This is a genomic window from Micromonospora sp. CA-263727, assembly GCF_050942455.1.
In the GTDB taxonomy this organism is placed as follows: Bacteria; Actinomycetota; Actinomycetes; order Mycobacteriales; family Micromonosporaceae; genus Micromonospora.
Map to the genome: position 1 here is coordinate 4,356,138 of NZ_CP192031.1, position 57,671 is coordinate 4,413,808.

Annotated in this window: 34 protein-coding genes and 2 pseudogenes (2 of these 36 cut by a window edge); 13 read left to right on the forward strand and 23 right to left on the reverse strand. The window is 71.4% G+C overall.

Going from position 1 to position 57,671, the window contains the following annotated elements; all coding sequences use genetic code 11:
- From ACQPYA_RS19075 to ACQPYA_RS19090, 4 genes are all read right to left on the reverse strand, one after another.
- On the reverse strand, window positions 1–45 hold the beginning of the coding sequence (locus ACQPYA_RS19075; RefSeq protein WP_433528451.1) for a CoA-acylating methylmalonate-semialdehyde dehydrogenase. Its footprint begins 1,455 nt before the window's first position; only the first 45 of its 1,500 coding nucleotides appear in the window; its start codon is at window positions 43–45; its stop codon lies off the left edge, out of view.
- A gap of 94 nt (window positions 46–139) precedes the next feature.
- A complete protein-coding gene (locus ACQPYA_RS19080) occupies window positions 140–1,261 on the reverse strand; it encodes a bifunctional 2-methylcitrate synthase/citrate synthase (protein ID WP_433528452.1) in 1,122 nt (373 codons plus the stop codon).
- Window positions 1,262–1,308: 47 nt separating this feature from the next.
- Window positions 1,309–2,220, reverse strand: coding sequence for a methylisocitrate lyase (prpB, locus tag ACQPYA_RS19085; RefSeq protein WP_433528453.1), 912 nt, complete (start codon window positions 2,218–2,220; stop codon window positions 1,309–1,311).
- Window positions 2,217–3,749: an MmgE/PrpD family protein gene (locus ACQPYA_RS19090; protein WP_433528454.1), complete on the reverse strand. Its 1,533-nt coding sequence runs from the start codon at window positions 3,747–3,749 to the stop codon at window positions 2,217–2,219. The genes prpB and ACQPYA_RS19090 overlap by 4 nt, the downstream gene beginning before the upstream one ends.
- A 170-nt stretch (window positions 3,750–3,919) precedes the next feature.
- Here ACQPYA_RS19090 and ACQPYA_RS19095 point away from each other — a divergent pair, with 170 nt between their 5' ends.
- From ACQPYA_RS19095 to ACQPYA_RS19105, 3 genes are all read left to right on the forward strand, one after another.
- Window positions 3,920–5,329: a short-chain fatty acyl-CoA regulator family protein gene (locus tag ACQPYA_RS19095; RefSeq protein ID WP_433528455.1), complete on the forward strand. Its 1,410-nt coding sequence runs from the start codon at window positions 3,920–3,922 to the stop codon at window positions 5,327–5,329.
- Window positions 5,330–5,549: 220 nt separating this feature from the next.
- Complete coding sequence (locus ACQPYA_RS19100) at window positions 5,550–6,821, forward strand: hypothetical protein (protein ID WP_433528456.1); 1,272 nt, start codon at window positions 5,550–5,552, stop codon at window positions 6,819–6,821.
- Complete coding sequence (locus tag ACQPYA_RS19105; protein WP_433528457.1) at window positions 6,818–11,359, forward strand: FtsK/SpoIIIE domain-containing protein; 4,542 nt, start codon at window positions 6,818–6,820, stop codon at window positions 11,357–11,359. Before ACQPYA_RS19100 ends, ACQPYA_RS19105 begins: the two co-directional genes overlap by 4 nt.
- Window positions 11,360–11,432: 73 nt before the next feature.
- Here the strand turns inward: ACQPYA_RS19105 and ACQPYA_RS19110 are convergent, their stop codons facing one another.
- From ACQPYA_RS19110 to ACQPYA_RS19120, 3 genes are read right to left on the reverse strand one after another with little or no spacing between them, the layout of a single operon-like run.
- Window positions 11,433–11,738, reverse strand: a complete 306-nt coding sequence (locus ACQPYA_RS19110) for a WXG100 family type VII secretion target (protein ID WP_433528458.1) — start codon at window positions 11,736–11,738, stop codon at window positions 11,433–11,435.
- A 16-nt stretch (window positions 11,739–11,754) separates the two neighbouring features.
- Window positions 11,755–12,060 (reverse strand): hypothetical protein, encoded by a 306-nt coding sequence (locus ACQPYA_RS19115; RefSeq protein WP_433528459.1) that lies wholly within the window; start codon window positions 12,058–12,060, stop codon window positions 11,755–11,757.
- Between the two features lie 23 nt (window positions 12,061–12,083).
- Complete coding sequence (locus ACQPYA_RS19120) at window positions 12,084–13,097, reverse strand: hypothetical protein (RefSeq protein WP_433528460.1); 1,014 nt, start codon at window positions 13,095–13,097, stop codon at window positions 12,084–12,086.
- A 90-nt stretch (window positions 13,098–13,187) separates the two neighbouring features.
- Here ACQPYA_RS19120 and ACQPYA_RS19125 point away from each other — a divergent pair, with 90 nt between their 5' ends.
- Both ACQPYA_RS19125 and ACQPYA_RS19130 read left to right on the forward strand, forming a co-directional pair.
- Complete coding sequence (locus ACQPYA_RS19125; RefSeq protein ID WP_433528461.1) at window positions 13,188–17,789, forward strand: hypothetical protein; 4,602 nt, start codon at window positions 13,188–13,190, stop codon at window positions 17,787–17,789.
- Window positions 17,720–28,552, forward strand: coding sequence for a hypothetical protein (locus ACQPYA_RS19130; protein WP_433528462.1), 10,833 nt, complete (start codon window positions 17,720–17,722; stop codon window positions 28,550–28,552). Before ACQPYA_RS19125 ends, ACQPYA_RS19130 begins: the two co-directional genes overlap by 70 nt.
- Window positions 28,553–28,597: 45 nt before the next feature.
- Here the strand turns inward: ACQPYA_RS19130 and ACQPYA_RS19135 are convergent, their stop codons facing one another.
- The 9 genes from ACQPYA_RS19135 to ACQPYA_RS19175 form a co-directional block, all read right to left on the reverse strand.
- The gene (locus ACQPYA_RS19135; RefSeq protein ID WP_433528463.1) at window positions 28,598–29,170 is read right to left on the reverse strand and encodes a sigma-70 family RNA polymerase sigma factor; all 573 of its coding nucleotides are present in this window, start codon (window positions 29,168–29,170) and stop codon (window positions 28,598–28,600) included.
- Between the two features lie 32 nt (window positions 29,171–29,202).
- Window positions 29,203–31,815 (reverse strand): right-handed parallel beta-helix repeat-containing protein, encoded by a 2,613-nt coding sequence (locus tag ACQPYA_RS19140; protein WP_433528464.1) that lies wholly within the window; start codon window positions 31,813–31,815, stop codon window positions 29,203–29,205.
- A gap of 35 nt (window positions 31,816–31,850) precedes the next feature.
- Complete coding sequence (locus ACQPYA_RS19145) at window positions 31,851–33,479, reverse strand: S8 family serine peptidase (RefSeq protein ID WP_433528465.1); 1,629 nt, start codon at window positions 33,477–33,479, stop codon at window positions 31,851–31,853.
- Window positions 33,476–35,254, reverse strand: a complete 1,779-nt coding sequence (locus ACQPYA_RS19150; protein ID WP_433528466.1) for an RICIN domain-containing protein — start codon at window positions 35,252–35,254, stop codon at window positions 33,476–33,478. The genes ACQPYA_RS19145 and ACQPYA_RS19150 overlap by 4 nt, the downstream gene beginning before the upstream one ends.
- Before the next feature lie 249 nt (window positions 35,255–35,503).
- Window positions 35,504–36,364, reverse strand: coding sequence for a fumarylacetoacetate hydrolase family protein (locus tag ACQPYA_RS19155; protein WP_433528467.1), 861 nt, complete (start codon window positions 36,362–36,364; stop codon window positions 35,504–35,506).
- 14 nt (window positions 36,365–36,378) lie between these two features.
- Entirely contained in the window at window positions 36,379–37,824 is a 1,446-nt protein-coding gene (locus ACQPYA_RS19160; protein ID WP_433528468.1) for an amidohydrolase family protein, read from the reverse strand.
- 18 nt (window positions 37,825–37,842) lie between these two features.
- The gene (locus ACQPYA_RS19165) at window positions 37,843–38,685 is read right to left on the reverse strand and encodes an alpha/beta fold hydrolase (protein WP_433528469.1); all 843 of its coding nucleotides are present in this window, start codon (window positions 38,683–38,685) and stop codon (window positions 37,843–37,845) included.
- On the reverse strand, window positions 38,682–39,065 hold the full coding sequence (locus ACQPYA_RS19170) for a RidA family protein (RefSeq protein WP_433528470.1): 384 nt from the start codon (window positions 39,063–39,065) through the stop codon (window positions 38,682–38,684). Before ACQPYA_RS19170 ends, ACQPYA_RS19165 begins: the two co-directional genes overlap by 4 nt.
- A gap of 15 nt (window positions 39,066–39,080) precedes the next feature.
- Window positions 39,081–40,304, reverse strand: coding sequence for an FAD-dependent oxidoreductase (locus ACQPYA_RS19175; RefSeq protein WP_433528471.1), 1,224 nt, complete (start codon window positions 40,302–40,304; stop codon window positions 39,081–39,083).
- A gap of 288 nt (window positions 40,305–40,592) precedes the next feature.
- Between ACQPYA_RS19175 and ACQPYA_RS19180 the strand changes: the two genes are divergently transcribed.
- Window positions 40,593–41,195, forward strand: a complete 603-nt coding sequence (locus tag ACQPYA_RS19180; RefSeq protein WP_433528472.1) for a helix-turn-helix domain-containing protein — start codon at window positions 40,593–40,595, stop codon at window positions 41,193–41,195.
- Here the strand turns inward: ACQPYA_RS19180 and ACQPYA_RS19185 are convergent.
- From ACQPYA_RS19185 to ACQPYA_RS19215, 7 genes and pseudogenes are all read right to left on the reverse strand, one after another.
- Window positions 41,158–42,351: an ROK family transcriptional regulator gene (locus ACQPYA_RS19185; protein WP_433528473.1), complete on the reverse strand. Its 1,194-nt coding sequence runs from the start codon at window positions 42,349–42,351 to the stop codon at window positions 41,158–41,160. The two genes, ACQPYA_RS19180 and ACQPYA_RS19185, sit on opposite strands and share 38 nt — an antisense overlap.
- The gene (locus tag ACQPYA_RS19190; RefSeq protein WP_433528474.1) at window positions 42,348–44,837 is read right to left on the reverse strand and encodes a beta-glucosidase family protein; all 2,490 of its coding nucleotides are present in this window, start codon (window positions 44,835–44,837) and stop codon (window positions 42,348–42,350) included. Before ACQPYA_RS19190 ends, ACQPYA_RS19185 begins: the two co-directional genes overlap by 4 nt.
- A gap of 43 nt (window positions 44,838–44,880) precedes the next feature.
- Entirely contained in the window at window positions 44,881–45,669 is a 789-nt protein-coding gene (locus tag ACQPYA_RS19195) for a carbohydrate ABC transporter permease (RefSeq protein WP_433528475.1), read from the reverse strand.
- Between the two features lie 109 nt (window positions 45,670–45,778).
- On the reverse strand, window positions 45,779–46,567 hold the full coding sequence (locus ACQPYA_RS19200; RefSeq protein ID WP_433528476.1) for a carbohydrate ABC transporter permease: 789 nt from the start codon (window positions 46,565–46,567) through the stop codon (window positions 45,779–45,781).
- Window positions 46,568–46,680: 113 nt separating this feature from the next.
- Window positions 46,681–47,973, reverse strand: a complete 1,293-nt coding sequence (locus tag ACQPYA_RS19205; protein ID WP_433528477.1) for an extracellular solute-binding protein — start codon at window positions 47,971–47,973, stop codon at window positions 46,681–46,683.
- A gap of 497 nt (window positions 47,974–48,470) precedes the next feature.
- Window positions 48,471–49,160: a pyridoxal phosphate-dependent aminotransferase gene (locus ACQPYA_RS19210; RefSeq protein ID WP_433528478.1), complete on the reverse strand. Its 690-nt coding sequence runs from the start codon at window positions 49,158–49,160 to the stop codon at window positions 48,471–48,473.
- Between the two features lie 116 nt (window positions 49,161–49,276).
- Window positions 49,277–49,576 (reverse strand): annotated as a pseudogene (locus tag ACQPYA_RS19215) (aminotransferase class I/II-fold pyridoxal phosphate-dependent enzyme); the annotation flags it as partial.
- A gap of 336 nt (window positions 49,577–49,912) precedes the next feature.
- On the opposite strand from ACQPYA_RS19215, the gene ACQPYA_RS19220 reads away from it, so the two are divergent.
- From ACQPYA_RS19220 to ACQPYA_RS19250, 7 genes and pseudogenes are all read left to right on the forward strand, one after another.
- Window positions 49,913–50,758, forward strand: a complete 846-nt coding sequence (locus tag ACQPYA_RS19220; RefSeq protein WP_433528479.1) for an ABC transporter substrate-binding protein — start codon at window positions 49,913–49,915, stop codon at window positions 50,756–50,758.
- A 230-nt stretch (window positions 50,759–50,988) separates the two neighbouring features.
- A pseudogene (locus ACQPYA_RS19225) lies at window positions 50,989–51,537 on the forward strand (amino acid ABC transporter permease); the annotation flags it as partial.
- Window positions 51,538–51,659: 122 nt separating this feature from the next.
- Window positions 51,660–52,451, forward strand: coding sequence for an amino acid ABC transporter ATP-binding protein (locus tag ACQPYA_RS19230; RefSeq protein WP_433528480.1), 792 nt, complete (start codon window positions 51,660–51,662; stop codon window positions 52,449–52,451).
- A 4-nt stretch (window positions 52,452–52,455) separates the two neighbouring features.
- Window positions 52,456–53,808 carry a winged helix-turn-helix domain-containing protein gene (locus ACQPYA_RS19235; RefSeq protein WP_433528481.1) on the forward strand — a complete coding sequence of 451 codons (1,353 nt, stop codon included), beginning with the start codon at window positions 52,456–52,458 and terminating at the stop codon, window positions 53,806–53,808.
- Window positions 53,801–54,745 (forward strand): hypothetical protein, encoded by a 945-nt coding sequence (locus ACQPYA_RS19240; RefSeq protein ID WP_433528482.1) that lies wholly within the window; start codon window positions 53,801–53,803, stop codon window positions 54,743–54,745. Before ACQPYA_RS19235 ends, ACQPYA_RS19240 begins: the two co-directional genes overlap by 8 nt.
- Complete coding sequence (locus ACQPYA_RS19245) at window positions 54,742–55,857, forward strand: hypothetical protein (protein ID WP_433528483.1); 1,116 nt, start codon at window positions 54,742–54,744, stop codon at window positions 55,855–55,857. The genes ACQPYA_RS19240 and ACQPYA_RS19245 overlap by 4 nt, the downstream gene beginning before the upstream one ends.
- 55 nt (window positions 55,858–55,912) lie before the next feature.
- Window positions 55,913–57,671, forward strand: the 5' portion of a protein-coding gene (locus tag ACQPYA_RS19250; RefSeq protein WP_433528484.1) for a hydantoinase/oxoprolinase family protein. It continues 332 nt past the right edge of the window; 1,759 of the gene's 2,091 nt are visible here — the first part of the coding sequence; its start codon is at window positions 55,913–55,915; its stop codon lies beyond the right edge, outside the window.

Genomic DNA, 57,671 nt, shown 5'->3' on the forward strand with positions numbered 1-57,671 from the left:
CCCGGCGACGCGTCTGCCGGCGATGAAGTGGGTGAGCTGTGCCATGGCGTCTCCTGATGGGAAACGGACATCGGGGTCCTGGTGGGACGGCGGACGTCGGGGGTCTCTTGTGGTCGGCGGCGGGCCGGCCGCGGTCGGGTCAGGCCGGCACGGGACGCTGCTGCGGGCCGGTGTAGGCGCTCAGCGGGCGGATGAGCACGTTGGCGTCGAGCTGCTCGACGATGTGGGCGGTCCAGCCGGTGATCCGGCTCATCACAAAGATCGGGGTGAAGGCCGGGGTGTCGAAACCCATCAGGTGGTATGCCAGCGCGGAGGGGTAGTCGAGGTTGGGGTGGATCCCCTTGCGGTCGAGCATCGCGCGCTGGAGCCTGGTGTACACCTCGGCGATCCGGCGGATTCGGTCGTCGGCACGGGTGGCGACGAGCGTGTCCAGGGCCGCCTGCATGATCGGCACACGGGAGTCGCCGTTCTTGTAGACCCGATGCCCGAATCCCATGATCTTCTGCTTGGTGGCGAGGGCCTCGTCCAGCCAGGACTCCACCCGGTCCGGGTCGTCGATGGCGACGAGCATGTGCATGACGGCCTCGTTCGCGCCCCCGTGCAGCGGTCCCTTGAGCGCGCCGATCGCGCCGGTGACCGCGCTGTAGAGGTCGGACAGCGTCGAGGTGATCACCCGGGCGGCGAAGGTGGAGGCGTTGAAGCTGTGCTCGGCGTACAGGATCATCGTGGTCTCGAAGGCGCGGACCATGTCGGCCGGCGGCACCTCGCCGAAGCACATCCGGAAGAAGTTCTCCGCGTAGCCGAGGGCCGGGTCGGGCGGGATCGGGTCCTGGCCACGGCGGCGGCGCAGGTCGAGGGCGACCACGGTGGGGAGCTTGGCGAACAGCGACAGCGCCTTGGCCTGGTTGGCCGCGCGGTCGGTGTGCTCCTCGGTCGGGTCCTGGGCGCCGAGGTAGGAGACCGCGGTGCGGAGCACGTCCATCGGGTGGCAGGTCTCGGGGAGCTTGCGCAGCAGTTCCTGCCCGGTACGGTCCAGGGAACGCTGGGCGGCCTCGGTGGCGCGGAAGTCGGCCAGCTGGGTGGCGTCGGGCAGCTCGCCGTGCCACAGCAGGTAGGCGACCTCCTCCCAGGTGCGGGCGGCGGCGAGGTCCTGGACGGGGTAGCCGCCGTAGGTCAGCGAGTTGGTCTCGCTGATCACGGTGGAGATGGCGGTGGTGTCGACCACGACGCCGGCCAGGCCGCGATGGATGTCGGTGCTCACGGTGTCGTCCTCCGTGCTTCAAGGTGGATCGTGGGCGGGTTCGCCGGTCAGGCGTCGGGTGGCAGGGTGAACCCGGCGATGTCGGCGTCGAGGCGGCCGTACCCGTCGTAGTCGATGACCTCGTAGAGCCGGGAGCGGGTCATCATCGTGTCGAGCAGTCCGGTGGCAGTGCCGTCGGCGGCGAGCCGACGCAGGCCGGCCTCGACCGCGCCCATCGCCAGACGCAGCGTGGTCACCGGGTAGATGACCAGGTTGTAGCCGAGGTCCCGCAGCTGGTCGGCGTCGAGGCTCGGGCCCTTGCCGAACTCGGTCATGTTCGCCAGCAGCGGCACGTCGAGGGCGGCCCGGAAGGCGGCGAACTCCGCCTCGTCGGCCAGCGCCTCCGGGAAGATCGCGTCCGCTCCGGCGTCGACGTACGCCTTCGCCCGCGCGATCGCGCCGGCCAGGCCCTCGACACCGCGGGCGTCCGTCCGGGCCATGATCAGGAAGTCGGGGTCGCGGCGCGCGGTCACGGCGGCCCGCAGCCGGCGCACCATGTCCTGCGGGGGAATGAGCGCCTTACCGTCCAGGTGTCCGCAACGTTTCGGGTTGACCTGGTCCTCCAGGTGGCAGCCGGCCAGCCCGGCGTCCTCCAGCCGCTGGACGGTGCGGGCCGCGTTCAGCGGTTCGCCGAAGCCGGTGTCGGCGTCGACCAGCGCCGGCAGGTCGGTGCTGGCGGCGATGTCGGCGGCCCAGCCGGCAACCTCACTCAACGTGGTCAGCCCGATGTCCGGCAGTCCGGCGGCGGCCGACAGCGCCCCGCCGGAGACGTACACCCCCTCGAATCCGGTCTGCTGCACCAGGCGGGCGGTCAGCGGATTGAACGCGCCCGGCAGCCGCAGCAGTTTCCCGCTGGCCAGGCCGGCGCGGAGGGCCGCCCGTTTGGCGGCGGCGCTGGTGCGGGCGTACAGGTAGGTCATCGGAAGATCCCTCCGGGCAGGGCGGCGTCGGCGCGCGCGATCGCCGCATGGTCGACCGTGGGGAACAACGCCGGGAGTTCCCCGGGGGTGAGGTCGGCGAGCCGGGCGGCGGCGTCCAGGAACGTGCGCTGGGCCCCGGCGGAGACGATGCCGTCGGCGAGGGTGGTGAACTTGCGGACGTAGGCCGGACGGTCGAAGGGCCGCGCACCGGCCGGGTGGGCGTCGGCCAGGGCGAGGGAGTCCTCCAGCACGGTGCCGTCGACGAGGGTGATCACCAGCCGCCCGCCGAACGCCTTCTGGGCCGGGTCCGGGCTGTGGTAGCGGCGGGTCCACTCCGGGTCCTCGACCGTGGTGATCTTTCGCCAGAGGGCCACGGTGTCGGGGCGGCCGGCCCGCTGCGGATCGTACGAGCCGATGTGGTGCCACGCGCCGTCCTGCAACGCCACCGCCAGGATGTAGGGGATGGAGTGGTCCAGCGTCTCCCGGCTCGCCGTCGGGTCGTACTTCTGCGGGTCGTTCGCCCCCGAGCCGATCACGTGGTGGGTGTGGTGGCTGGTGTGCAGGACGATCGACCCGATCCGGTCCACCCCCGCGGCGGTGTCGATGCCGGGCAGTCTCCCCCGCATCGCCCGGGCGAGATCGATCAGCGCCTGGGCCTGGTACTCGGCAGAGTGCTCCTTGGTGTAGGTGCGCAGGATGCCGCGTAGCGGCTCGCCAGGTACCGGCAGCGGCACCGTGTACGCCGCGTCCGGGCCGTCCAGCAGCCAGGCGACGAAGCCGTCCGCACCCTCGTAGATGGGCGCTGGCGCGCCCTCCCCCCGCATCGCGCGGTCGATCGCCTCGATCGCCGCCTTGCCGGCGAACGCGGGCGCGAACGCCTTCCACGACGAGATCTCACCCTTGCGGGACTGCCGAGTGGCCGTGGTGGTGTGCACCGCCTGGCCGATGGCCTGGTAAACCACCTCGGTGGGCAGGCGCAGCAGCGCGCCCAGTCCGCAGGCGGTCGCCGCGCCCAGATGCGCCACATGATCGATTTTGTGCTTGTGCAGGCAGATCCCGGTGACCAGAGCCACATGCACCTCGTAGGCGACCAACAGGCCGCGCAGCAGGTCCGCGCCGCTGGCGCCGGTGTGCTGGGCGACCGCGAGCAGCGGCGGGATGTTATCTCCCGGGTGGGAGTAGTCCGCCGCCAGGTATGTGTCGTGGAAGTCCAGCTCACGCACGGCTGTGCCGTTGGCCCAGGCCGCCCACTCCGGCGACACCCGCGCCACGGGATCGGCACCGAAGATCGAGGCGCCGGGCGCCGCGGTGTGTGGGCGGGCCTGCGCTCGGGCCACCGACACCGGACGCCGCGACAGCGACGCCATCGCCACCGCCGCGTTGTCGATCACCCGGTTGGCGGCCATCGCCGCCGCGTCCGCGTCCACCGGGGCGCTCGCGGTGGCCAGCTCGGCCAGCGCCCAGGCGAGTTGCCGGTCGCGGGGCAGCCGTTCCGCACTGGGCGATACGCGTACGAGGTGATCGATCAACGGGGGCTCCTCGGGCTCGGCGGTCACCCCGTCAGGTTCACGCGCCCCGGTGGTCCGCGTCGAGGCCCGGAAGATGCGTACTTTCCACCCCGGCCCCAGTGGAATTGCAAAAGTTGCAAACTTTGCAAGTGTTATATTCACACCTGGTTGACGGAACGAGGAGGTGCAGCGTGGCGGCCGGAAAGAAGCTCTACGCGCACACCAAGCTGCGTCGGCTGCGCCGCGAGCACGGCCTCACCCAGGCCGAACTCGCGCGCCGCCTCGACATCTCCACCAGCTACCTCAACCAGATCGAGAACAACCAACGCACCCTCACCGCCGCGATCCTGTTACGCCTGGCCCGAGTGCTCGGCGTGGACCCGGAGCACTTCGCCGACACGGACGCGGAGCGGCTCGGCGCCGACGTGCGGACGGCCCTGGCCGACGAAGCCAGCGGCACGGCGGTCGACCCTGGGGAGATCATCGAACTCGTCCGCGACTACCCGGCCGCCGCCCGCGCCCTGGTCGCCCTCCACCAGCGTTACCAGGACGCCGCCGCCCGGGTCGCCGCCCTCGCCGGACCGACCGACCTCCCGCCGGTACTCGGTGAACCACACGACGCGGTACGCGACTTCTTCTACGAGCACTACAACTACTTCGACCCGCTGGACACCGCCGCCGAACTGCTCGCCAGCCAGCTCCGGCTCACACCCGCCCGAGCCGTCGACACGCTCAGCCAACACCTGCTCGACCAGCACGGCGTCCGGGTGGCCGTCACACCTCCCGCCGCCAACACCGAGGTACGCAGATTCGACCCGGAAAGCCGCGTGCTCTACCTGGCCGCCAACTACACCGACGGCCAGCGCGCCTTCCAACTCGCCACCCAGCTCGCGTTCCTCGAACACGGCGACCTGATCAGCAAACTGGCGACCGGTCTTGGGCGATCCTCGGCCACGGCGCTGGCCCACATCGGCCTCGGCAACTACTACGCCGGAGCGCTACTCATGCCGTACGGCGACTTCCACGGCCGGGCAACCGAGCTACGCTACGACGTCGAACTGCTCGCCGGGCACTACGGCGTCAGCTTCGAGACCGCCTGCCACCGGCTCAGTACCCTGCAACGCCCGACACTGCGCGGCGTACCCTTCTCGTTCCTCCGTGTCGACCGCGCCGGCAACATCTCCAAACGGCAGTCCGCGACCGACTTCCACTTCTCCCGCCTCGGCGGCACCTGTCCCCTCTGGATCATCTACGAGGCGTTCGCCGCCCCTGGACGAATTCTCACCCAGGTCGCCGAGATGCCCGACGGCAAGCGCTACTTCTGGCTCGCCCGCACCATCACCCACGGCGGACGCGGCCACCACAGCCCGCGCAGCACCTTCGCCGTCGCGCTCGGCTGCGAGCTTCGCCACGCCCAGCGCCTCGTCTACAGCGACGGCCTCGCGCTCGACGACCCGCGTACCGCCACTCCGATCGGCCTGGGCTGCCGCATCTGCGAACGCCGCGACTGCGCCCAACGCGCCCGGCCCCCCGCCGCCGGCCGCCTGGTCGTCGACGAGAACCGGCGCACCGTGATCCCGTACGCGGTGGACCGCCGATAGCGGATGCTGCGGGTCCCGCCTGCCCGAAAAATGAGGCCGCCTGATCGTCATCAAGAGTTCATCCGCCGATCGGCAATCGGGGGGACCGCCGCGCCGGGCAGGCTGAACTGCGATTTTGCCGGGTTCTGACCAATCACCGGGGCCGGGGCCGACGGTTTCCCGCGATTAGCATCGGGGGTGGCCGCGTCGTGAGCTGGTTACCGCCCGAGGAGGACCACGGTTGAACGCGCCGTCCTTCAGCGGCCTTGGCCGCTTTCTGGACACCCAGCGGCAGACGCTCCTGACCGTACTGACCGTACTGGAGCTGTTGATCCTGCTGGCGGTGCTGTTGCGCTGGTTCGACCGCAGGTACGGCCTGAGAAGCACCGGTCGGCGCATTCTGCGCGGCGTCGCCGAGGTCGCCTGGACCCTTGTGGCGCCGCTCGTCGGCTTCCTCCGGCTGCGGCGCGGGATGCGGGTGGTCGCGGAACGCTTCGCCGATCCCGGTCCGGTGCCGGCTGCCCGGGCGGGGATCGTGTCGGCCCGGTTGGCGTCGGGCGGGCGGGACGACGTCTGGCCGTACCTGGTGCTGCTGGATTCAGCGGAAACGGGAGTCCGGCTCGCGGGTCCCGGGGCACACGCCTTGCGGCCGGCAGCGGAATCACCGTGGCGGGTCACGGTGCCGGGTAGCTGGCGTGCCCGGCGGGCGCTGGCGCCGGTGTCCGGCCTCTCCCTCGACACCCCGCTGCCGGTCGCCGTGGGCGTGCGGGTCCGGGAACTGGTCCTGCTGGACCTCCGGCGCTGCCCGGGAATCGTGTCGGTACACGGCGCCCCGACACCGGCCGACCGGCTGGTGTCCGCGATGGTCGTCCAACTGGCGGCGCTGGTCGGCGGGCACGGCGTCGATCGGCTGATCGTCGCGGTGGAGCCGGGTGAGGACGAGCTGGGGACGACCGGCACCGACCGGATGCCGCTGTCCGCGGCACTGACCACCATCGCCGCCCGTCCGGCGGCTTCGGTCGGGTGTGCCGTCCTGGTCTGCCGACGGCCCGACGGGCGGACGGCGGCGCAGCTCGCCGCGCTGGTCTCCGGCTGTCCCGGGGTGCTCGTGCTGGTCGCCGGCTATCTGCCCGGGTCGCGCTGGCGGCTGCGGGTCGACACGGCCGGTCGGGTCGTCGCGCCGGATCTGGCGCTCGACGCGGAGTCCACGCCGCTCGTCCGGGCTCTCCGGCGGGTCCGCCGACCGGCGTCGCCCGCCGCTGCGGCACCGGCCTGGGCTGCGGAAGGGCCCCCTCGGTCCGAGCCCGTCGAGGCCGCCAGCTCCGCGCCGGCCGAAGACCCGGCGCCGGACAGCACCGAGCCGGCGTCGCCGGCCGCGTCCCCACACGCTCCGCCGCGCCCGGCGCTGGTGACTCCCCTCGTCGACAACGACGATCTCTTCGAGGGGGCGGCCGAACAACGGCCGGTGGCTCACTCCGGCGTCGAGTCCGCCGACCGGCCCGGAGGTCGATGATGCGTCTCCTGCTGACGGTCGTCTCCGCCGGCACCGGCCGGGATATCGCCTGGGACGTCGAGGTGAACACGCCGGTCGGTGCCCTCGGTGAGCTGGACGGTCCTCCGGGCGGGTGGCATCTCGATGGTGCGCGCCTGGATCCGGGGTGGACGGTCGGCCGGGCCGGGCTGCTCTCCGGTGTCCGGGTCGGTGACGGTACGGCGGTGCCGGCCGGTGGGATTCGGGACCTGCCGGGCGACCCGCGGATCCACTGGTTGGAGGTGCACGGGGTCGGCGGCCCGGGCGCCGGACAGGTCTGGCCGGTCGCACTGGGCTGTCACGACATCGGTTCGGCGCACGGATCCGCGATCGATCCGGGCGGTGCCGCCGTGCCCGCACACGCCGCCCGGCTCAGCGTCGACGATCAGGGCCGGGCCTGGGTGACGACCGGCCACGACGGGGTACGCCTGGCGCTGCCGCAACCTCCGGAGGCCACCGATCCGGTCGATCCGCCCGGACACCCGACGCCGTCGGCGCAGTCAGACGCCGACGATCCGACGCCCGGGCAACGGCGGGACCGTGCGGACGAACCCGGCACGCCGGACGGGTCGGCGCGACGCCACGACGGGGCCCGCCGTTGGCCGCCCGGGGTGGACCTGGCGGTGGGCGGCAGCCTGCTGCGGCTGGTGCCGCGCCCGACGCCGGACGCGGCGGTGGCCCCGGCCGTGGATGTGCCGATGCTGGACTTCAACCGCCCGCCGCGAATCGTGCCTCCGCTGCTGTTCGCCCGGCGGCGGCTGCCCACCCCACCGACCAAGCCGACCCGCCGGCCGATCCCGCTGCTGATGATCCTCGCCCCGATGGTGCTGGGCCTGGCCTTCGTCTTCCTGTTCCGCTCCTACTTCTTCCTGCTGATCATGGTGCTGAGCCCGGTGTTGGCGTTGGCGAACTGGTACACCGACCGGCGCAGCGGCCGCAAACGGTACCGCAGCGACCTCGCCGAGTACGTTCGCAAGCGCACCCGGATGATGCGGGAGTTGACCGAGTCGGTCGCCGAGGAACGGATGGCCCGGTGCGAGGCATCACCCGACCCGGCGACGGTTCTGTACACCGCCGTCGGTCCGGGTCGACGCCTGTGGGAGCGGCGCCGCCGCGACCCCGACCACCTCGTGTTGCGGATCGGCACGATGGACCAGCCGTCGCTCATCGAGGTGGAGGATCCGGCCCGCACGGACCTGGATCGGCAACTGCGCTGGACCGTGCCGGACGTACCGGTCACCGTGGACCTGGTCGACCGCCAGGTGCTCGGCCTGGCCGGCGCGGCGGAGACCACGTACGCGACGGCCCGCTGGCTCGTCCTCCAGGCCGCCGCCCTGCACAGCCCGCGTGACCTGCGGATCCACGTGCTGACCGAGCCGGACGGGGAGCAGCGGTGGAGCTGGGTGCGCTGGCTGCCGCACACCCGGCCGGCCGAGGACGGCGGCGCGACCGGCCGGCCCTACACCCTGGTCGGCAACGACCCGGAGACCGTGGCGAACCGGGTCGGCGAGCTGGTCGCGCTGGTCACCGCGCGGACCAAGGCCCGCGGCTCGCAGCTCGGCCAGGTCATGTTCAGCGAGCCCGACGTGGTGCTGGTCGTCGACGGTGCGCGGCGGCTGCGCGACGTGCCGGGCATGGTGCAGGTGCTCACCGAGGGGCCGGCGGTGCGGGTCTTCGCGATCTGCATCGACGCCGAGGAACGGCTGCTGCCGGAGGAGTGCACCGCGGTGCTACGCGCCGACGCGGAGGGGCTGACCGTACGACAGACCGGCGTGCCCGAGGCGAGCGGAGTACGTCCGGACATCGTCACCCCGCCGTGGTGTGAGCGGGTGGCCCGCGCGATGGCTCCGCTGCGGGACGTCACCCCGGACGAGACCGCCGGGCTGCCCGACCGGAGCCGCCTGCTGGACCTGTTGGACGCCGACCCGCCGTCGGGCACCGAAATCGCCGAACGGTGGTCCCGGCAGCCCGCGTCCACGAGTTTCGTGATCGGCAGCGGCTTCGACGGTCCGGTCGTGCTGGACCTGGTCCGCGACGGGCCGCACGCGTTGGTCGCGGGCACCACCGGCGCCGGCAAGTCGGAGTTGCTGCAGTCCATCGTGGTGTCGCTGGCCGCGGTGAACCGCCCGGACGAGTTGACCTTTGTGTTGGTCGACTACAAGGGCGGCAGCGCCTTCCACAGCTGCGTCCGGCTGCCGCACACCCTCGGCATGGTCACCGACCTGGACAGCGCGCTGGTGGTCCGGGCGTTGGAGTCGCTCGGCGCGGAACTGCGCCGACGGGAGGAGATCCTGGCCGGGGTCACCGCCAAGGACCTCGCCCAGTACCGGACGATGCGCGGTCGCGACCCCGCACTGCCGGCGGTGCCCCGGCTGGTGCTGGTCATCGACGAGTTCGCCACGCTCGCCCGGGAGGTTCCGGACTTCATCCCCGGGCTGGTCAGCATCGCCCAGCGGGGACGGTCGCTGGGTATCCACCTGATCCTGGCCACCCAGCGGCCGGGCGGCGTGGTGACCACCGACATCCGGGCCAACACCAACCTGCGGATCGCCCTGCGGGTCACCGACCCGATGGAAAGCTCCGACGTGATCGACGTACCGGATGCCGCGATGATCCCGGTGGCCACCCCCGGGCGGGCGCTCGCCCGGCTCGCCCACCGGTCCACCCTGCCGTTCCAGACCGGGTACGTCGGTGCCGTGTACCCGGGCGCGGACTCCGTCGTGCCGGAGTCCCGGCCGATCGCGCCGGTGCAGGGCACGGAGGTGCCCTGGTCCCGGCTGGGTCGGGCGCTGCCGCCGCCGGTGGACCCGACGCACGAGGGCGTCGCGCCGGACGAGCTGGCCGCCACCGACCTGGACATGCTGGTGGAGGCGATCGACGTCGCCGCCCGGGAGGCGGGTTGCGAGCGACAGCCGAGCCCCTGGCTGCCGCCGCTGCCGCCGGTCGTGCTGCTGGACGATCTCCCCCCGCCGGCGTCCCGGGCCGGTCCCGGTCTGCCGCCGGTGCCGTATGCGCTGGCCGACCTGCCGGAGCAACAGATCCAGTCGGTGCTGACCTGCGACCTGGCCACGCTCGGGCATCTCTACGTGCTGGGTGCCTCCCGTACCGGCCGGTCCCAGCTGCTGCGTACCCTGGCCGCGTCGATGGCGCGGTCCCTGTCCTGCGCCGACGTGCACCTCTACGCCGTCGATGCGGCCGGCGGGTCGATGGTGGTGCTGTCGGAGCTTCCGCATTGCGGCGCGGTGGTGCCCCGGGCCGACCTGGAACGTCTGGAACGCCTACTCGGCCGGTTGCAGAGCGACTTGGCCCGCCGACACGAGTTGCTGGCCAGGCACGCCTGTGCCGGGCTCGACGAGTTGCGGGCGCTGCTGCCGCCGGCACAGCGTCCGGCGCATCTGGTGTTGCTGGTGGACGGCTGGGATTCGCTGGCCGCTCTCCTCAACGACCACGACGGCGGCCGGCTGCTGGATCAGTTTCTCGGTCTGCTGCGGGAGGGACCGGCCGCCGGGCTGCACCTGGTGATGTCCTCCGAGCGGTCGCTGCTGACCGGGCGGGTGGCCAACCTGAACGATCACCGGATCATGCTGCGGATGACCGACCGGACCGACTACTCGGCGATCGGCGTCAACCATCGTCGGGTGCCGGAGGTGGTGCCGCCCGGTCGCGGCTGGCGATCGGCGGACCAGGCGGAGCTCCAGATCGCCCTGCTGGACCCGGACCCGTCCGGGCCGGCGCAGGTCGAGGCCCTCCGCCGGATCGCGGCCCGGGCCGCCGCTCGGGACAGCGGGGTGCCGGCGCAGCGCCGGCCGTTCCCGGTGGCCGGGCTGCCCACGGCGGTCACCTTCGCCGATGCCTTCGCGCAGGTACCGGCCGAGCAGCGGCGGCCACTACGCGCGCTGCTGGGGATCGGCGGTGACGACGCCGCGCCGGTCTACGTGGACTTCGCCGGTCAGCAGGCGACGTTCCTGGTCGCCGGTCCGCCCAGTTCGGGGCGGAGCAACACCTTGGCCACCCTGGCGGTGTCGCTGCTGGCCGGGGGCACCGCGCTGGTGATCCTGACGCCTCGGGAGTCGGTGTTGCGCCGGTTGGCGGCACACGCCCGGGTGCGCACGGTCGAGGGGCCGGCCCCGGACCCGGCGCAGGTGACCGCCGCGGTCGAGGAGTTGGGCGGTCCGCTGGTGGTACTGGTCGACGACGTCGATCTGCTCGGCTTCGCCAATCCGGTGGAGGCGGTGCTGCGCCAGGTGGTGGCCACCGGCCGGGACCGCGGCCTCGGCCTGGCGTATGCCGGCACGGCCGAGACCCTCACCCAGTCGCTGGGCGGCTGGATCGCCGAGGCCCGACGCTCCCGCAAGGGCGTCCTGCTCGCCCCGCAGTCGGCGATCGAGGGTGACCTGGTGGGTACCCGGGTGCCGCCCGGGTTGCTGCGCGCCGGCAGCCGGCCGGGGCGCGGTCATGTGCCGGACCCGGCGACCGGCGCGCTGAGCACGGTCACGATCCCGCACACCGTGCTGCGCTGACCCGGGCCGAACCGGTCACCGACCCGGACGGGACGCGGCCCGGGTGCCGGTGACGACAGCCGGGCCGCGCGGTTCACTGCGCGGGTGGCGGTTTGGACAGCGCCTGATCCATGTCGTTCAGGTTCTTCACGATCGCCGCGAAGCTCGCCGCGAAGGTTTCCAGGTTGCTGACCGCCTTGGTCAGCGAGGCGGTGAACTCGGTGTACTGCGTGCTCATCACCGGGCTGGCCTGCTGCATCCAGAGGCCGCCCTGGCTGGTCAGCAGCCCGCTGACGCTGGTCTGTAGGCCCTTCAGCACGTTGGCGATCTCCTCGCCTTCGGTGGTCAGCCGCCCACTTACCGTGTGGATCCTGTCGTAGTCGACGTTCACTTCTGCCATCGGATGCCTCCGCGGTTCAGCCGGCGCTGCTGGACGAGGTGATCTGCTCGTCCATGGTGCGCAGCTGGACGGTGATGTTGTGGAACTGCTGGGCGAAGGACCGGATGTTCTCGATCGCCGCGGTCAGCTCGGTGTTGAAGGTCTGGTACTGACCGCTCAGGGTGGGGCTGGACTTCTGCAACCACAGGCCACCATCGCTGGTGAGCAACTGGGACACCGCGGCGAGCAGATCCTCCAGCCGGGGCACGGTCTGCGTGACGGCCAAATTGAGCTGGTCGTTGACCGTCTGCACTCGGCCGAAGTCGACGGTGATGTTGGGCATGCGTCGCTCCAAAGGGGGGTGGGTCAGATGGTGACGGTGGTGTACGGCAGGTAGTCCTCCTCGGGCGGCTCCTCGGAGACAAGGGTCCACTCGCCGGTCTTCGGGTTGCCGTTGTAGACCTTCGTGCCCTCCGGACCCACCACCGTCTTGGTGCCGCTGTCCGGTCCGGTCACCACGATGTCGGTCGTGGTGGTCTCGCCCTCGTGGTCGACGGTGACCTGATGTGATCCACCGTCGGCCTTCGGCGTCACGGTGCTGGTGGTGGTGCCCTCGCTGGTGGTGGAGGTCACCACGAAGGAGCCGTCGTCGTTGGTCTTCTTCTCGACTGTCTCCTCGGTGCCGTCGGAGTGCGTGATGGTGGAGGTGTAGTCGATGACGTCGGTCCTCCCGTCGCCGTCGGTGTCGCGGTAGGTGAACCTGGTCGTCTCGGTGTAGCTCAGCCCGTCACCGGAGTTGACCGTGGTGGTCTCGGAGATGACGTTGCCCTCGTCGTCCAGGACCGCGGTGGTGGTGTTGCTGCCCACCGGCGAGGTGCCGTCGATGGAGGTGGGCGGATCTCCCGGCTCCGGCACCGGATCTCCGCTCCACACCGGCACCGCGCCGTCGACCAGGTTCCCGTCCTTGTCGTAGTACTGGAAGGTGATCTGCCGGTCCTTCAGGTCGAGGTAGCGCTCGTACGCGGCGGTGTCGGCCTGCCAGCCGCTGATGTTCGCCCGCAGCCGGTCCAGGTTGACCTTGCCGGCGACATCCGCGTCCAGGTCGAAGTAGGCCTTGGCGATGCCGTCGAAGGTCTTCGCCAGCTCTTCGAGCAGTTCCATGGAGTCCTTGAACGGGGTGTGACAGGCGGAGAAGAAGGCGCTCAGGGTCGCGTACAGCGTCGAGCTGCCGACCTGGCTGGAGTCGACGACGGCCCCCTCGGAGGTGACCACCGACCGGCGCGATCCGGTTTCCACATCGAACTGGATCTTGCTTTTCAGTTCACGCAGGCTCCCCGCGAGCTGATGCAGCAGCGCGTAGTCGAGCACGAGGTCGGCCACCCTGCGCCCCTCCCTCCGCTCGTCGACGTGCCGTCTGTGGGGTTCGACGCGGCCGGGGCGGTCAGCGGTTCACCGTGAACCCTCGCGCGGGTGCGTCGCGTCGAAGAGGACGACGGTGTCCGCCGACGGCAGGAGGGTGCGGTGGCACGGCCCGGTGACTGGTCGGCGCTCACGCTGTCCGGTGACCCCACACCTGGCGATCCGGACGTGCTGCTGCGCGTCGCCAGCTACATGGACGTCATGGCCGATCACGCCCGGACCGCCGACGACGGGCTCGCCGCAGTGCTGCGCCAGAGCGGCGAGGGAGCGTTCGTCGGCAAGACCGCGGACTGGCTGCGCGAGCAGGTCAGCAAGGAGATGAGCGGCTTCATCGCCGGGGTCCGCACCGCCTTCACCGCCGCGGGGCCGGCCATCCGCACGTACGCCGAGGCGCTGCGCGAGGCCCAGGCCAAGGCGGACCAGGCGCTGAGCAACGCGGCCGGGGCCGGCGACGACGAGGAACGGGTCAACGCCCTCAAGGCGGAGGCGCAGAACGCCGCGGCGGACGTCAAGACCGCGGCGAGCACGGCCAGGCAGGCCATTCTCGACGCCGCCGGCCATATCAGATCCCCGGTGACACCCAAGTCGGCCTGCGAGATCTTCTGGGAGATCTTCAGCTGGCTGACCCTCGTCCTGACCGTGGTCGCCATCTTCGTCGGCGGGCCACTCGGCCTGCTCGCCTTCGCGATGAACGCCGCCCTGGCGGTGAAGGCGACGTTGGACTTCGCCATGGGCAAGACGAACGCGTTGGGGCTGGCGCTCGGCCTGCTCGGGCTGCTCGGCCCCAGCACCCGGCCGCTGATCGCCCTCGGCGACCTGACCAAGCTGGCCAGCAGCGCCTGGCGCAACATCACCCAGTTCAGCCGGAACAGCATCACCCTGGCGCGATCCGGCATCACCGACTTCTGGCGGACCGTGTCGACGCTGAGCATCAGCGCGGCAATGCGCGGCATCGCCGACCTCGGGATCACCGTGGCCAACTCGGTGCGGGTCGGCGCGTTGATGATTCCGCGGATCGTCGGTCCGATCGACGGCCTGGCCATCCGAGGGTTCGTGGCCCTGGAGAAGTTCACCCTGGTCACCGTTCCAGCGGCGATCACCCGGCTGGGCAACATCGGATATCAGGGCCTGGGCCGGCTCGCCGGCCTGACCGGCGACGCCGGCCGATTCGTGGCCACCAACGCCGTGCGGTTCGGCAACCTGATGGTGCGGGAGTTCGGCGGCTGGAAGTGGCTGCGGATCTTCCTGCCCCTGGCCGGCCACGAGATCGGCGCGCTCGGCGTGTCCGGGGCGTTCAAGCTCGGCGTGCTGGGTCGCGGGCTCGGGATGGCCCGGTACGACGGGCTGGCCGCGCTCAGCGGTGGCGTCCGGCTCGCCAACGGCCTCACCACGGTGCACGTCGTCAAGCCCGGCGACGCACCGTACGCCGGTGGGATCAACGTCAGCCCCGGCGGCCTGCACCTTCCCGACCTGGTCGAGAAGCCGATGGTCGGCGCTGCGTCGCTGCCGGAGTTCAGCTTCTCGGCCCGCGGCGTCGACCTGTCCGCCACGCGTGGCGCGCTCGGCGCGCCCGACCTGGCGGGGCTGCGCGGCATACAGACCCTGGACCTACCGGTGCCGAGGGCGACCGGGGCGGTCACTCCGATCACCGTGCCGGGCCTGCTCGGTGCCGCGCACGCGGTCGACCTCGGCCCGATCGCCCGGCTCGACGTGCCGACGGTCAACCCGGCCACCGGCCTGGACCAGTTCGCCATGCCGGCGGTGGGCACGCCCGGCACGGTGACCCTGCCGAACATGCAGATCGGCAACCTCAGCAGCACGCTGAACCGGGCCGCTGCCGGGGTGGACGGGCTGGCGGACTTCGGCCGGGCCGAGCTACGCAACCTGCACATGGGTGAGGTCAGCGCGGTCCGGGTCTCGGAGACCGGGGTGGCGTTCAACCTCGGCGCCCCGGAGAAGGCGTTCGGCGACACCACCCTGGCCTCCCCCGCCCCGGCCGCCACGCCCACGCCGGCGGGTTCGATCTCCCAGGCGGCTCCGACGAACATCGCCCGGCCGGAGGGCGTCGCACCCGCGCCCCTGAACCTCGGCAAGATCTCCGACCCGACCACCGTCCACCAGGCGCTGAACCTGCTCGACGGGCCCAACCCGAGCGCGCTCGCCGCCCTGAACCGGCTGGACCCGCCGGCGTTCACCGCGCCGGGCGGCCTCGGCCGTGAGCTATCGGTGCCCGCACCGTTGCGCCTGGAGCAGGTCGGCGGCCCGACCCCGCAGCAGCTCAGCCACCTGCAAGCGGTTGAGCAGCTCAAGCAGGCACAGCACGCGCTGGCCAACGCCTCCGGGGACGCGCTCTCCACGGTTCGCGCCGAGAAGGACGTCCGGGTCGCCGAGGCGCTGGTGCGCCGGACCGCAGACGGGCTCAAGATCGAATCTCGGGGGGACGCCCTCGCCGTCGATCCCCCACCGGCACGCCCGACCGCTGCGGTCGCACCGGACCTCGCCGCGGCCAAGGCGGCGACCGCACCCGACCTCGCGGCGGCCACACCCGCCGCGACGAGCGACGAAGCGGCGCAGGCGTTGCAGGCCCGGCTGGACAACCTGCGCGGCCCGGATGCCCCGCAGGTCGACCTGCCCGCACTGGAACTGGAGCACCGGTTCGCGCAACTGCGCCCGACGGCCACGGCGGACCTCGCCGACCTGCCCTCCGTGCCCACCCATCAACCCGGCACCGACCTGGCCGAACTGGAGAGCCGGCTGGCCGCCCTGCGCGGCGGCGACCTGCCCTCCCCGGCGGCCCGGCAACTGGAGCTGGAACACCGTTTCCACCAACTCCGCCCGGACTCTCCGGTCCAGGCCCGCCCGGTCGAGCCGGCGATGTTCCCAGCGGTGCCGGCGATCTCCCCGGCCGAGGCCACCGCCCGCGCCACCGCCGCCGAACGCCTCACCGACCTGGAAGCCCAGCTGGCCGACGCCCGCGCCGAGGAGATCACCGTCGACGTCGGGCCGGCGCGGCTCGACGCCGACGGCCCGACGGCCGCACCGCGGGCCCAGGCCCCCGACCAGATGGGTACGCCGGGCCGGACGACCGCCGCGAACGGCGCAGCAGGAGCCGGCGACCCTCTGGTGGACCTGCCCAGCGTGCCGCGGACCGACCCGACCGCCACCCCCGGCCCGGAGGCGCTCAGCCAGCGGTTGACCGAACTCACCGCCGACGCGCGGGGGGTACGCCTGCCCGAGCGGGAGCTGAGCGTGCTCAGCACCGAGGTCCGCGCCGCGATCGAGCAGGGCCGGCACGGTGACGCCGCCCGGGGGCTCAACACGCTGCACGAGCGGATCGACCGGCAGGCCCTGTTCCAGCGGCTCGACTCGTACCGGGCGCACGTCGACGCCGGACACCACCGCGCCGCGCAGCTGGGCATGGAGAAGCCGACCTGGTTGCAGCACGCCATCGACATCGAACGCGCCACCGCGGCCGGACAGACCGACGAGCTGCACCGGCTGCTCAACGCCTACGAGAACAGCCTCGCCGCAAAACTCACCGAGCAGCGGCTGCACGACCAGTCCGTACCCGATGTCACGCCCGGCCGGGCCCCCGACGAGGCCGGGTCCGCGGGCGACCTGGACGAATTGCAGGCCCGGCTCGACGCGCTGCGTGGCGATCACACCCCCGACCCGCGGCTCGCCGGCCTGGAGCTGGAGTTGCGCTTCGCGAACCTGCGCGGCGCCGACGGCCCCGACGTGCCGCTGCCCCAGCTTCCCGACGTACCGACGCTGCCACCCGGCGCCCTCGACGACCTGACCGATCGGCTCACCGCCCTGCGGGCCCACCGCGACGAGATGATCGGCATGCCGGCCGCCGAGCGTGCCGAGTGGAACGCCGAGTTCGCCCGGACCGGCGACGCCGCCGCCGACGCGGACCTGCTCGCCCGGTACGAGTCGCGCGTCGCCGACCTGGAACGGCAGGCCCGCCTCGCGGAGCTGCGCGGCGGCACCGGCCCCCTGCCCGCCGACGAGTACCGGGCCTGGCAGGACGCGCTCGCCCGGGTCGGCGACAACCCGGCCGGCATCGACCACGTGCTGTCCCGGTACACCCTCCGGCTGGACGAGTACCGGCTGGACGACGCCGCCCAGATCAACGCCGCGCTCACTTCCCCCGACCATCTCCGCCCGCTCGAATCCCGGCTGGGCGAGGCACTCGGCGGCCTGTCGCAGGGCCTGCGCGACTCGACCGCGGCGCGGTACACCACCCTCGGTGACCGGCTGGCCCAGCTGCGCGGACCAGACGGCCCGCCGACGCCCGGCCGGGCCGGCGACGGCCCGCCCACGCCGCGAGCCGGCGACCCGACGATCGGAGACCGGCTCGACCAGCTGCCGAGCCCCCGGACGACCTGCCGAGACCGGGCGACCTGCCGAGACCGCGCACCGGTTCCGGCGGCACCGCGCCGGAGGCGCCGGCGGCAGCCAGAGCGGCGGACACCCCGGCGGTCACGAAGCCGGCGGACCCGCCCGCCGCGACGCAGCCGACGTCAACGAAGCCGCTGGACGGAGCACCGGCACGGCCGACGCCGACGGCCGGCGACGAGGTGCTCGAACTGCCGGCGACGCAGCGCCCCGCCGACGGCGCGTCCACCGCCTCGCCCGTCGAGACGGTGACGATGCCGACGCGCGACCTGCTCGGCGACGGCAACCCCGGCGGGCCGGCCCGGGTGATCGAGGTGGACACCGAGCGGTGGACGCCGCTGAAGGACGCGTTCCGCTTCGAGCCACCCACCACCGCCGGCCAGCCACCGAAGGTCACCCGGCCGCCGGCGGGCGGTGAGCGGATCGGCGTCGGCTACCGGCTCACCGTCACCGAGCAGGACATGCACTTCGCGCTCAAGCTCCGCCTCGAGGCCGCGCCCGGTGTCACCGCGCAGGAGATCGCCGAGGTGAAGGCGCGTACCGTCGAGGGGCTACAGCGGTACGTCAACGCCGCCCAGCAACAGTTGCCCGGGTGGGATGTCCCGATGCGGGTGACGGTCGACTTCGACGACCCGGCCAACGCGCGCGGCGCCATCACGGTCGCCCCCGCCGGCGCCCAGATGTCCCAGCGGGTCTGGGCGGCCGGCGCGTCGCCGGCCAAGTACGCCCACGAGATCGTGCACCAGCTCGGCGTGACGGACACCAACCCACCGCCGGACGCGTTGCTGCGCGGCACGCATGAGCCGGAGCAGGGCGACCTGATGGGCAGCCACCCGCACGACGTCGACGAGTTCGTGCTGACCCCGCGGGCACTCGGTCAGATCGCCGAGGTGCTGTCACCGTACTTCTCGGGCTCCACCGCCCCGCGTCCGCTGCCGGACGCCATCGCCGGCAACGTCGCCGAGGAGTTCTGGGCCGCCGGTGTGGACATCGCTCCCAAGGTCAGCACCGCCGAAGTCACGGTGCCCGCCCCGGCCCCGGCCGAGTCGGGCACCGCCGCGCCGCCGTTGGCGGCCCTCCCGCCGAGCAGCACCACACCCAAGATCACGGTGACCGCGCCGGATGAGAGCGTCCCCGTCACGGTCCTGACGGCGACCAAGACGATCGACAGTCCGTTGCCGGGCCTCTACAAGACTCGGCTCGACCTGCTCTACACGCCCGACTCCATCGGCGACCTCGACGGCCTGATTCGCGGCCTTGAGCAGAGCGTCACCGACGCGGTGCGCGCCCGGGTGGCGGAGAACCTGCCGCTGGTGCCGGGGCTGTCCAAACTTTCGGTGCAGACCGGCGAGATCACGCAGGCGCTGCGCGACGACCCGAAGTCCTTCTTCGTCACCGGTGGCCGCAGCTTCCACGTCCGGGACGGGATGTTCGGTTGGCACCGCGTCACCGTCGCGCCGACCTGGTCGCCGTCTCAGGCCCAGGTCATCGACCAGTCGGTGGACAAGGCGAAGTTCGACACCCGCAGCGACCAGTCCGCCGGTGTCAAGCACGCCTCCACCACCGGCGGCTCCGGTTCGCTCGGCGTCGGCACGATGTTTCCCCAGCGGGTCGGCTACGGTGCCGGTGGCGCCGTCGACGTCGCGCTATCGCGGCCGCTGGAGTCGTTCGAGGACGGCGTCAAGCTGACCGACTCGCACAACGTGCGCAGCGGCTCCGGTTCTCACCTGGCGTCCGCGCCGGTCAGCTTCGGGGTGGTCGTGACGGACCCGACCGCACCACTGACCGGCCCCCGTGCGGCCGTGCGGAGCCCCGGCGAGCCGGTCCACGCCGACGTGACGTTCCGGAGCGTCGACGACATCGCCAAGGCCAAGCCCCGCGAACCCGACTGGCTCACGGTCGACCCGAGCAGACACACGTCGATGCTCGTGGAGAACTTCACGCCGGTGCGCATCCTGCGCGCGGACATCGGCCTGACCGAGGGCGCCGACCCGACGGGAACCTGGAACGACGTGGTCGAGGACACGCTCGTGCTGCTCCAGCCCACCAAGGCCGTCGGGCCGGGCACGCTGGGGGCGGGGCAGGCCCGGGGCCTGTTCGAGGAGTCCTCCATGATCGGCAATCTCATGCCGGCCCTGGACACGGTGGTCCATCCGCCGACGATCACCAGCACGCACGGCGCGCACGCGCTGTCGCTGGAACTCACCGCGGCCATGCCGAAGCTCTCCATCCTGGCCGACGTCGGCAAGACCTCCTTCCGCTGGCAGCCGGGCCAGGGCGAGGCGACGAAGCTGTCCCATTCGAGCCGGGTCGGCATGGGCCTCTCCGTGGTGCCCGCCCGCTGGGCGTTCGGCCCCGGCTACGTGCAGGCCCGGCTCTTCTGGGGCTTCCTGCGCTCGATGACCGCCTCCGCCACCCAGGGTGGCGCCTCCCGGGTGGGCACCGAGTTCAAGGACATTCCCAACGTCCTGGTGGAGGCGCACTTCCGGGTCACGGTGAACGCCGGGCTGCGCGAGGTGCCGGGCTCCCGACTGTTCGGCACGGGCGCCGTCGAGCCGATCACCGTCGACCTGGTGGTGCTCGGCCACCTGCCGGCGGCCCGGGTGGCGCAGCTACTCAGCGACAGCAGCGTGCTCATCCCCTCCCCGAAGCAGTGGTACGTGCCGCCCTACGCGCTCGGTGGCGGACGTTCGGTGACCTACGGGCTGAGCGGGTTCCAGCAGCTCTACCTGGACGTGAACGGACTGATCCGGCGCATCGAGGGCGGCTTCCTGCCCGAGTTCGGCAAGTCCGGCACGGTGAAACGGATGGGCACCAGCCGGGCGGCGATCGAGCGGCAGGCCAACCAGGATGCCTTGGACCGGGTGCTGACCGTGGCCGGGTTGCGTCAGAACCGGGGCGCTCTGCTCAAGACCGGCCTGATCGCCAAGCTGAGTCGCACCAAGAAGATCGGCACCCGGCACATCTTCGTGCACGTGACGGCCAGCTACACCGGGGCCTTCGAGCACCTCGGCACCAGCAAGGGCGACGCGGTGCGGACCACCCACGCCGACACCTTCCAGGAAAAGATCAACGCCGGCGGCCAGTGGCGAGGCGCCGTGGCGTTCGAGGGCGGCGGCGTGTTCCGGCTGACCGGGGGAACGACCGCCGCGTTCGTGCCCGCGGGCGCGGTCGAGTTGCGGGGCCGCATCGGCCGGCAGAGCGGCGCGCAGCTCGCCGGCCAGGAGAGCCGGCTCAACGGCGGCACCCCCGACTCGCAGGCCTTCGGCAACGACCTACAGATCACCGTGCAGGTGTACGCGTACACGAAACGCCTGGGCGCGGACCCGAGGTCCCGCGTCAGGTTCGGGCGGGTGATGCACCAGCGGCTCCCCCGGCCGGTGACCGCCCCGGCCGGCGCGACCCGGGTGGTGAACCCCATCCACGAGCCGGCGGCCCTGGTCGCCGGGAAGAAGTTCACCCGGTTCCGGCTGGTCGAGACGCGTCCGGTCACCGTGCAGTTCGACAACGCCTCGGTGCTGTCCCAACCGATCAGCATGCCGACCACCCTCACGCCGCGACCCGATCCACTGGCGGTCGACCGGCGGACCCAGATCGAGTTGACCCAGCTGCGCGAGTGGGTCGACGAGGGGCCGAAGTCGACGGTCAACCGCTGGCTGTCGGTGGAGGACTTCCCCGGCAGCAGCTTCATCCTGGTGCTGGCCAAGGAGGCGCTCTGGGCCGCCCAGGACTACACCGACGCGGTGTCCCGCACCAAGTTGGGCGGCCTGCGCGGCGTCGACGGGTTGGCCGAGGGAATGCCGGTGTGGGCCAGCACGATCGATCGGCTCGCCGAGTCACGCCAGATCCACGGGCTCGCCTCGATGCTCGACGGCGTGTGGCACGTGGACCGGCTCACCTCCGCCGAGGACGGCGCGGCGACCGACCTGGCCGTCGCGGTCGCGTTGACCAACCCGAAGGTGCTGCCGGCGTACGCCAACATCACCAACGAGTCCGCCTCGGTCGGGTCGGTCGAGATCAGCGCCGCGAAGACCGTGGAGAAGCAGATCGCGCTCCGGGCCAACTTCTCGGCGAACGTCCGCCGCTCCGGCACCAGCACCGACAACACCCAGGGTGGTGGCGCTGCCTTCCCGGCCACGTACGAGAAGGTGCTCTACGCCGGATCCAAACGCGACACCGAGAGCATCAGTGGCGCGATCGAGCGCAACGCCAACAACCGCAAGGGCAGACAGCGGTCCTTCCTCGTCGTCTTCGACATGCGGGTCTCGGTGGCCACGGAGATCACCACCGACCCGGACCGGTACGCCGCCATCCCGCAGTCACTGCGCAGTGGTGAGTGGCTCCACCATCACAAATCGGTGGCCCGGCACGGCACCATCACCAACGCGGTCTTCCTGCGGCTGTCCGCCAGGACCATGGTCAAGCTCGGCCTGCTGCCCCGGCTCGACGGGGACCCGGGCATGATGGGCGCGCCGTGGCTGCCGACGATGCCGCCGGCGCTGACCCTGCCGCCCGGCCGCAGCCCCGGTCTGGGCCTCTACACCTTCGACGAGACACCGACCCTGACCGAGTCGATGACCGCGGCGCTGCGGGCCGAGGCCGCCAAACTCGGCCCGGACCGGGGGATGGTCAAGAGCCTCCTCGACATGGTGCAGGGCAGGATCACGAACCGGTCGATCGGCAAGATCTCCGACTCGCTCTCCGGCCCCGGGCTCGACGACCCGATGCTGAACCGCCGCCGCCTGCTCTACCTGCTCACCGCCGAAGGGCAGGCACAGCACTGGCCCGCGATGGCCGACGGCGGAGTCTCGGTGCTGCACATGAAACCCGGCCGGATGACACAGCACTCCCGGGACGTGCGCCTGATCGCCGAGCCCACCGGCGAACCGAAGGTCCGCGGTTTCGTCGCCGACCACGAGGACCTCGACATCAAGACCACCCACACCAGCGAGCAGGGCGTCACCAAACAGCGGATGCATGGCAGCACCATGACCGCCGGGGCCGCCGGCACCGGTGTCTCCAACCACGACGGCGAGAACCTCGCGGTCGGCCTGGGCGACACGGTGGGGCGGGTCTCCCAGGTGCTGAACGCGCAGAGCGATGGCTCGACCACGGTCGACGTGAATCTCAGTTCCGGCCGCGGGGTCAAGGCCAGACTGGAAACACCCGTCAAGTACACCCTGGCCATCTTCGACAAGGGCAAGCGCGTCGACGGCGACCTGCTGGTCGTCCATGACAAGGTGGTCCAGGACCGGTGGGCCGACGACCTCCGGCCGCCACGGTCCACGCCGGCGAAAGCGCCCACGCCCTACCGGATCGCCCCGCCGAAGAAGCTGCCGCCCGGGTGGCGGACGCTCAACGGGATGCCGCTGCCGCCGCGGTTCAGCGCGGAGGACCTCAACCAGGTCGCGCAGGTGCAACGCGTCGTCGAGAGCCTGCTGGGCGACTCGGCCAAGCGGTTGCAGACAACGGGGTACGCGGGGGCGCATCAGATCCACCAGAGCCTCACCCCGGAGATCCTGCTGCCCGGCATGCCGAAGCTGATCACGCCCGAGGGGTTCGTCCTGCCTCCGGCGGTCAGCGCGCAGATCTTCGGGCAGAAGGCGGCGATCACCATCAGGCTGCTGCCCGAGAGCGCGTCACTCGGCGGGGTCAGCTCCGGCGTCTACCGTGAACACGCACCTCAGCAGAGCGGCGGCTACAGCACCGGCACCAGCGTCGTGACCCAACAGCTGCGAATCCCCCGCATCCCGCTGATCGGGCGGGGTTTCGCCGACGACCCGTATCAGGCATTGGAGTCCGGCGGCCCCGGTGTCGCCGCAGGTGACACCCAGGCCGCCACCGAGAGCGGCGGCAACGCCACCGGGGACCTGGGCAACGTCAAGCCGGAGAGCCGCTCGGCCGCCGTCGACTACCTGAGCCGGATCGAGGTCACCGTCTCGCTTTCCTACTCGGCGTGGCCGACCAGGACGGTGACCAGCGCCAGCCAGCCGGACGAACTGGTGAACGTGTCGTTGCGGATGGGCCTGCACGACGCGCGTACGGCGCTGCACATCCCGCCGGACAGCACGGCGATCGCCACGGACTCGCCCGATCGGGTCGCCGCCTTCGACGAGATCGTCGGCCACGAGGCGAAGCTGGCCAAGGCGGCGGAGGGTTTCGTGTCCGCCGCGGACAAGCTGGACCAGGCCCGCTACGACGCGTACACGGCCCCGGAGGGCAGCGCTGCCCGCGCCGCCGCCGAGGCCACGTTGCCCGGATTGCACGAGGACTGGGATCGGGCCGGGCAGTCCTGGTGGGAGCTACTGCAACGGCACCACCAACTGCTCGACGACTTCCGGCACCGGTACCTCGCAGTGCCCGAGGGCACCTCGGACACCGACGCGGCCACCCTCGCCAAGTACGTCCAGAACGACAGCAGCCGTCTCGCCCGCGCCCGCACCGGCACCGGCACCGGCACCGGCACCACCAAACAACAGCCCCCCGCGGGCACCACCAAACAGCAACCTCCCGCGGACACCACCGGAACCTCGACGGGAACACCCCAGGTGCTTCCGACGCCGGGTGGCGGGCACTGTCAGCTCTACGCGGCCGTCGGCAGCGCTCCTGAGCTGGTGAGCGCGAGGCTGGCCGCCGCCGGGCTCGGTTCGCCGGCCCTGCACGCCTGGCTCAACGATCCCGAGGCGGTCCGCGCCCAGATCAGCGCCTGGGCTGCCCAGGCCGGTGGGCTGGTGCCGCCGACCGCCCAACTCGGTCAGGCGGCAGAGCTGCTGCGCCGCCTGGTGCAGCAGCACCTGGAGACCGTGGGCCCGGACGGCGTGCCGGTGCAGGCCCTGGAGGGCTACCGGAACAACCAGGTGCTGCAACTGCGTGCCGCAGTGGATGCGATGAACCGCGCCACGCTGCTGGACCGGTTGCCGGAGGCGGGCATCACCAGGCTGACAGATCCGCATCTGATCCCGGCCACCCAGCTGCGTGGGCTCTACCTCGCCCAGCGGGCCGCCGACCTGGTCGCCGCCGGGTGGGACCCGGCGGAGGCCGCCGCCCATGCGGAGAGCCAGGTCCCGCTCAAACCCACCACGGACGGCTCGCCACCCCGGGACCTGGCCGACGAGGCACTCTCGATGCGGGCCATGTTCGACTACCTCACCGCCAGCGGCAATCCGATCGGCCTGCCGGCGCTCTCCGACGACACGCTGCGGGACCAGCTCATGGCGCAGCTACTCGACCCGCTCCGACCGGCCGACGCCGACGAGTTCGCCAACCTGACCCAGGCGGTCCGGCGTTGGGAGGACCACTGGCAGGACGCGGTCGGCGAGGCGTTTCCGGGGCTGCTGGCCGCCGCGTTGGACGCCCGGCTCCGCGTCCACGCGCCCGAGCACATTCAGACGATCGGCCGCGAGGATGCGCCCCGGCTGGACGTGTACCGCCGCAGCGACCACTACCAGGCGATGGTCGACGAACCATCGCCACCGGCCGAGTCGCCACCGGCCGAGTCGCCACCGCCGGGCGGACTGCCGGCGGCCGAGCTGGACCAGACCAGGGGTCGTGCCGTCTATCCCAAGGGCGCCAAGCCGTTCGAGATCGACCCGCCCGGGCCGGCCGACGGGAAGACCGTCAGTGGAGACGCGCTGCGGACCCAGCAGGTGCGCGTCAACCCGGTCTGGATGCCGTTGTCGGAGTTCACCCCCGAGATCCACGCGGGCCGGCCCGACGCCCGCTGGCTCTACGTGGTCACCGAGGCCGACGAGATCATGATCGGCAGCGAGGAGATCCTCACCGTGGTCTCCGGCAAGCAGCTCGCCGACCTGCATGCCGCGATGCGCACCAAGCATCCCGACCTCACCCTCGACCAGCTCAAGGAGAGCCTCAACCAGCTGGGCCACGCCACCACCGGCGTCGGCTTCGACGCCGATGGCCGCGCCTACGTGGGTAAGGGACGGATCAGCGGCGAACTGCACCGCGACCCGGAAACCGGCCGGTGGCTCGTTGACGACAAGTCCGGCCGCTACATGAGCGAGAAGATCCGCCCTGGCCTCGACCCGGCCGACGTCCAGCGTTGGCTCGACGGCGTCGCCACCAGGTTCGGCGAGCAGCTGGGCGAACCCGTCGAGGCCCGCCCGTACAAACACGTCGCCCCACCGCCGCCGCCTCCGCCGCCAGCCGCCCAGGCCGAGACCACCAAACCCACCGAGACCACCACCCGACAACACCCCCCGGGCGACGCCACCAAATCCGCTGCGGCCACCACCGCAGCGCCAATGGAGGACCTGCGCGCACGGTGGGTGCAGTTCAAGGCGCAGCGCCTACAGGCCGAGGGCACCGATCCGGCGGTCGCCGAGATCCTGGCCGGCGGCCTGCCGGCCGACCGGGACACCATGCTCGCCGACCTGGCGACGCCGCAGGCCATGCCCGCCGCCCCGGCCACGACCATTACCGCTGACCAGGTCGCCACCGGACCGGCGCCCCTCGACCGGACGCCGACCACGACGGCGACCGCAACGCTGCCCCCGGGGCACCTCGCACCGCCGGGGCCGGACTATCGGATACTCCGCTCCGCCGATGCGGCGCACCTTCAGAAGCTGCACGACGAGGTGAGCCGGCTGGTCGCCACGAAGACCGACGAACAGGGAAAGCTCCCGGTCGACGTCTGGTGGGAGATCGCCGGCCTCATCACGAGGGCGATCGACGCTCCACCGGTACGGGCGATCGTCGAAGCCAGGAACGGACTGGAGGGCGCCCTACGCCTCCAGACGTGGATCATGGAGCTGGCGACGGATCGTCCGGTGGACGAAGTGGTGACATGCCTGGTGCACGAGCTGACGCATCTCGAACAGTTCTCGGTGATCGCCCGGCTGCTGGCCACCCGCACCGGTGATCCGGCGGCGGCCGGTGGGATCACCGCCCACCCGGACGTCCAGCGGGAACTCTGGGAGAGCCGGGTGACCGACGACCCCAGAGATCCGGCGATGCAGCAGATCTGGGACAGCCATGTCGACCCCGCCGCCCGTCACCTCAACGATTCCTTCCTCCAGATCAAGCTGCTGACCCGCGACGCGCACCAGCGGCTCTCCGCTGCCGAACGGATGTACGACTTCCCGCCCCGGGCGCTGGACCGGGTGCGACGCGGCTTCCAACTGCTGGACGCGCAGAACCAGGTCGCACCCCTGCGCTACAACACCCAGCCGGCCGAGATGCAGGCCTTCCTGACCCAGTTGCGATACACGTCGCTGGGCTCGGTACGCGACTGGGGCGGCACGCCCATCACCCACCTGTCACCACCGGACGGCTACGAGTTGGTCGGGCTGGGCCGGGCGGGCGGTTTCCTGCGCCCGGCCGGATCGGCCGTCGAGCCGCCCCCGAGGTTGGCGCACCCGGACCGGCCGCTGCTCGTCGTCTCGCTTCCCGACGGGGCCCGGGCGGACCAGGTGCTCACCGAACTGCACAGCCAGCTGCCCGATCGAGCGCTCGTGGAACTGATCACCTTGACGCCGATCAGCGCGGCCCGCGCGATGGAGCTGTCCCGGCTGCTCGGACCGGGGCAGCAGCTCGCGCTCGCCCCCAACCTGGTCGAGCCGCCCGGCGTTGGGCTGGCCGAGCATTTCGTATCGCACAGCCGGCTGCACACCGTAACGCTGCCGGCGTTCGCCCGGTACGTCACCGTGCACGACACCCCGCAGTTCCCGCAGCTCGCCACCCCCGCGACGGACCTGGGCAGCCTCGGCCATGGCCGGTGGGCGGTCTTCGGCGACAACTGGCAGGCCACCTCCGTCGGCGACCGGGTCTGGGTGGGGCCGGAGGACGTGGCACCGGTGATCGAGGACGGCGACCCGCCTGTGGTCATCGGCGTGCCGTCCCAGGACACTCCCTGGGCCGCCTGGCAGAACGGCATGTGGCTGGCCCGGATGCTGGCCGGTCAGGAGGGCACCCCGGACGCCCCGATCGCCCGGGTGCACCGGCCCGAGGAGCAGCCGCCACCGCCGGTGCGGCTCGACGGCAACCTGGTGCACGCCGTGACCGAGCAGGACGCCGAGCTGGCCCGGCTGGTCACCGGCCAGCCCGATCCCCTGGCCTCCTACGAGTACTCCTTCCCCACCCCGTACCCGCCGCTGGCGGTCGTACCGGGCCAGGATCTCTCGTTCACGGTGCACCACCTGATCGACGCGTTGCTGGACGCGACCGATGTGGCACCGGACGAGCGGGACGTCGCGGTCCTCCTCGACGCGCTGACCGCGCTGGCCGGCACGATCGGCCTCACCGGCCCGGACACGCTGCGGAACCTGCTCGCCGCCGGTTACCTGGCCGCACGGGCGTACGGTATCGGTGGTTTCGGCCCCCGCCGGCTCACTGCCGCCTACCACGCGCTGCGGCTGCTGGCGCCCACCGGCCCCCTGGCCTCGGGTCCGGTCGCCGCGGCCGACCTGCTCTCCTGGGTCGACGGCGTCAACGTGGACACCTGGGCCACCGATCTTCCGGTGCGGCTCATCCAGGTGTTGGAGCGCATGCGGGAGCCGGGCGTCGAGCTGGCTCAGCTGACCGCCGCCAACCAGGCAGACGCGGAGCGAATCCGTCTCGCCCTGGACGGGCTTGCGCAGCTCGATGCCGGCGTCTGGGCCACTTCCGGCGTCGGCCCGCAGCTGGGACCACTGTCGGCCGACGGCGATCTGGTGCTGGCGTACCCGGCTGGGCCTCGGCTACAGCCGGTGCCGCCGGGCAGCACTCCGGGCGACACCACCGGCCGGCCCTCCACCGCGTTGCTGGCGCTGCTCGGCGACCAGGCCCGCGCCCGGGTCGACCCGGACGGGGGCCGGCACGTCCGGGTACGGCTGGTGCCGGTGACCGACGCGCCGATCACCCGGGTCGACTTCTACGACCTCCTTGACGATCTCGCGGACCTGAACGACCGGCTGGGCTGGCGGGTCGTCCTGGCCGATCCGGTGCGCGCCGACGGAAGCCCGGTCGAGTTCGCCGAGCCGGCACCGGAACCGCCGCCCGCGGAACCGCCGGCCTCCTGAATTCAGCTGGTGACGCCCTCACCGAGGGCCGGCACGGGTACGGCGTCAGCCGCGAGCACCACACCCGGCGCTGCTCGTCACGCCGCGGCGATGCAACGCGCGTTGCAGCTCGCGGGTGGCGTTGTGGGTACGGGACTTGACGGTGCCCGGGGGCACGCCCAGCACCCCGGCCACCTCGCGGTGCGTACGGTCCTGGTAGTAGACCAGGAGCAGGGCCTCGCGGTGCGCCGCCGAAAGGCTCCGCAGCGCCGGCTCCAGCACGGCCCGGTCCAGAGCGGCATCGTACAAACTCTCCGCCGGCCCCCATTCCACGGCGGTGACGTCCTCGGCGACCTCCACGGGGCGGGCCGTCACCCGCCGGGCCTGGTCGATGCAGAGGTTGTGGGCGACCCGGGAGAGCCAGGCCTGCGGTGATCGGGCGCTGGCCACCGAGGCCAGATTCCGCCAGGCCCGCAGCAGCGTCTCCTGGACCAGGTCCTCGGCGCGGTGCGGGTCGCCGGGCAGCAGCCGCCGGGCGTACCGGTGCAGCGCGGGGCGGCTCTGCGGCACCAGCACCCGCTCGTACCAGGTGACCAGGTCGGTCTGGGTTGGCTGAGGATCGCACTGGAGGGTCTGCATCGGATACCTCATCTCTGGCCGTACGAACCGCCTCAGGCAACGGAGCCGGCGGCGGAGACGTCGGACGCGGTCAGCCGCAGCAGGTCGTCCGTCGACGGGTCGGCGAGGTCGGCCACCCGCTGCGCCTGGTGTTCGGTCATCCGCTGGAAGACCTGCCGCGCGGCGCGACCGTTGCCGAAGCCGTGGCCGTGATCCATCGCGGCGAAGAGGGCGTGTACGGCGGTGCGCGCATCCTCGGCGAGCTGGTACTCGTGCCGCCGGCACTGGGCCTCGACGATGCCGGTCAGCTCGGCGGGCCCGTAGTCCTCGAAGCTCATCGTCCGGGAGAACCGGGAGGCCAGGCCCGGGTTCGACGCGACGAACCGGCTCATCTCAAGCGGGTATCCGGCGACGATCACCACCACGTCGTCGCGGTGGTCCTCCATCAGCTTGACCAGGGTGGCGATGGCTTCCTGCCCGAAGTCGTTGGTGTGTCCGGGCGGAACCAGCGAATACGCCTCGTCGATGAAGAGCACGCCGCCGAGGGCCCGGCGGAAGACGGCCCGGGTACGGGGTCCGGTGTGCCCGACGTACTCGCCCACCATGGTGGTCCGGTCGGCCTCGATCAGATGACCGCGTTCCAGCATGCCCAACGCGGCGAGCAGCCGCCCGTACAGGCGGGCGACGGTGGTCTTGCCGGTGCCGGGGTTGCCGGCGAAGACCAGGTGCCGGCTCAACGGCGGCGAGGCCAGCCCGGCCTGCTGGCGGCGGCGTACCGTCTGCATGAGTTTGATCTGGGCCTGCACGTCCTGCTTGACCCGGTCCAGACCAACCAGCGCATCCAGTTCGGCCAGCAGGTCCGGCAGGTCGGCCTCGGTGGGGGTGACCGCCTCGGCGGCCGCAGTGGTCTCGGTCGCCGAGACGCCGGCCGCCTCGGCCGCGCCGGCCGCCGCCGGGACCTCGGATCGACCGGCGGCGGCAAGCGCGGCCGGCGGCAACAGCGACCTCGCCACCTCGGTCAGCCGGATCTCCTCGAACGACGGCCTGGCCTGCGGGTCCACGTCGACGTCGAGTTCGGTGTCGCGGATCCGGGCACGGATCACGGCGGGCGTCGCCCCGGCACCGATGTGGATCGCCGGGTACCCGCTGCCGGTGAAGACACAGTCGACGTACCGGCCGCCGCCGCCCTCGGCGACGAAGAGCGCGTTCTTCGCACCGGCCGTACACGATGTGGCCGTCACCTGCGGTTTCGCCCCGGTCCACACCACGATGCCGGAGCCGCTGGCATCATGCACCGCGCATCGGTCGACGGTGCCCCCGCTGTCCTGCTCGAAGACGATCCCGGCGGTGCCCGCGCGGTCGATCCGGCAGTCGGCCAGTTCCACGGTGCCGCCGACGCCGACCTGCACCCCGGCCCGGCCGCTGGCGTCGACCACGCACTCGGTGAGCCGTACCGGCCGGGTCCCGCCGACGACCACCCCGTTGCGGTTCCCGGCGAGCACGCTGCCGGTGACCGTCACCTCGGCGCTGTCGGCGGTGCTCAACCCGGCGAGACCGCAGCCGTACACCCGGCCGCCGGTCAGCTCGGCCCGGCCGGTTCCGATGGCGTGCAGGCCGTGCTCCGCGCAGGGCCCCAGCCAGGCGCCGGTGGCGCTCAGCCGGCCGGCGCCGCCGACGTGCAACACGCTGTAGGTCGAGTCGCCGAGCGCGGTCCCGGTGAGCGTCACCGCGCCGTGGTCGGTGACGAAGAGCCCGTTACCGGCACAGCCGCGGACCGAACCGGCGTCGATCGAGACCTCGGCCTCGTCCCGGCACACCACGCCGGTCGCGCCGGCCCGATCCACGTCGCAGCGGGTCAGCACCAGCTTCGAGTGGTCGGCGGCGACCACGCCCGCGGCCGCCGCGTCGGTCAGCCGGCAGCCGACCAGCTCCACCCGGGCGGAGCCGGATGCGAAGACCGAGTCGCCGCCGCTGCGGGACACCACGACGTCGCGACCGGCGACCGACGCGGACTCCTCGGCGCTGATCCCGTTGCGGCCGGCCGCGGCAACCGTGCCGCCGGCCAGCTCGAAGCGGGCGGTGCCGCGCGCCCGTACGCCGGAGCCGGTGACCGCGCCGATCCAGGTGTCGCAGAACGTGACCTGCGCCGACTCGCCGGCCACCACACCGATTCCGTCGATGTCGGTGACGACGCAGCGCTCCAGCAGGACGACGGCACCGCCGGTGGCGTACAGGCCGGCCAGCCGGGCGCCGGTCAGCCGGCAGTCGCGCAGCACCGCGCGGGCCTGCCCGGTGACCTCGATCCGGCCGCCGAGCAGGCCACAGCCGACGAGTTCGGCGCTGCCCTCCTCGATGCGCAGCAGCGGCTCACCGGGATCGGCACCGGCCAGCGTCAGGTCGGTCAGCGTCGCCGCCGCGGTGATCCGCACCGGAGTGCGGGACGCCAGCGACACACTGCCCGGTCCCCGCTCGGCCCGTAACCGCACCGCGGCGTCGACCAGCAGTTCCTCGTCATAGCGACCGGGCGCCAGCAGCACGGTCTGACCGTCGGCGGCGGCCCGCAGACCGGCCGCGATGCTCTGCGCGGCACCCCGTTCGCCGGGTGCCACCCGGATGATGTCCGTACCGGCGCCAGGCCGGCGGCCCCGCAGTACGTTCCGTGCCACCCTTCACCCCCGCTGCACACCGTCGGATGCGGTGCTCACGGCTTTCCGCTGCGCACCAGTTGGTCCGCGCCTTCGGCGCGGCTGCCGAACGGGTCGTCGGCTCGCTCCACGGCCAGCCGACGCCGGGCGCGCGCCGCCCGGTAGCGGCCCCAGAGCCGCCCGGCCGCAAGGAGCGCCCCGATCGCGGCGAGCACCGACAGCACCGCCGGCCAGGAGACCGGCTGGCTCCGCTCGTGGCGCTCCACCGTCGTGCCGGGCAGCCCCCCGTCGACCAGCGGGCCCGTGACCGCGGCGTACGGGTCGACCCGCCCGACGCCCTCCGGGAGGGTGGCGGCTCCCCGGTCGGCGGTGCTGACGAGTTGCCGGCCGACCTGTCCGGCGGAGAGTCCAGGGTGGGCGGAGCGCACCAGGGCTGCCGCGCCCGCGACGAACGCGGCGGCGTACTGCGTACCGTCGCCCAGGTAGCCGCCGGTGCCGGCCGCGCCGATGCTGCGGACATTGGTCGCCGGAGCGAGCAGGTCCACTGCGCCGGGCGGGTAGGCGGCCGTGGGTCGCTGGTCGTGGCGGAGGCCACCGACGCGGAGCAGGCCGTCCGCCGGGGCCACGGTGGTGTCGGCGGCGGGTGCCGGCGCGACCACGAGCACCCCGCGGCCGATCGCCTCGTCGAGCGCCGCCCGGACCGTACGGTCGGTGACGTCGACGGCGGCACCGAGCAGGATCACCTTCGCCCCGGTGGCCACCGCGACCTGGATGGCGGTGACGGACGCCGGCGGGCTCGCCGGGACGCCCCGATCCACCAGCCGCACCGGAATGATCACGGCTTTCGGCGCGACCCCGACCCGTTCGCCGTCCGTGCCGTCGTCGGCGGCGACGATGCCCGCCAGCGCGGTGCCCGAGCCGAGGCAGTCGATGTCGCCGAGGCCGTTGCCGGAGACGATGTCCACACCTCGGGCGAGCCGGTCGCCGAGTTCCGGCCGGCCCGCCGCCACGCCCGAGTCGACGACGGCCACTCGGACGCCGGCACCGGTGGTGATCCGCCACACCCGCTGCGGAGCGACCAGACGTTGCCCCCACGTCGACTCGGCCGGTAGTGCGGCGGCAAGGGTCGGCCGGCACCCGGAGCGGCCGGACGGCGCGGAGCCGGAACCGCGTTGTGGGGCCTCAGGAGCGAGCGGCGCCGTCCCCCGTCCGGGCGCGCTGCCCGGGTTGGTGGCCGGGCCAGCCGGGGTGGTGGGAGCGGAGCGGGTGGACGGGCTGGGCGAGGAGGTCACGGTGGCCGCCGCGGCTGTCGTGGTGGGCAACACGCCGTGCCGCAGGCCGGTGCCGATCGCGTCCCAGGGCAGCACGAGGTGCCAGCCCTCGTTCAACCGCCCGGGGTCGGTCAGCCGCCCGCCGTCGGGCTGCCGCCGCCCGGTGTTGAGTTCCAGGATCTCGCCGGCCCGCTCGGCGTCGCCGAGGAACCGGGCGGCGATGGTCCAGAGGCTCTCCGGCTTGCCCTGGTACGACGCCATCACCGTGTAGTAGAGGACGTAGTGCTCCACCTGCGGATCGGCCGGCGCGGCCCGGACGGCCCGCAGGTCGATGACCGCCATCGTGCCGGCCGCCGTCACCGCCGTGAGCGTCGCCAGCCCGGTCAGGGCCAACCGGGTGAGTGGCCGGGTCACCAGTCGGCCCTTCGGATCAGCGCCCAGTCGTGGTCGTCGCCGGAGAGGCACCCGTACACCTGCAGACGCGCGTCCAGGCCACCGGTGGCTCCGCCGGGCACCTCAAGACAGAGGTTCGAGGCGGTGTTGACGATCCGGTAGAACTGGACCTTGCCGGACTTCACCGTGGGTTGTAGCCGCCAGTACTGGTTCTCGTCGTCGAAGCAGCCGGTCTCGTTGAGCTGCGTCTCCGGCGGCACGGAGCCCCGGCCGGGCAGGTCCAGGCAGTACTGGTCGGTGACGTTGCGGATCCAGTAGAGCTGGTTGCCGGACCCGTCGACCCGGCGCGGGACGAAGGCGAACTCCTGGTTGTCCGGCGTGTGCGGGTAGCAGAGGTTCTGGTTGACCGGCCCGTCACGCGGCCCGGGGCCGGTACCCGGAATGTCCACGCACATCCTGGTGCCGAGGTTGTAGATGAAGTACGGCCCGTACGGGCGGTTGTCCGCGGCGACGTCCTTGGCCTTGACCGGCGGCTGGTCGGAGTCGACCGAGTCGGTCTTCGGCGGGGCGCTCGACTTCGTCGCCTTCGGAGCCGGTGGGGTGGCCGGCGCGGACGTCGTGCCGGTGCTCGCCCCGGGTGTCCGCTCGGGCGCGCTGGTGGGGCTCTTCGACGGAGAGGCCGAGGGCGACGGGGCGGCCGGCGGGGCCAGCCGGGGGTCCTTGGCGTACTCGGTCTCGAAGTGGCGCACCTGTTCGGTCAGGGCGACGACGCGTTCGCCGCCCGGCACGTCGGCCAGCGAGCGGACCGACGGGTCACCTCGCAGGAACGCCGCCAGCGCGAGCGGGTAGTCGTCCACCCCGGATCCGGGCACGGCTTCCAGCAGCGCGCACATGGTCTCGCCGAGCGCCGGCACCGCCGAGGTCGGGGTCCACGGTGAGGCCACCGCCGACGGCCGTACGTAGGCCACCCACACCTGCGGCAGGAACTGCGCGATGCCCTGCTCGCCGGTCGGGCCGAGCCGCTGCGGGTCGAACGCGGAGGTGGCCATCAACTGCGCGGCCACCCGGGCCGGCGGCAACTGCGGGCAGACGGCGCCGGCCGCCACGATCGATTCGAGGTACGCCTCGGGGACCGGCAACGGTGCCGCCTCGGCGACCCGCTCCGCGACTACCGGCGCGGTGGTCTCGGGCGCCGCCGCGCCACTGCCACCGAAGGCGGGCTGTAACGCGTACCAGATGGCGTACCGCTCCACGGTGTCGACGTACTCGCGGGCGCCGGTCGGCACGTCACCGGTCTCGACGACCGACTCGACGCCGACCCGGTGCGCCGCCAGCGCCAGCTGCCACCGGTCACCGTCGAGCTTGAGCACCCGGATCTGGCCGACCAGTTGGCACATGTGGTGGGCGAGCGCGGTGACGCTGGCCTGCCGGTCGTCCGGCCGTGCCCCGTCCCACGGCGCCCACTTCTGCCACACGGTCGGCACCAGCCCGGCGGTGCCCTGCGCGCCGACCGCCTGCACCGCCTCGACCGGGGTCGCGGCGAACCGGGACGCGGCCATCACCTGACCGGCCAGCCGTGCCGGGGTCAAGGTGGGGCACGCCGTGGCCGCCTCGGTCAGCAGCCGCACGTCGGCGTCGGAGACGCGGGTGCCGGCCAGCGGCTGCCCGGCGTCGGCCGGACCGGGCGCCATCGACGCGGTCATCGTGACCATCGCGACCAGCACGAGGGCTGTCCCCACGGATGCCCGACGGCCGGCCCTCGTCGACATGCTCATCCGGGTCGTCTCGCTCGGCACCGGCCCCACACCTTTCCTCGCAGCGTCCGCAGTGGACTCAGATGCAAGTTAGATGCCGACTGCGTGGAGCACGGGCGACCAAAGGTGAGAGAGCGTGAACATTAAGTGAATCAGCGGATCGGGCGACGCGGGTGGCCCTGCTACCAGGGTCGTCGCGGGTACTTGCCGGTGGCGAGATTGCGGATCAGCCGACGACGATGCCGCTCTGGGTCATCCGGGGGTCTTCGAGCGGAATTGATCGATCAACCGCTAGTCCTCGATCCGGATCGTGGTGCTGAGCGAGCCAAGTCCGGTGGCCGTGACCTCCACGACGTCACCGTCCTCGAGGAAGCGCGGCGGGTCGAACCCGATCCCGACGCCCGCCGGTGTGCCGGTGGCGATGATGTCGCCGGGTTGCAGCGTGATACCTGCCGAGATCGTCTCGATCAGACTGGGGACATCGAAGATCAGGTCCGAGGCGGGGGCGCTCTGCCGGGGCGCGCCATTGACGGTGCAGGTGAGCACGAGTTCGGCCAGGTCGATCTCGTCGCGGGTCACGGCCCAGGGCCCCAGCGGGGCGAACCCGTCCTGCGACTTGCCGAGGAACCACTGCTTGTGGTCGCGTTGCAGGTCCCGCGCGGTGAGGTCGTTGACGAGGGTGTATCCCCAGACATGGTCCATCGCCGCGCTCCTGCCGATGCCTCTGCCTCCGACGCCAATGATCACGGCGAACTCGGCCTCGTAGTCGACCTGCGTCGTGACCGCTCGCGACACCGTCACCACCGCCCCCGGGTCGGCGACAGCGCTGGGCGCCTTGGTGAAGATGATGGGGAACGCCGGCACCGTCACCGAAGCACCGGAGTCGTATCCGCTCGCGGCGAACTCGGCGGCGTGCTCGCGGTAGTTCTTCCCGACACACATGATGTTGCGGACCGGGCGCGGGATCGGCGCAGTCAGCACGAGATCGTCGTACGCGTGGGTGACACCGGTGGCCACGATCGGCTGCCGCCGCTCGATGAGACCCAGCACTCCGCGTTCGGGATCGTCCAGCGCGATCTCGGCGACCCGGTCAGGGGCGGTGACGACGCCGACCCGGCAGCCGGCGCTGGTGCGGAAACTGACGAACTTCACAGCGACTCCTCTGGTTACTCGGCAACGGCATGCGCCGCGCCGAGCTTCTCCTGCTTACGCAGATCGTTGATCAGGTCGAGGCGCTGTTCACCCGACCAGTCGAGCTGGGTCTTCGGCGCTTCCCCACCCTCGAAGACCCGGTCGTAGGTGAGCAGCTCCCACCCGTACTCATGGGGCAGGTAGTCGTTGCGCAGGAACCGCGTACGGATGTCCTCGGGAAAGGTCTGCACCACGCCGTTGAGAATCACGTGCGACATCTTTCCGGGCTGATAGAGAGCCCGGATGTCCTTCAGCGGATCGCCGTCGACGACGATGATGTCGGCCAGTTTGCCGACCGCGAGTACACCCAGGTCGTCCGGGAGTCCCATAGCGTTGGCGCCGTGTTTGGTGCCGGCCTGGATCGCCTCGAGTGCGCTCATGCCGGTGTAGCGCATGAGGATCTCCAGCTCGCGCGCGTGCCACTCGCCGTACGGAACGGTGGCGAAGCCACTGTCGGTGCCCATGGCGAACTTGACGCCGGCCTGGTAGGCGCGGTGCAGGGTCTCCATCGTCGCCTCGTTCATCCGTGCCGTCGCGTCGACGATGCTGCGGCGATTGCGGGAGACCTTGGCGAACTCGACGATGTGATGCATGAACAGCTGGGTCGGGGCGAGCGGGATCCGCGACGCGGCCAGGTTGGCTATCGTTTCGTCGCTCATGTAGTTGCCGTGCATGATGTGATCGAAGCCGGCCGCCACGGCGGCGTTCATCTCGTCCGAGCCCCGGGCGTGGATAGTGATCTTCAGACCGAGCTGGTGGGCAAGGTCCGCGGCCATCTTCAGCTCGTCGTTGGTGAACGCCTGGAAGTCGCCGTAGGGGCTGTCCGCGAGTTTGATCAGGTCGACGCCGGCCTTCTTCTGCCTGCGGATCTCCGCGACCATTTCGGCGGGGGTGTTGGTCAGCCGGCCGATACTGGACTCGGGCACGCCGGTGGCGTCGGGAAACCAGTCGGTGAGGCCGTTGCTGGTGGTGAGGTAGCGGCCGGCGGTCGTCATCCGGGGTCCGTGCACGAGCCCGCGGCGGATGCCCTCGCGCAGCCCGACACCGATGAAGTAGCTGCCACCGGGCTGGGAGATGCTCGTGACCCCGGCGGCGAGGACCTTCTCGATGTTCGCCGCGGCGATCAGGGTCCGCAGCTCGGGCGGGGTGTAGACGCTGATTTCCTCTTCGGTGCGGGCGAGGCCGTATGTCATGTGGCAGTGGATGTCGATGAGGCCCGGCATGACGGTCTTGCCGCGCGCGTCCAGGACGGTGAGGTCGGCGCCACGGGGGATGTCGGTTTCCCGGGTGACGCTACCGATCTTCACGATGCGGGCGTCACGCACCAGAACCGCGCAGTCCTCGCGCGGAGGGTTGGCATCACCGTCGATAACGGTTCCATTTTCGATCAGCAACCATTTGTCGGTCATCTTGACGTCCATTCTGATCTTGGGGAGCGATCATGCCGGCGTTGCGACGAAGTCGTGCAGGTGCGCCACGAACGTGGCGGGGTCCTCGAAGTACGGCGCGTGGCCGCAGCCGGGCATGACGACCAGCTTTGATCCCGGCAGCAGGTCACGGGCGATGTAGGCCATGCGCACCGGTGTCCACCGGTCGTTTTCGCCCCATACCAGCAGCACCGGGATTCCGGGACGAAGCTCGTGCAGACGCTCGGTCTGCAGGTCGGAGTTGGCCTCCTCGTTGAGGTGGGCGGCGGCGGCGAGCAACGCGCCGTGCGCCCCCTCGGACGAGTTGATCATCGACTCTTCCCGTACCCACGCTGCCGTGACGTTCGCCGGGTCGGCTACCAGAAAGCCCAACTTGGCACGAACGCGCTCCGGGGTGCCGTTGGCCACCGCCTCCGGCGGCACCTTGTCCCCGTCGTCCAGTGGCGCGATGCCCATGGTGCCGATCAGCACGAGCCGCTCGACCAGTTCGGGGCGGTCGCAGGCGATGCGGGCGGCGACGAGGCCGCCCAGCGAGGTGCCGGCGATGACGACGTCGCGTAGGTGCAGTGCGTCGAGCACGTCGGCGACGTACGCGGCGAACGCCTGGGGCCGGTAGTCGATGCCGTCGCGCTTGTCGGCGAAACCGTGGCCGGGGAAGTCGATGGCGAAGACGTGGAAACCGGCGGCCACCAGCGCGGGAACCGCCGGGACGAACCTGTCGGCCCGCGATCCGACACCGTGCAGACAGACCAGTACGCGGTCGCCGCTGCCGGCCTCGATCACCCGGGTCCGGACCCCGCGCACGGTGACCGGGTACGCGATGACCTTCTCACGGCCGGCGTTGAACGCGGTCACGACCGCACCCGCGCGATGGCCTCGATCTCGACGACGAACTCGGGTTCCACCAGGCCGGCCACGATCAGCAGAGTGTTCGGCGGATAGACACCCTGCGGATAGATCTCGGCGAACACCGCCTTGCGGGTGGCCATGAACGGCGCGATCGTCTTTCGGCCGACGACGTACGTGGTGAACTTGATGACGTCGGCGAAGCCGAGCCCTACGGCCGCCAGGGCCACGCCGACGTTGGCGAACGCCCCACGGACCTGGCCGGCGGTGTCGGTGGCACCGGTGCCGAACTGTCCGGCGACGGCAACGAGGTCACCGGAGACGCTGACCGGCGAGTAGTCCCCGAAGGACGACAGTCCCTCGACGACCGGGAGGTAGGTGACGGACATCGGCGTTCCCCTTCTTCAGTGTTCGGCGGTGCTGGCGGCCAGTTCCTGCTCAAGGTGAGGTGCCTGGGCGTCGTACTCGTGGATCCAGCGCACGTTCTGGTAGAGGTCGCGCAGGGTGGCGTCCCGCAGCGGGATCTCCGGCCCGTCGGGCAGGTGGAAGAGGCGGTTGCTGACCCAGGAGATCTTCTGGACCCGCTGGGCGCGGTCCATCCGGATCCGGCAGTACGCCCCGAGCCGATCGGCAAGCGTCGCCGGGCCGGACGCGGCCAGCAGATCGGCGAGCACGACCGCGTCCTCGACGCACTGGTTGGCGCCCTGGCCGTGGTGTGGCACCAGTCCGTGTGCGGCGTCACCGAGCAGAACCACGTTGTCGCGCACCCAGCTCGGCAGGGGCCCGAGGCCGAACAGCGCCCACCGGTCGGTGTGGTCGACCGCTTCGATCATCTGCAGCACGGCCGGGTGCCAGCCGTGGAAGGCATCGACCGCTTCCTCGGTGGTACCCGGAATCCGGACGCCCCGCGGGGTCGGCCAGATGGTCGGTCCTTCCACTGCGGCCAGGAACGTCGCGTACCTGTAGTCCGGGCCGATCGGGAAGTGCAGGAAATGCTTGTCGGCACCGAGCCAGAACTGGGTGGCGGTGGGGTCCGGCAGCAGCGAGCACGCCTCGATCGGCACCACGCCCCGGAAACCGCTGGTCCGCGAGTACATGGTGTGGTCCAGGCCGTCGGTCATCCAGGTGCGGACCTTCGACCAGATCCCGTCGGCACCGACCACCAGGTCGGCCTCCACCGTGGCCCCGTTGCCGAAATGCAGGAGCGTGGTCCGGCCGGCGCGCTCCAGCCGGTCCAGGCGGTGCCCGAGGTGGATGGTGCCCGGCTGCACCGCCTCGGCGAGGATCTTCTGCAACGCTTGGCGGTGGATTCCGTAGTACGGTGCGCCGAACTGCCGCCGATACCAGCCGCCCTCGGTCAACGGGAAGCCCACGATGCGCTCGGCGCTCAGGCCGCTTCGGAAGATCACCTCAGTGGGCTCGGACCCGTACTCGGCAAGTGGCGCAGCCAGGCCGAGACGGTGCAGCAACCGGGTGGCGTTCGACCAGAGCGCGACGCCCGCGCCGACCTCGTCGAGGACGTCGGATCGCTCGTACACGTCGGCCGCGATGCCCCGCTGCTGCAGGGCGATGGCCAGGGTCAGGCCGCCGATGCCGCCGCCGACGATGGCGATCCGGTTTTCAGGCACGGGGAACTCCTCGCGTTGCGCGGTACGAATGGACGCCGGGCCGGCGCTCGCCCGATCTGGCACGGTGCTCACTCCGGTGGCACCGCGCACGCCTCAAGACGCGCCGCTCATTAAGCTATGCTGAACATGAGCGCTGGCGGCATTGGTATTTTTCATGTTCAGGCCGACCATAACAGAGCCAGAACTTCAGCGCTACTTCAATTTTCCGATCTTGGCGACTGCCTCGAAGACGCCACGAGCACGGGGTCGGCCCGCTAAGGTCACCGTGCGGTGGGGAGAATGAACGCTGTGACGACACCCTCATCCTCTGTTGCGACGGACACCGAATCCGCCACCCGCGATCTCGGCCGGGAGATCCGCCGGATCCGCTCCGAGCGCGGCTTGACCCTGCTCGACGTCGCGAACCTCACCGGGTTGAGCGTGTCGATGCTGAGCATGCTCGAACGAGGGCGTACCGGCGTATCGGTCGGATCGCTGGTCGCGGTCTCGTCGGCGCTCGGGGTACCGGTCGGTGAGCTGTTCCACGCCCCGACGTCACCGGGGGCGACGGTCGTCGCCCGTGCCGACCAGACAGAGATCACCGTTGGCGCCGGCGTCAACCGTCGACTGGTCCTCGCCGACCCGCAGCACGGCATCGAGATCGCCGAGTTGCACCTGCCGCCCGGCGCGCACACCGGCGACGAGCCGGTTCGGCACGAGGGGCACGAGTATCTGACCGTGCTGGAGGGCACGCTCACGGTGGAGATCGCCGGCGAGATCCGACGGCTGGGCACCGGCGATGCGTTGCATCTGGACGCCCGACAGCTGCATCGGTTCGCCAACACGTCCGACTCGCCGTCCCGGTCCATGCTGGTCATGCACCGCCCAGTGGTGTCCGGTTACGGGCACTGAGCGCCGGGCCGGTCGACGGGCACGGAATCGGGCGGATGTCGGCCCACGGGAACCGGTCCAGGGCCGCCCGGATCGCACCTCGGATCACCGCGGCGTTGTCCAGTTCCGACAACCGGACCTCGACGAACGGTGGACCGTCCCGGCGGACCAGAGCAGTGATCCGGTCGGCCAGCAGCGGCCCCAGTTCGGCGCTGAGCGAGCCACCGAGCACGATGAACCGCGGCGCCAGGATCCAGCCCAGGGCGGACAGCCCGCGCGCGAGGATCGCGGCGAAACGCTGCACCTCGGCAAGGGACTCCGGGTCCCCGGCCCGGGCGCGGCGCACCAGTTGGAGGCCCTCGGCGCGACGAGCGGCCGGCTGCAACCGGCCAAGCCCGATCAACGACGAGGTGGCCAGTTCGTCCAGGCCGAGTATCTTGGCCCAGAAGATCTCACCGGCGGCGCCGTCGACGCCCCGATACGGCACGCCGTCGACCACGATGCTCATGCCGTTGTACTGCCCCTCCAGCATCAACCAGAGGACGTGGTCAGCGCCCGGTGTGGCGCCCTCCCAGAGCTCGGCCAGGACCGCCAGCTTGGCGTTGTTCTCCACGTGTAGCGGGCACTCGAAGTCGGCGGCGAACTCGGCGGCGAGGTTCACTCCGGTCCAGCCGCGCATCGACAGCTCCAGGGAGACCGTACCGCTGTCATCGACGTTGCCCGGGGTGGCGATGGCGACCGCCCCGATCTGGCCGGGCGCGAGGCCCGCCGCGGCCAATGCGGCCTCGATGGTGTCGCGGGTCAGCGCCACGCGTGCGGCCCGGTCGGGCTCGCCGACCGCAGCACGCTCGATCGAGGCCAGGGGGCGGCCACGCAGATCGGCGACGACGGCGGTGGAACGATCGTGTGCGATGTCGACGCCGAGCACGGCACCGGCACGGTCGCGGAACTCGAAGTGACGACGCGGACGACCGCGGCCGTTCTCCTGCGGCTGTGGTGGGCTGGTGCGGATCCAGCCGTCCTTCTCAAGGTCGGTGAGGATCAGTTCCACGGTCCGTCGGGAGACCCCGATCGCCTGGGACAGGGTGGCCAGCGGCAGCCTGCGCTCGCGGTAGAGGGCACGCAGGACGCTCTCGGCGTTCACGCGGCGCATCGCCCGCGGGTCGAGCCCGGTCATGGTTGCCTCCTGGACTGTCCGCGGGCCGGAACCACTGTCACGGTGGCGCGCAGTGCCGGATCGGACAGGGCCGCGCCGGCAGTGAGGGTGAAGTCCCCGACTTCGAACTGCCAACCGCCATCCCAGTGCGCGAACGCCCGAGCCGCAAGTTCGACCTCGACGACCGCACTGGCACCGGCGGCTATCCGCACGGCGGCGAATCCGGCCAGCCAGACAACCGGGCGCTCGACGCGGGAATCGGGGCGGGAAGCGTACACCTGCACCACCTGTTTTCCCGCGCGGCCGCCCGTGTTGCGCACGGCCACCGAGACAAGGAACCGCCCCTCCGGGGTGGCCTCCACCGAATCGGGGACCTGGATCTCGTCGAAGCTCCAGGTGGTGTAGCCGAGGCCGTGCCCGAACTGGTAGGCCGGCTCGATGCCGAGCCGACGCCAGTTGCGGTACCCGACGTGAATGTCCTCGGTGTACTCGACTGCCCCGCCGACCGGCTCGACGCGCAGGATCGGCACCTGTTCGTCGCTGGCGGGCCAGGTCGTGGGCAGCCGGCCGCCGGGCTCGGCGGCGCCGACGAGCAGGTCGCCCAGCGCGTCGCCGAGTTCCTGGCCGCCGAACCACACCTGCAGCACCGCGCCGACCTGCTTGGCCCACGGCAGCAGCGCCGGTGCCCCGCAGTTGACCACCGCGACGGTCCGCGGGTTGGCGCCGGCCAGCGCCGACACCAGGTCATCCTGCCGTCCGGGCAACGCGAGCGTCGTACGATCCGCCCCCTCGGCCTCGCGTTCCTTGTTGGTGCCGACGACCACGACCACCACGTCCGCCGCCCTCGCCGCCTCGACCGCCTCCGCGATGAGCGCATCGTCGTCGAGGGCGGGGGGCAACAGCCCGAATCGGAATCCCAACGCGTTCTGCATGCCGGTGGCCGGGCCACGGACCAGCGTGAAGACGAGATCGATGGGCTGGCCGGCGACGGTGTCGACCGGGAACGATCGGATCGGTGCGGCCAGCAGCGCGGCGCCGAGGTCGGTACCCTCCGGCCGGATGTCGTCGTCGAACACCACCCGGCCGCCAGCCTCGACACGGACGGTACCCACCGTGCTCACACCCAGCAGCAACGTGCCGGTGGTGTCCGGCGTGTACGTCGTCGAAACCCGCAGCGCCGCCGTACGCTCGATCGGCGCGTCGCCGCCGAACCAGACCAGGTTGCTGGAACGTCGATCCTCGGCGTGGATCTCCTCGGCGTGGACCTCCTCGGTGCCGGCGAGGAACACCACGCGCACACCAGGTTCACCGGAGTGCGGATTACGCATCTGGGTCAATGCGAGGAACCCCAGGCCGTTCTCCACCAGCGGCCCCGGCCGGAACTCCACTGTCGCGTCGGGAAATGCGGCGCGGATGCCCTCCAGCGGAGTGACGACATGGTCGGGAACCACGCTCGCACTGCCGCCGCCCTGCGTACGGGGACTACGCGCGCTGTGCCCGACAACCAGGATCCGACCGACCGTCGCCGGGTCGACCGGTAGCAGGCCGGTGTTCTCGAGCAGGACCGCACCCGCGGCGGCCGCCTCGCGGGCGAACGCGGCGCTCGCCCGGCCGGACGTGGTGCGGGCGACCTTCGGCGGGTACCCGTCGAGCCGGCCGAGCCGGGCCGCGAGCCGCAGGATGCGGTGCACCTTCCGGTCGATCACCGCCTCGGCGATGTCACCGGCGCGCACCGCCGCGACCAGCGCTTCGCCCCACGGCCCGTCCGGTCCGGGCATCGCCAGGTCCTGCGCGTACCGCGCGCTCTCCAGCCGGCGTACGCCGGTCCAGTCGCCGACGACGACCCCGTCGAAGCCCCACTCGTCGTTGAGCGGCGTCTCCAGCAGGTCGTTCTCACTGGCGGTACGTCCGTTGATCGAGTTGTAGGCACTCATCACCAGCCAGGCCCCGGCCCCGGACACTGCCTTCTCGAACGCCAGCAGGTAGACCTCACGCAGGGCCCGGTCGGTGACCCGGACATCGACGGTGTACCGCTCGGTCTCGAAGTCGTTGCAGACGTAGTGCTTCGGGGTCGCGCCGATGCCGCGCTCCTGGATGCCTTCGACGTAGGCCGCCGCGAGGTCGGCGGTGAGTACCGGATCTTCGCTGAACGCCTCGAAGTGACGTCCGGACGTCGGGGTGCGGTGCATGTTGATGGTCGGTCCCAGCACGACGTCGATGCCCTTTCGCTGTGCCTCGTCGGCAAGGACCTCGCCGTAGGCCCGGGCGATCTGCCGGTCCCAGGAGGCGGAGAGTGCGGTCGCCGACGGCAGGTTCACCGATGGGTCTCGCTCGTCCCATGCCTGGCCACGGATACCAGACGGTCCGTCGGAGAACGTGATCGGCTGCAACCCGATCCGGTCGATGCGGTGTGTCGACCAGAAGTCCCGCCCGGTCAGCAGTCGAACCTTCTCCTCGAGTGACAGCCGGGCGCAGAGTGCCGTCAGGCCGTCGTCTGTGGATACCACGATGGTGGGCGCCTTTCTTGCAGGGCGGGGCCGGGGATTCGACTCACTTGGTGCCGGTGGTGGCGATCCCCTGGACGAAGTAGCGCTGGAGCACGAGGAAGAGCGCGAGCACGGGCATCACCACGACGGTGGCACCCGCCAGCAGCAGTCCGTAGTTCACGGTGTTCGAGCCCGCCGATATCAGCGCGATCGCGACCGGCAACGTGTACATGTCCTCGGTCTGACCGGCGACCAGCGGCCAGAGGAACTCGTTCCACGACGAGAGGAACTGCAGGATCGCCAGGGTGGCGAGGGCCGGACCGCACAGTGGCACGATGATCGTGAACAGGATGCGGAACTCCCCCGCGCCGTCCATCCGGGCCGCTTCGATCAGCGAGTCGGGAATGCCGGCGATGAACTGCCGCATGATGAACACGCCGAGCGGCGCCGCCAGGAACGGCAGGATCAGGCCACGATAGGTGTTGATCAGACCCATCTTGGTGACCAGCACGAACAGCGGAATGAACGTCACCACGGTCGGCACCGTCAGCATGGCCATGACCAGCCCGAACAGCGGCCGTCGACCGGGGAACTCCAGCTTTGCCAGGGCATAGCCGAGCATCGTGCAGAACAGCAGGTTGCCGAGTACGACGGAGACAGCGACCACCGAACTGTTCAGGAAGTAGTGGCCGAACTGGACGCGGGTGAACAGGTCGTGGAAGTTGTCGAGGGTGGGCTGCTGGGGCAGGAGCGTGACCTCGTCGGAGAGAATCTCCCGCTGGGGTTTGAACGCACCGGTGATCATCCAGACGAACGGGAACACCGTCACGATCAGTGTCGCGGAGAGCGCCACGTAGAGGAGCCCACGCCGGAGAAGTACGGTACGCCGTTCGCGGCGTCGCCGAGGCCGGGGCTGCGCCGCCGCGGTCCGGGGGGTAGCCGATGTGGAAACCTGTGTCATGTCAGTCCCTGTTCCGAAGCAGCCGAAACTGCAGGAGCGTGACGAGCCCGATGGCGAGCGCGAGCAGGTAACTGGCCGCCGACGCGTAGCCGTAGCGTCCGTAACCGAACTGTTCGTAGGTGAAGTAGGTGACCGACGTGGTGCTGCCCAGCGGGCCGCCCCCGGTCATCACGAACGCTTCCTCGAAGAACTGGAAGTAGTAGACACTGATCAGGACGCAACCGAGCAGGATCGTCGGGCGGAGCAGCGGCAGGGTGTGGCTGAAGAAGCGCTGTAACGCGTTGGCGCCGTCGACCTTGGCCGCTTCGAACACGTCTTGCGGCAGACCCTGCAAACCGGCCAGGAAGATCACCATGAGGGTGCCCATGTTGCGCCACGTGGCCAGGCCGATCAGCGACGGCATCGCCCAGGCCGTGTCGTGCAGCCAATCCGGACCGACGATCCCGATCTCCGCCAGCACCTGGTTGAGCAGGCCGCCGGGGTCGAGAATGTATTTCCATACCACGGCGATCGCCACCATGCTGGTCACCACCGGGGTGTAGAAGCCCATCCGGAACAGCGACCGGAACCGGTTGATCCCGGTGTTGAGCGCAAGCGCCAGCAGGAGGGCGACCGCGACGGTCAACGGAACGCCCACGCCCGCGAAGTAGACCGTGTTCACGACGGCCGACCGGAAGCCGGCGTCCTGCATGAGCCGGATGTAGTTCTCCAGACCCACCACCTCGACGGCAAGCGGGTCACGCAGGTCCCGGCTGCTCAGATCGGTCAGGCTCAGCAGCAATGAGGTCACCAACGGCACGATCATGAAGACCAGGAAGAGCAGTGAGAAGGGCAGCGCGAGTAACCACGCGACGAGGGCACGCCGGCGTCGACCACCGCCTGCGGTGCGACAGTCGCCACGTGTTACTCCAGCCCGATGCCGGAGAGTTCGCTCTGCATCTGCTTTGCCGCCTCGGCGGGTTCTAGGGTCCCCCGGGCAATCCGCTCGCCGTATCGGGCGAAGACATTGGCGATCTGGTTCCAGGTCGCCACCGCTGGCGCAGTGCCAGTCGCCGTCAGCTGTTCGCTGAACACCGCGGTGCTGGGGTCGGTGGTCAGCCCGGCCGGTTCCCAGGCAGCGGTGACGGCGGGCAGGTCGCCGGTTGCCCGGGAGAAGGCTGCCGCCTGCTCGGGCTGGGACAGGTAGCGGATGAACTTCCACGCGCCGTCCGGGTTCTTGGCGTCCTTGAAGACCGCCAGTTGCCCGCCGTCGAGCCAGCTCTTCGCGTTCTTCGGGCCGGCCGGCAGAGATGCGACGCCGATCTTGGTGGAGTATTCCGCACCGAGCAGTTCCTTGAGCGCGGGAACCAGCCACGGGCCGTTGATGGCCGCACCGATCTTCCCGTCGACCAGACGTTGTTCGACCGATCCCCATGGTTCGTAGGTGCCGGTCCGGCTGGCCACTCCGTCGACGAAGAAGGAGCGGTACTTTTCCAGACCGGCGACCACCTCGGGGGTGTCGACGGTGAACTTGGTCAGGCCCGCGTCGGTCAGTTCGGCACCGGCCTGCCACAGGAACGGGATCAGGGTCTGCTCCGTGAATCCCAGCTCGCCGGTCGGAAGCAGCAACCCCTGCTCCGCCCCGGCCTCCTGTAGCCCCTTCGCGAACGTGGTGAACTCGTCCCAGGTCTTGGGCGCCTGCACACCCGCCTTGTCCGCAAGGTCCTTCCGGTAGAACAGCGTGCGGGTGTCCACGTAGAGCGGCACCGAGTACGACGTTCCGTCGATCTTCGTGGCCTGTAGAGCCCCGGCGTCGAACGCGCTGTCGGCGACCAGACCGCTCGGCACCGGCGCGAAACCACCGGTGGCCACGAACGATGCGAGGGCCGACGGGTTGATCAAGGTGGCGTCGGGCGTCTCGCCGGAGGCGATCGCGGTGGAAATCTTGGTGGGGGCGTCGTCCCAGGGCACTGCCGTGATCGTGACGTTGGCACCGGGGTTGGCGGCGTTGAACGCGTTGGCGATCTCGGGCAGCTTCTCGCCCTCGGTGCCCATGGCCCACACGCGGATGTCGCCGGTGGCGGGCCCCTCCGAGATGGCCGGGGCGGCGGTCGGGGCACCGCCGGTCGGGTCGTCGTCGGCACGGCCGCAGGCGGCCAGTGGTATCGCCACCGCGACCGCAAGGATCGCGACGGGCAGCCGCTTCTGTCGAAACATTTGAGGGGTTCCCTTCGAGTCACGGAACGAACGGAAGCTGAAGCAGGTCAGTCGGAAGGCTCGATAATGCGCGAAGGTTTGTTAAAGCAGTATTGAAACCCACCGGGCAACCCCTGACAAGGATGCAACCCTGAGTAATTTGACGGGCACCGGGAAAGGAGCCGCCAGGATGCCCCGGTTCCGTCCTCAAGGACTCAAAACGGTCATGCCACGAGGACCAGCCAGCACCATCCGGATGCGCATGAGCTGGACATTCTCTCGGCGACTCCCGACCATCCGGTGCAAAGCTCGACCGGTCGCGCGCCTCGCCACCGAACCCGTCGGCCAGCCACGCCCGACCTGCCGCTGATCACCCGATCAGCAAGGCTCAAACACGCCGACCCAACCAAGTTCAGCTTTGCTGAACTTGGTTGGGCTCGCAAGCTAGACGGCGCAGACGAGTTATGCGAGACTCACCCATAAACATGGGCCACACCACGACCGCGCCCCGGTCCGGTTCAGCGAGCGCTCATCGAGCGCAGCCGGTCCAGTTCCTCGCGGATGATCCGCAGCGCCGGTCCGAGCCGGGCGTCCGGGGCGGTGAGGGCCACCCGCACGAATCCGTCCACACCCGAATAGACGCGGCCGGAGGAGACGACGACGCCCCGTGCGCGCAGCACGGCACACACCTCGTCGCTGTGGTGGCCGCTCGACCGCACGTCCAGCCACAGGTAGAAGCCGCCGAGCTCGACGGTGGCGGCCGGCGGCGCCCAAGGGCCGAGCAGGTCGACGGCGGTGCGGTGCCGCTGGCGGTAGAGGGCGGCGAGTTCGGCGCCCCGACCGGGCAGCGCGCGTAGCGCTTCCATGGCGGCGAGTTGAGCCGTGATCGGTGCGCAGCCCGCGACCGTGCCGTGCAGCGCCGCCACGTCGCCGCGGAACCGGGGTGGGGAGATCAGCGCACCGACCCGCAGCCCCGTCATGGAGTAGGTCTTGGAGAAGGTACGGGCGCAGAAGGTGACATCCGGCCCATGGGTCAGCGGCGACGGGGCTCGGCCGCCCGCGTACACGATCGACTCGTATGCCTCGTCGGAGAGCAGATACGCGTCGTGACGCCGGACCAGTTCCACGAGCGACCGCAGCGCGTCGGCGGAGGCGACGGCGCCGGTGGGGTTGGCCGGTGAGTTGACGACGACCAGCCGGGCGCCCACGCGCAGGCCGTCCTCGATCCGGGCCAGGTCGGCGAAGCCGGCTCCGCTGCCCCCTGCGGGTAGCTGTGCACCGGGATACCCAGTCGCGTCGCGAGGATCCGGTAGTTCGGCCAGGCCGGGTCGGGAACGACTATCCCGGTCGCGGGAGCACCGGCCGCGGCCAGGGCGACCGCGACCGCGCCGGTGCCGCCCACGGTGATCACCACGTCGTCGCTCGCCGGCCGGTGGCCGGTACTCGCCGCCACGTCGGCGGCCACGAGTTCGCGCAGTTCAGGCAGGCCGAGTTTGGGTGTGTAGCCGGTCCGGCCGGCGCGCAGGCTACGGACCGCGGTCTCGACCAGGACGTCGGGCAGCGCCTGGTCGGGCTCGCCGATGCTCAGGTCGATCTCCCCGTCAGCGACCGCTCCCGCCATCATCCGGCGGACGGCCGTATCCAACGCCGGATCGTTACTCTCCGCTACGTCCGAGCTCACTCGGTCACCTCTCTCCCGCGCGTCGGCGACATGTCGTCGGCGGGGCCACCACCGACTCCGCAGCCAATGCTAGGTGCGGTTTCCTGTCGTGAGGATGTCGTTCTGGCGTGGCGGAAACCGCCGCCGACCAGTTGTGAAATGCGCCGGTAACAAGCCCCGCATTTCATTCACCTTGTCGCCGCCCCCGCAGGATGGCGACGCCAGCCCACGACCCAGTACCGCGGTTTCCAGATCCGACAGAAAGTACGGCCCAGCCTTCTTGTCGAAAACGGAGTTCCCATGCGTAAACCTCGCTCCCGGTCCCTCGTCGCCGGACTTGCCGTCTCTCTGTTCACCCTGCCGATCGCCGCGTGTTCGACCGAGACGACAGACCGCGGCGCGGACGGCCAGGCGGCCGTGACCCTCGTCGCCGCAGCGGACCCCTCGCTCCTGCCATACAATTTCCTCGATACCGACGGGAAGACCTGGAAAGGCATCAACGTCGACCTGGCGGCGGCATTGTCGGAAAAGCTCGGCAGCACCATCACCTTCCAGAGCGCAGGATTCGACACCATCGTCCCCGGGCTCGCCGCCGGGCGTTTCGACCTGGCCCTGACCGGGATGTTCGACACCCTGGAACGGCAGAAGACCGTCGACTTCGTCGACTATCTGGCGGCGAAGAACAACTTCCTGACGCTGACCACGTTCCGTGACGTGGCGTCGATGGACGACCTGTGCGGCGTACGGGTGGGCATCCCCGGGGGCGCGCTCGAATCCACCCTGCTCGCCGACGCCTCGGCCGAGTGCGTCAAAGCCGGCAAGCCGGCCATCGACGTCAACGAGTTCGCCGACCTCGACGCCACCGTCCTGGCCCTGCGCTCTGGCCGGATCGACGTGACCCCGAACGACTCGGCGGCGAACGCGTACATCAACTCGCAGAACAAGGACACGATGAAGGTCTCCGGCGGCTACCTCAACGAGGGGTACTTCGCGGCGGCCTTCCCGAAGAACAGTGAGCTGGCCAAGAAGGTCGAGGCCGCGTTCAGCGAGATCATCGATGACGGCACGTACGCCGGGATCCTGCGCGAGTGGGGCGTCGAGGACCGGGCACTGGAGGCGCCGATCATCAACGGGGCCACGTTCTGATGACCGTGCTACCGGCCAACACGGCGCGGGACGAGGACAGCGACGTCGTCGTCCCGCGCCGAAATCCGTGGCGGTGGGTCGGCACGGTGGTGTCGGTCCTGCTCGTCGTGGCGGTGGTCAACTCGTTCCTCACCAATCCCAACTACCAGTGGGACGTGGTGGCGACCTACCTGTTCGATCCCCGCATCCTCGACGGTCTGCTCACCACGCTCAAACTCACCGTGATCAGCATGGTGTTGGCCTCGGCGCTGGGTCTGCTGCTCGCCGTGATGCGCCTGTCGCCCGGTCGGCTGCCCCGTGGCGCGGCCGGCGTCTACATCTGGTTGTTCCGCGGCACGCCGGTGCTCGTGCAGCTGATCCTCTGGTACAACCTGGCGATTCTCGTACCGTCGATCAGCATCGGGATTCCGTTCGGGCCGACCCTGTTCTCGGCCCAGACGAACACCATCATCACGCCCTGGACCGCAGCCATCCTCGGCCTGGCCCTCAACGAGGCCGCCTACCTCGGCGAGATCATCCGCTCCGGCATCGTCTCCGTGGACCGGGGACAGAGCGAGGCGGCGAACGCCCTCGGTCTCAGCCGGGTCGACACCTTCCGGCGGATCGTGCTGCCCCAGGCCCTGCGCGTCACCGTCCCGCCGGCCTCCAACGAGGCGATCGGGCTGCTCAAGTATTCGTCGGTGGTCAGCGTGATCGCGCTGCCCGAGTTGCTCTACTCGGGCCAGCTCATCTACGCGCGCACCTACGAGACCATCCCGATCCTGCTCGTCGTCTGCATCTGGTACCTCGTCGTCGTCACCCTGCTGACGCTGCTGGAGCACTGGCTGGAGCGTCGGCTCGGCGTCGGTTTCCGCACCGGGGCCGGCGGCGACGTGAATCCACGGAAGGGCAGGTGGGCCCGATGGTGGTCCGGCAACCACTGGCCCCGACGGAGCAGCCGCTGGTCCAACTGCGCGGCATCCGTAAACGGTTCGGCAGCCACGAGGTGCTGCGCGGCGTCGACCTCGATGTCGACGCGGGCCAGGTCCTCTGCCTCGTCGGCGCCTCCGGCAGCGGCAAGTCCACCCTGCTGCGGTGTATCAACCACCTGGAACGACCCGACGCGGGCCGGGTGCTGGTCGGCGGCGAACTGGTCGGCTACGTCGACCGCGACGGCCGGCTGCACGAACTGCCGGAGAGCCGCATCCGTGCCCAGCGGGCCGGTATCGGCATGGTGTTCCAGCATTTCAACCTCTTCCCGCACCTGACCGTGCTGGAGAACGTGGTGACCGCGCCGATGCGGGTGCTCGGCTACTCCCGGGCCGCCGCCGAGGCGACCGCACACGACCTGCTCGCCCGGGTCGGCCTCTCCCCCAAGGTCAACGCCTACCCACGCAGCCTCTCCGGCGGCCAGCAACAGCGGGTCGCCATCGCTCGCGGCCTGGCCATGCGGCCCCGACTGATGCTCTTCGACGAGCCCACGTCCGCCCTCGACCCCGAGCTGGTCGGCGAGGTGCTCGACGTCATGCGAGGTCTCGCCGCCGACGGCATGACGATGATCGTGGTGACCCACGAGATGGGATTCGCCCGCGAGGTGGCCTCCCAGGTCGCCTTCATGTCCGAGGGCCTGATCGTCGAGCAGGGCCCGCCCGGGGAGCTGCTCGTCGCGCCACGGCACGAGCGGACCCGGTCCTTCCTGTCGAAGGTGCTCTGACCCGATGGCGCCCACGTCACCCCCCATCGACCAGGCGATCGGCCGGCTGCTGCGCCCCCGCGACGCCGCACTGATGAGCCCCGCCCTGCTCTGCGGTGAACCGGGCTCGACCGCCGCCCGGCTCCAGGTGCGCATGGGCCGGACGAACTGGCCCACACTCGTACGCCAGGACGCCGCCGGCGCGGCACAGGCGGCGACCGTACGCGACACCCGACTGGTCCTGGTCGGCGGGCGCTCCTTCGGCTGGGTGCACCAGGCGGTACGCACACTGCGGCCAGCCGGCCGGTTCCCGATCGCGGTGCTCGCCACCGACGTGCAGCCCGAACAGGTGCTGACCCTGCTCGACGCGGGCGCCAATCTGGTCCTGGAAAGCCACGCCGGGGCTCGGGAGGTGCTCGCCCGACTGCTGGCGCTGTGCCGCAGCTCGCTCGGGGACTCCGGCGGTCAGGTGCGCTGGCTACACGCCGGCGAACTGCGGCTCGACCTCGCCACACGGCGCTGCCTCCTCGCCGAGACACAGATCCCGCTCGGCCACAACGAGTTCGACCTGCTCGCCTACCTGATGGGCAGGGCGCAGCAGGTGGTGCCGCAACACGAGATTCTCCAGCAGGTCTGGGGATGGCGACAGGGCGACGGCACCAACACCTTGCGCATCCACATCGGACGGCTGCGCCGCAAGCTCGGCGACACCGCCGTGCGGCCCCACTGGATCGGTTCGGTACGTGGCATCGGCTACCAGTTCCTGCCGCCGGTCGCCGAGCTCGGTGACGACCGTGGTGCCGACCGGCTGCGGGAGTCCATGGCGCTGCTCAACGCCCAGGCCGACGCGCTCAAGGCACTCGTCGACGGGGTGACGGCGGCGGCCGACGGGACAGCCGTCGCGGAGACCGCGGTGCAGTGGGCAGTGGACCGGGGATTCAGCGACGCGGCTACCGTCTTCCGGTTCGACCTCGGCCAGGCCACCCCCCTCGGCCGGACCGCCGGAGTGTCCCGCCTGGTCGCCTCTGCCGGCATGTCCACGCGGTGGCGGCAGTCCATCTCCACCGGCCACCCGATCAGCGACGGCTTCCTCGGCTCCGAGGTCTACAGCAGCGGCAAGGTGGTCCAGCTGCGGGACATGAGCGGCCTGGCCAAGCGCTTCCCGGTCACCGCCCGCATGTCGTACGACGAGAACCTGCACGCCTGCGTGCTCTTCCCGCTGCACGTACACGGTCTGATCTGGGGCGACCTGGCCTTCGTCTCGCGTACCGACCGGGCCTTCACCCCGGCCCGGACCGCGTTCCTGCGCACCGTCGCCGGGGTGGTGTCGCTGGCCTTCGCCGCGCAGGCCGCCCGACCCGGGGCGCACGATGCGTGAGTTCACCGACGCCCACGTCGATCGGTGGGTCGACCGGGCGGCCCTGGTCGCCGAGGTGACCCGTTGCCTGGCCGACCTGGGCCGGGGCGAGGCCGAGCAGGCACCGAAGCAACTACTGCCGATGGTCGGCGGCGGCTTCTTTCTCACCCTGGCCGGTGTCGTGCCCCGGCTCGGCATCGCCGTGGCCAAATGGGCGTCCTACCGGCCCGCCGCCGACGGCGCTGCGAGCCGGTCCACCGCCACGATCCTGGTCAGCGCCGCGGACCGGGGCGACCCGTTGGCGCGGATCCACGGCATGCGAGCCACCGAGGCACGCACCGCCGCCACCGCAGTGGCGGTGGCCCGGGCGGCCCGGCCGACCGCGGTGGTGCGGCGGATCGGCCTGCTCGGTTTCGGGCCGACCAACCGGAGCGTCCTGGACACCATCCTCGCGACCCTCGACACGGTCGAGGAGGTCCGGATAGCAGTCCGGACGGAGGTCAACGCGCGGGCCGTACGCCGGCAGCCACCCCGGCGCGGGGTGCCGGTCAGTGTCGGCACCGACCCGGCGGCGCTGGCCGGCGTCGACCTTGCCGTGTCCGCCACGGGCGCCACGGCCGCGGTGGCGGATCTCGACCTGCTCGCCCCCGACGGTGTCGTGGTCTGTCTCGACGGCGCGCACATCTGGCGGCACGGCGGCGCGGCGGAACTGCTCGACGACCGGGTGCTTGCGGGGCAGGTCCCGAGCGTGGCGCGAATGTTCTCCGGTGTCGAGCCGCCGGCCGGTCGGCTGCTGCTGGACGTGGCGGGCAGCGCCGTCGCAGACGCCGCGCTGGCAGCGCTGTTGTTGCGTGCCGCCGACTCGGGCCGGGTCACGCCGAGCGCCGTGCCGGACCCTGCCGTGCCGGACCCTGCGGACCCGTGGTCGGGCGCGGCGTGGCCGGAGCGACCGTCATGACGAACCCACTCGGCCGGCCGGGCCGGCTCGGCCCGATCATCGTGGCGCAGACGGCCGCCGCCGCGTTCTCCAGCTTCCCCAGCCCGTTCTACCACCGGATCGCCGCCGCCACCGGTTCGCCGTGGACCACCACGGTGCTCTCCGTCGCGCACGGCACGGCCGCAGCCGCGGCGATGGCGCTGCTGACCCGACCGGCCCTGGCCGCCCGGGTCACCCGGCTCCGGCCCGGCCGCCTGATACCGATCCTGCTCCTGCTCGACGCGGCGGGCGCGGTACCGCTGATCCTCGCGCCGGCCCCGGCGGGAGTGGGCCCGTTGCTGCTCGGCCGGATCATCACCGGCGTCGCGCTGGGGGCACTGACCCCGCTGACCACCACCGCGCTGGCCCCGCACCGGCACGGCACCGTCCTGGCCACCGGCGCCATCTTCGGTGGAGTCGGCGGCGGCGCGCTCGTCGCCGGGGCACTGGCGGCGTCCGGCCTGCCCCGGGCAGCGGTCTTCGGCATCGGCGCGCTCGGCCTGCTCGCCGCGGCAGCCGCCGGTGCCAGACAGTGGCCACCCGACGGGCAGCGGCCGCCTGCCGCAGGCCCCCACGGCGATGGCATTGCCGAGCCTGTTCGCCCCGGCGCGCCGGCCATGCCGCCGCGGGCGACGGGCCGCGGACACACCGTGATCATCGGCGGCGCGGCCCTGGCGTTCACGGCCAACGGCATCCTCGGACTGTTCAGCTCGACCCTGCCGGGCCTGGTCGCGGAGCGCTCCGGCGGGTCGGAACTGGTCGCCGGCGCCAGCGCCGGGCTGGTACTGCTCGCCGCCGGTGCGGCCCGGCTGGGCGTGACCCGGGTACCGGCCGCCGCAGTGCGCTGGGCCGCCCTCGCAGTCGCGCTGCTCGGCATCGTCATCTTCGTCGCGGGCCTGCGTACCGGCACGGCATCGGTGGCGCTCACCGGCGGGATGCTGCTCGGAGCCGCCGCCGGGATCTGCTACGACACCGCCCTGGCGCTCGCCACCGGGCGCCGGGCGCAGGTCCGGCTGATCGCCCGCGTGCAGTACGCCGGTCAGCTCGGACTCGTCCTACCCGTGGCGGTCTACCCGCTCGTGGTGCCGCCGTGACCGTACCCGCCGTTTCATACCCCGCCCCTCATCGAGCCGACCAAGGACACCAACCATGCGAGTGAGCTTCGACATCGGCGGCACCTTCACCGACCTGGTCCTGCTGGACGAGCGATCCGGCCGCGCCTGGCTGGGCAAGTGCCTGACCACCTACGACGACTTCGGCCGCGCCATCGCCCAGGGCGTCCGTGAGCTGCTCGACACCGGCGACCACGAACCCGCGGACATCAACCACCCGGTCGTCGGCGCGACCACCCTGGTCACCAACGCGCTCATCGAACGCCGGGGTGCCGACACCGCCCTGATCACCACCCGGGGCTTCGGCGACACCGTCGAGATCGGCCGGGAATGGCGCTACGACCTGTACGACCAGCAGCTGCGACTGCCCGATCCGCTGGTCCCGATCCGGCAACGGTTCGAGGTGACCGAGCGGCTGCGCGCCGGCGGCAGCGTCCACACGCCGCTCGACCTCGACGAGGTCGGCCGGATCGCCGACCGGATCGCCGAGATCGGCGTCGAGTCGATCGCCGTCTGCCTGCTGCACTCGTACGCGAACTCCGCGCACGAGGAGGCGGTCGCCGCCGTCCTCGCCGAGCGGCTGCCCGGCGTGCCGGTCACCCTTTCCAGCCACCTGATGCCGGTGATCCGCGAGTACGAGCGCACCGTCACCACGCTCGCCAACGCGTACGTGCGGCCGGTGGCCGGCGAGCACTTCGCCGACGTGGAACGCGCCATCGGCCAGGTGGGCATCGCCCAACCGCTGGTGTTGATGCAGTCCAACGGTGGCGTCGTCGCCACGGCGACGGCCCGGCAGTACCCGCTGCGGCTCCTGGAGTCGGGGCCGGCGGCCGGCGCGATCGGTGCCGCCTACGTCGGGCAGCGGCTCGGTCTGGACCGGCTGATCGCCTTCGACATGGGCGGCACCACCGCCAAGGTGTGTGTGGTCGAGAACGGCACCCCAGCCGTGCACCACGGCTTCGAGGTGGGTCGGGTGCACCGGCTCAAGCCCGGCAGCGGGTTGCCGGTAGCCATGCCGGTGGTCGACATGCTGGAGATCGGTGCCGGCGGTGGATCGATCGCCGCCCTGGACCCGCTCGGGCTGCTCAAGGTCGGGCCACACAGCGCCGGCTCCCGACCCGGCCCCGCCGGGTACGGCCTCGGTGGCGAACAGCCGACCGTCACCGACGCTGACCTGGTGCTCGGCTACCTCGACCCGGACTACTTCCTCGGTGGCCGGATGAGCCTCGACGTCGATGCCGCGCGGCAGGCCATGCTCGCCCACCTCGGGCCGGCCTTCGACGACGATCCGGTCGCCGCAGCCGCCGGAGTGGTCCGGGTGGTCGACGAGCACATGGCGCTGGCGATGCGGGTACACGCCACCGAACGCGGACACGACCCGAGGACCTTCACCATGCTCGCCTTCGGAGGCGCCGCGCCGGTGCACGCCGCCCGGGTGGCCCGGATCCTCGGCCTACGCCGGGTCGTGATCCCGACCGCCGCCGGGGTGTTGTCGGCGACCGGTCTGCTCGTCGCCCCGCCGATGGTGGAAACCTCACGCACCCGGCTGACCGAACTCGCCGAGTGGTCGGACGACACGGTCGCCGAGGTGTACGACGGGCTGGTCGGCCAGGCCGCGGCCGAACTCGCCGAGCCGGTCCACCGGATCGAGCGCTTCGTCGACATGCGCTTCGTCGGCCAGGGGTTCGAGATCGAGGTGCCGGTGGCCGGCACCGACGGCCGGCAGCAGTACCTGGCCCGGTTCGCCGCCGAGTACCAGCGGGTCTACGGCATACGTCCGGACTACCAGCGGGCCG

What these genes read in the sequence shown, in the direction of transcription:
- prpB (WP_433528453.1), bottom strand. Translation starts at nt 2,220, where the DNA reads ATGACCTACCTGTACGCCCGCACCAGCGCCGCCGCCAAACGGGCGGCC.
- ACQPYA_RS19105 (WP_433528457.1), top strand. Translation starts at nt 6,818, where the DNA reads ATGATGCGTCTCCTGCTGACGGTCGTCTCCGCCGGCACCGGCCGGGAT.
- ACQPYA_RS19110 (WP_433528458.1), bottom strand. Translation starts at nt 11,738, where the DNA reads ATGGCAGAAGTGAACGTCGACTACGACAGGATCCACACGGTAAGTGGG.
- ACQPYA_RS19115 (WP_433528459.1), bottom strand. Translation starts at nt 12,060, where the DNA reads ATGCCCAACATCACCGTCGACTTCGGCCGAGTGCAGACGGTCAACGAC.
- ACQPYA_RS19135 (WP_433528463.1), bottom strand. Translation starts at nt 29,170, where the DNA reads ATGCAGACCCTCCAGTGCGATCCTCAGCCAACCCAGACCGACCTGGTC.
- ACQPYA_RS19160 (WP_433528468.1), bottom strand. Translation starts at nt 37,824, where the DNA reads ATGGACGTCAAGATGACCGACAAATGGTTGCTGATCGAAAATGGAACC.
- ACQPYA_RS19170 (WP_433528470.1), bottom strand. Translation starts at nt 39,065, where the DNA reads ATGTCCGTCACCTACCTCCCGGTCGTCGAGGGACTGTCGTCCTTCGGG.
- ACQPYA_RS19185 (WP_433528473.1), bottom strand. Translation starts at nt 42,351, where the DNA reads ATGACCGGGCTCGACCCGCGGGCGATGCGCCGCGTGAACGCCGAGAGC.
- ACQPYA_RS19205 (WP_433528477.1), bottom strand. Translation starts at nt 47,973, where the DNA reads ATGTTTCGACAGAAGCGGCTGCCCGTCGCGATCCTTGCGGTCGCGGTG.
- ACQPYA_RS19220 (WP_433528479.1), top strand. Translation starts at nt 49,913, where the DNA reads ATGCGTAAACCTCGCTCCCGGTCCCTCGTCGCCGGACTTGCCGTCTCT.
- ACQPYA_RS19230 (WP_433528480.1), top strand. Translation starts at nt 51,660, where the DNA reads ATGGTGGTCCGGCAACCACTGGCCCCGACGGAGCAGCCGCTGGTCCAA.
- ACQPYA_RS19235 (WP_433528481.1), top strand. Translation starts at nt 52,456, where the DNA reads ATGGCGCCCACGTCACCCCCCATCGACCAGGCGATCGGCCGGCTGCTG.
- ACQPYA_RS19240 (WP_433528482.1), top strand. Translation starts at nt 53,801, where the DNA reads ATGCGTGAGTTCACCGACGCCCACGTCGATCGGTGGGTCGACCGGGCG.
- ACQPYA_RS19245 (WP_433528483.1), top strand. Translation starts at nt 54,742, where the DNA reads ATGACGAACCCACTCGGCCGGCCGGGCCGGCTCGGCCCGATCATCGTG.